The sequence below is a fragment of the Acidocella aminolytica 101 = DSM 11237 genome, from assembly GCF_900129125.1.
GTDB classification, from domain to species: Bacteria; Pseudomonadota; Alphaproteobacteria; order Acetobacterales; family Acetobacteraceae; genus Acidocella; species Acidocella aminolytica.
Genome location: NZ_FQVJ01000029.1, coordinates 1 through 47285, shown reverse-complemented (window position 1 = coordinate 47285; position 47285 = coordinate 1). Strand labels below are relative to the sequence as shown.

At 60.4% G+C, this 47285-nt stretch carries 49 protein-coding genes, 1 tRNA gene and 1 pseudogene; 28 read left to right on the top strand and 23 right to left on the bottom strand.

The genetic code is table 11. The annotated features are described in order from the left end of the window. On the bottom strand, positions 1–469 hold a 469-nt coding region (locus BUB54_RS14360), incomplete at its 3' end, for a hypothetical protein (RefSeq protein WP_175556520.1). Positions 470–544: 75 nt separating this feature from the next. Next, positions 545–739, bottom strand: a complete 195-nt coding sequence (locus BUB54_RS20875; protein ID WP_048879811.1) for a hypothetical protein — start codon at positions 737–739, stop codon at positions 545–547. 339 nt (positions 740–1078) lie between these two features. Here BUB54_RS20875 and BUB54_RS14350 point away from each other — a divergent pair, with 339 nt between their 5' ends. The 3 genes from BUB54_RS14350 to BUB54_RS14340 all read left to right on the top strand — a co-directional run bounded on the left by BUB54_RS14350 (position 1079) and on the right by BUB54_RS14340 (position 3455). Continuing rightward, a complete protein-coding gene (locus BUB54_RS14350; RefSeq protein WP_373318320.1) occupies positions 1079–1555 on the top strand; it encodes a UPF0262 family protein in 477 nt (158 codons plus the stop codon). 14 nt (positions 1556–1569) lie between these two features. After that, on the top strand, positions 1570–2658 hold the full coding sequence (gene mtnA, locus BUB54_RS14345; RefSeq protein WP_048879809.1) for an S-methyl-5-thioribose-1-phosphate isomerase: 1089 nt from the start codon (positions 1570–1572) through the stop codon (positions 2656–2658). 89 nt (positions 2659–2747) lie between these two features. Further along, positions 2748–3455 (top strand): DUF2272 domain-containing protein, encoded by a 708-nt coding sequence (locus BUB54_RS14340; RefSeq protein WP_241869434.1) that lies wholly within the window; start codon positions 2748–2750, stop codon positions 3453–3455. Positions 3456–3459: 4 nt separating this feature from the next. On the opposite strand, the gene BUB54_RS14335 is transcribed toward BUB54_RS14340, so the two are convergent. Genes BUB54_RS14335 through BUB54_RS14325 form a run of 3 tightly spaced genes read right to left on the bottom strand, consistent with a single transcriptional unit; the run spans position 3460 to position 6614 of the window. Further along, complete coding sequence (locus BUB54_RS14335) at positions 3460–4386, bottom strand: HlyD family secretion protein (protein WP_048879808.1); 927 nt, start codon at positions 4384–4386, stop codon at positions 3460–3462. A 12-nt stretch (positions 4387–4398) separates the two neighbouring features. Beyond that, complete coding sequence (locus tag BUB54_RS14330; protein ID WP_048879807.1) at positions 4399–4605, bottom strand: DUF1656 domain-containing protein; 207 nt, start codon at positions 4603–4605, stop codon at positions 4399–4401. Next, positions 4602–6614 carry an FUSC family protein gene (locus BUB54_RS14325; RefSeq protein ID WP_048879806.1) on the bottom strand — a complete coding sequence of 671 codons (2013 nt, stop codon included), beginning with the start codon at positions 6612–6614 and terminating at the stop codon, positions 4602–4604. The genes BUB54_RS14330 and BUB54_RS14325 overlap by 4 nt, the downstream gene beginning before the upstream one ends. 191 nt (positions 6615–6805) lie before the next feature. On the opposite strand from BUB54_RS14325, the gene BUB54_RS14320 reads away from it, so the two are divergent. Beyond that, positions 6806–7513, top strand: coding sequence for an NAD-dependent deacylase (locus BUB54_RS14320; protein WP_048879805.1), 708 nt, complete (start codon positions 6806–6808; stop codon positions 7511–7513). Here BUB54_RS14320 and BUB54_RS14315 read toward each other — a convergent pair. From BUB54_RS14315 to BUB54_RS14305, 3 genes are all read right to left on the bottom strand, one after another. Then, positions 7510–7890, bottom strand: a complete 381-nt coding sequence (locus BUB54_RS14315; RefSeq protein WP_048879804.1) for a hypothetical protein — start codon at positions 7888–7890, stop codon at positions 7510–7512. The two genes, BUB54_RS14320 and BUB54_RS14315, sit on opposite strands and share 4 nt — an antisense overlap. A 71-nt stretch (positions 7891–7961) precedes the next feature. Beyond that, entirely contained in the window at positions 7962–8699 is a 738-nt protein-coding gene (hutC, locus tag BUB54_RS14310) for a histidine utilization repressor (protein ID WP_048879803.1), read from the bottom strand. 2 nt (positions 8700–8701) lie between these two features. After that, positions 8702–9994 (bottom strand): formimidoylglutamate deiminase, encoded by a 1293-nt coding sequence (locus BUB54_RS14305; protein WP_048879802.1) that lies wholly within the window; start codon positions 9992–9994, stop codon positions 8702–8704. A 24-nt stretch (positions 9995–10018) separates the two neighbouring features. On the opposite strand from BUB54_RS14305, the gene hutI reads away from it, so the two are divergent. The 6 genes from hutI (at position 10019) to BUB54_RS14275 (ending at position 16453) form a co-directional block, all read left to right on the top strand. Beyond that, positions 10019–11242 (top strand): imidazolonepropionase, encoded by a 1224-nt coding sequence (gene hutI, locus BUB54_RS14300; RefSeq protein WP_241869433.1) that lies wholly within the window; start codon positions 10019–10021, stop codon positions 11240–11242. Beyond that, positions 11239–12747, top strand: coding sequence for a histidine ammonia-lyase (hutH, locus tag BUB54_RS14295; protein ID WP_048879801.1), 1509 nt, complete (start codon positions 11239–11241; stop codon positions 12745–12747). The genes hutI and hutH overlap by 4 nt, the downstream gene beginning before the upstream one ends. After that, positions 12744–13532, top strand: coding sequence for an N-formylglutamate deformylase (gene hutG / locus BUB54_RS14290; protein WP_048879800.1), 789 nt, complete (start codon positions 12744–12746; stop codon positions 13530–13532). The genes hutH and hutG overlap by 4 nt, the downstream gene beginning before the upstream one ends. After that, a complete protein-coding gene (gene hutU / locus BUB54_RS14285; protein WP_048879799.1) occupies positions 13529–15190 on the top strand; it encodes a urocanate hydratase in 1662 nt (553 codons plus the stop codon). The genes hutG and hutU overlap by 4 nt, the downstream gene beginning before the upstream one ends. A 151-nt stretch (positions 15191–15341) precedes the next feature. Continuing rightward, positions 15342–15749, top strand: a complete 408-nt coding sequence (locus BUB54_RS14280; protein WP_048879798.1) for a RidA family protein — start codon at positions 15342–15344, stop codon at positions 15747–15749. Next, complete coding sequence (locus tag BUB54_RS14275) at positions 15746–16453, top strand: class II aldolase/adducin family protein (protein ID WP_048879797.1); 708 nt, start codon at positions 15746–15748, stop codon at positions 16451–16453. The genes BUB54_RS14280 and BUB54_RS14275 overlap by 4 nt, the downstream gene beginning before the upstream one ends. 16 nt (positions 16454–16469) lie before the next feature. Here the strand turns inward: BUB54_RS14275 and BUB54_RS14270 are convergent, their stop codons facing one another. Then, positions 16470–17147 carry a DUF1028 domain-containing protein gene (locus BUB54_RS14270; protein ID WP_048879796.1) on the bottom strand — a complete coding sequence of 226 codons (678 nt, stop codon included), beginning with the start codon at positions 17145–17147 and terminating at the stop codon, positions 16470–16472. A gap of 102 nt (positions 17148–17249) precedes the next feature. Here BUB54_RS14270 and BUB54_RS14265 point away from each other — a divergent pair, with 102 nt between their 5' ends. Beyond that, positions 17250–18170 (top strand): LysR family transcriptional regulator, encoded by a 921-nt coding sequence (locus tag BUB54_RS14265; protein WP_241869432.1) that lies wholly within the window; start codon positions 17250–17252, stop codon positions 18168–18170. On the opposite strand, the gene argE is transcribed toward BUB54_RS14265, so the two are convergent. Beyond that, entirely contained in the window at positions 18167–19303 is a 1137-nt protein-coding gene (argE, locus tag BUB54_RS14260; RefSeq protein WP_048879795.1) for an acetylornithine deacetylase, read from the bottom strand. The genes BUB54_RS14265 and argE overlap by 4 nt on opposite strands. 203 nt (positions 19304–19506) lie before the next feature. Between argE and BUB54_RS14255 the strand changes: the two genes are divergently transcribed. From BUB54_RS14255 to BUB54_RS14240, 4 genes are read left to right on the top strand one after another with little or no spacing between them, the layout of a single operon-like run. Beyond that, the gene (locus BUB54_RS14255) at positions 19507–21615 is read left to right on the top strand and encodes an oxidoreductase (protein WP_048879794.1); all 2109 of its coding nucleotides are present in this window, start codon (positions 19507–19509) and stop codon (positions 21613–21615) included. A gap of 10 nt (positions 21616–21625) precedes the next feature. Further along, positions 21626–23008 carry a purine-cytosine permease family protein gene (locus tag BUB54_RS14250; protein ID WP_048879793.1) on the top strand — a complete coding sequence of 461 codons (1383 nt, stop codon included), beginning with the start codon at positions 21626–21628 and terminating at the stop codon, positions 23006–23008. 3 nt (positions 23009–23011) lie between these two features. Further along, positions 23012–23794, top strand: coding sequence for a carbon-nitrogen hydrolase family protein (locus BUB54_RS14245; RefSeq protein WP_048879792.1), 783 nt, complete (start codon positions 23012–23014; stop codon positions 23792–23794). A gap of 5 nt (positions 23795–23799) precedes the next feature. Continuing rightward, positions 23800–25278 carry an aldehyde dehydrogenase gene (locus BUB54_RS14240; protein ID WP_048879791.1) on the top strand — a complete coding sequence of 493 codons (1479 nt, stop codon included), beginning with the start codon at positions 23800–23802 and terminating at the stop codon, positions 25276–25278. Between the two features lie 19 nt (positions 25279–25297). Here the strand turns inward: BUB54_RS14240 and BUB54_RS14235 are convergent, their stop codons facing one another. From BUB54_RS14235 to hemC, 4 genes are read right to left on the bottom strand one after another with little or no spacing between them, the layout of a single operon-like run. After that, on the bottom strand, positions 25298–26518 hold the full coding sequence (locus tag BUB54_RS14235) for a heme biosynthesis HemY N-terminal domain-containing protein (protein WP_048879790.1): 1221 nt from the start codon (positions 26516–26518) through the stop codon (positions 25298–25300). A gap of 5 nt (positions 26519–26523) precedes the next feature. Continuing rightward, positions 26524–27477: a hypothetical protein gene (locus tag BUB54_RS14230; protein WP_048879789.1), complete on the bottom strand. Its 954-nt coding sequence runs from the start codon at positions 27475–27477 to the stop codon at positions 26524–26526. Further along, positions 27474–28142, bottom strand: coding sequence for a uroporphyrinogen-III synthase (locus BUB54_RS14225; protein WP_048879788.1), 669 nt, complete (start codon positions 28140–28142; stop codon positions 27474–27476). Before BUB54_RS14225 ends, BUB54_RS14230 begins: the two co-directional genes overlap by 4 nt. Beyond that, positions 28139–29074, bottom strand: a complete 936-nt coding sequence (gene hemC, locus BUB54_RS14220; protein WP_082075737.1) for a hydroxymethylbilane synthase — start codon at positions 29072–29074, stop codon at positions 28139–28141. Before hemC ends, BUB54_RS14225 begins: the two co-directional genes overlap by 4 nt. Positions 29075–29154: 80 nt before the next feature. Between hemC and tsaD the strand changes: the two genes are divergently transcribed. From tsaD to BUB54_RS20355, 6 genes are all read left to right on the top strand, one after another. Further along, positions 29155–30195: a tRNA (adenosine(37)-N6)-threonylcarbamoyltransferase complex transferase subunit TsaD gene (tsaD, locus tag BUB54_RS14215; RefSeq protein ID WP_048879786.1), complete on the top strand. Its 1041-nt coding sequence runs from the start codon at positions 29155–29157 to the stop codon at positions 30193–30195. Further along, positions 30192–31004: a 23S rRNA (adenine(2030)-N(6))-methyltransferase RlmJ gene (locus BUB54_RS14210; RefSeq protein WP_048879785.1), complete on the top strand. Its 813-nt coding sequence runs from the start codon at positions 30192–30194 to the stop codon at positions 31002–31004. Before tsaD ends, BUB54_RS14210 begins: the two co-directional genes overlap by 4 nt. Further along, on the top strand, positions 30997–31950 hold the full coding sequence (locus BUB54_RS14205) for an NAD(P)H-dependent glycerol-3-phosphate dehydrogenase (protein ID WP_048879784.1): 954 nt from the start codon (positions 30997–30999) through the stop codon (positions 31948–31950). Before BUB54_RS14210 ends, BUB54_RS14205 begins: the two co-directional genes overlap by 8 nt. Further along, the gene (locus BUB54_RS14200; protein WP_048879783.1) at positions 31950–33896 is read left to right on the top strand and encodes a tetratricopeptide repeat protein; all 1947 of its coding nucleotides are present in this window, start codon (positions 31950–31952) and stop codon (positions 33894–33896) included. The genes BUB54_RS14205 and BUB54_RS14200 overlap by 1 nt, the downstream gene beginning before the upstream one ends. A 1-nt stretch (position 33897) precedes the next feature. Beyond that, on the top strand, positions 33898–34311 hold the full coding sequence (locus BUB54_RS14195) for a GFA family protein (RefSeq protein ID WP_048879782.1): 414 nt from the start codon (positions 33898–33900) through the stop codon (positions 34309–34311). Between the two features lie 265 nt (positions 34312–34576). Next, on the top strand, positions 34577–34762 hold the full coding sequence (locus BUB54_RS20355; RefSeq protein ID WP_139284923.1) for a hypothetical protein: 186 nt from the start codon (positions 34577–34579) through the stop codon (positions 34760–34762). A gap of 164 nt (positions 34763–34926) precedes the next feature. Here the strand turns inward: BUB54_RS20355 and BUB54_RS14185 are convergent, their stop codons facing one another. The 6 genes from BUB54_RS14185 to BUB54_RS14160 form a co-directional block, all read right to left on the bottom strand. Continuing rightward, positions 34927–36216, bottom strand: a complete 1290-nt coding sequence (locus tag BUB54_RS14185) for a DUF2254 domain-containing protein (RefSeq protein WP_048879780.1) — start codon at positions 36214–36216, stop codon at positions 34927–34929. A gap of 29 nt (positions 36217–36245) precedes the next feature. Continuing rightward, positions 36246–37118, bottom strand: a complete 873-nt coding sequence (locus tag BUB54_RS14180; protein ID WP_048879779.1) for a c-type cytochrome — start codon at positions 37116–37118, stop codon at positions 36246–36248. A gap of 102 nt (positions 37119–37220) precedes the next feature. Continuing rightward, on the bottom strand, positions 37221–38357 hold the full coding sequence (lldD, locus tag BUB54_RS14175) for an FMN-dependent L-lactate dehydrogenase LldD (protein ID WP_048879778.1): 1137 nt from the start codon (positions 38355–38357) through the stop codon (positions 37221–37223). Next, a complete protein-coding gene (locus BUB54_RS14170; RefSeq protein ID WP_048879777.1) occupies positions 38354–39100 on the bottom strand; it encodes an FCD domain-containing protein in 747 nt (248 codons plus the stop codon). Before BUB54_RS14170 ends, lldD begins: the two co-directional genes overlap by 4 nt. Positions 39101–39187: 87 nt before the next feature. Next, positions 39188–39700: a chromate transporter gene (locus BUB54_RS14165; protein ID WP_048879776.1), complete on the bottom strand. Its 513-nt coding sequence runs from the start codon at positions 39698–39700 to the stop codon at positions 39188–39190. Between the two features lie 2 nt (positions 39701–39702). Then, on the bottom strand, positions 39703–40260 hold the full coding sequence (locus tag BUB54_RS14160; protein WP_048879775.1) for a chromate transporter: 558 nt from the start codon (positions 40258–40260) through the stop codon (positions 39703–39705). Positions 40261–40323: 63 nt separating this feature from the next. Here BUB54_RS14160 and BUB54_RS14155 point away from each other — a divergent pair, with 63 nt between their 5' ends. After that, positions 40324–40764 carry a cupin domain-containing protein gene (locus tag BUB54_RS14155; RefSeq protein WP_048879774.1) on the top strand — a complete coding sequence of 147 codons (441 nt, stop codon included), beginning with the start codon at positions 40324–40326 and terminating at the stop codon, positions 40762–40764. Between the two features lie 86 nt (positions 40765–40850). Continuing rightward, positions 40851–41183: a rhodanese-like domain-containing protein gene (locus BUB54_RS14150; RefSeq protein ID WP_048879773.1), complete on the top strand. Its 333-nt coding sequence runs from the start codon at positions 40851–40853 to the stop codon at positions 41181–41183. Here the strand turns inward: BUB54_RS14150 and BUB54_RS14145 are convergent. Next, positions 41173–42069, bottom strand: coding sequence for a LysR substrate-binding domain-containing protein (locus BUB54_RS14145; protein WP_048879815.1), 897 nt, complete (start codon positions 42067–42069; stop codon positions 41173–41175). The genes BUB54_RS14150 and BUB54_RS14145 overlap by 11 nt on opposite strands. A gap of 100 nt (positions 42070–42169) precedes the next feature. Here BUB54_RS14145 and BUB54_RS14140 point away from each other — a divergent pair, with 100 nt between their 5' ends. From BUB54_RS14140 to BUB54_RS14125, 4 genes are all read left to right on the top strand, one after another. Beyond that, on the top strand, positions 42170–43291 hold the full coding sequence (locus BUB54_RS14140; protein WP_048879772.1) for a TDT family transporter: 1122 nt from the start codon (positions 42170–42172) through the stop codon (positions 43289–43291). 137 nt (positions 43292–43428) lie between these two features. Beyond that, positions 43429–43505 (top strand) — tRNA-Arg (locus BUB54_RS14135). Between the two features lie 494 nt (positions 43506–43999). Then, entirely contained in the window at positions 44000–44440 is a 441-nt protein-coding gene (locus BUB54_RS14130) for a c-type cytochrome (RefSeq protein WP_241869431.1), read from the top strand. 27 nt (positions 44441–44467) lie between these two features. Then, positions 44468–46174: a pyrroloquinoline quinone-dependent dehydrogenase gene (locus BUB54_RS14125; protein ID WP_139284922.1), complete on the top strand. Its 1707-nt coding sequence runs from the start codon at positions 44468–44470 to the stop codon at positions 46172–46174. A 117-nt stretch (positions 46175–46291) separates the two neighbouring features. On the opposite strand, the gene BUB54_RS21190 is transcribed toward BUB54_RS14125, so the two are convergent. Both BUB54_RS21190 and BUB54_RS21840 read right to left on the bottom strand, forming a co-directional pair. Continuing rightward, positions 46292–46765, bottom strand: a complete 474-nt coding sequence (locus BUB54_RS21190; protein ID WP_373318319.1) for a flavodoxin domain-containing protein — start codon at positions 46763–46765, stop codon at positions 46292–46294. A 12-nt stretch (positions 46766–46777) separates the two neighbouring features. After that, positions 46778–46945, bottom strand: a pseudogene (locus BUB54_RS21840) (hypothetical protein); the annotation flags it as partial. Positions 46946–46995: 50 nt separating this feature from the next. On the opposite strand from BUB54_RS21840, the gene BUB54_RS14115 reads away from it, so the two are divergent. After that, positions 46996–47285, top strand: a 290-nt coding sequence (locus BUB54_RS14115) for an IS630 transposase-related protein (protein ID WP_073211841.1), incomplete at its 3' end; no start/stop codon positions are given.

Genomic DNA, 47285 nt, shown 5'->3' with positions numbered 1-47285 from the left:
CTGCGGCGGTCTTACGTGCGGTTGCCGGTTTCTTGGCAACTGCGGCGGTCTTACGCGCGGTTGCCGGTTTCTTGGCAGTTGCGGCGGTCTTGCGTGAGGTTACCGGTTTCTTGGCAGCTGCGGCGGTCTTGCGTGCGGTTGCCGGTTTCTTGGCAGCTGTGGCGGTCTTGCGTGAGGTTACCGGTTTCTTGGCAGCTGTGGCGGCCTTACGCGCGGTTGCCGGCTTTTTGGCAGCTGCGGTGGTTTTACGCGCGGTTGCCGGCTTTTTGGCAGTTGCGGTGGTCTTACGCGCGGTTGCCGGCTTTTTGGCAGCTGCGGCGGTCTTACGCGCGGTTGCCGGCTTCTTGGTGGCGCGTTTCTTCACGGCTGCTTTCTTGGTGGCCGGTTTTTTTGCCGCGGTTTTTGTTGCGGTGGCCCGCACGGCCAACGGCTGCGCCCGCTCGCTGTTGTTCTTGTCTTCAATAGTCACGAAACATGCTCCTTAGCGTTCATAGAGTTATCGTTGAATTCCCGTTGGCACGGACCTGGCACAGAAATCTCTTCCTTACGGCGGCAAGCCGTCCTTCTCAATTTCGCGTGCTGGCATTTTAACCAACAGAACTTCAAGCTTGGCCGCGATGCGAATCGCATACTGCACGCTAGACTCGCTATTCAGCTTCTCACACCGCGCTGTCAATAAAAAGCGTAAGCAAACAGCCGGATTTGCATCATTTTTTTCATAATATTGACGAATGGCCATGCGTAATGAAGACCGCCGCTGTCAAAGCGCCACCTGGAGGACACTTTTTTGCCTCTTTCAAACCATTTCGAGAAAGGATGAAAACAGCGTTGTGCCTTGCTCGTTAAACAGCTTTTTGCGGGTTGTAGTTTGGCACACATGCTGGCGTGAACGCTGTTCCGGCTGCGGAAACCAAAGCTGAAAATGGCCATTTGTCGGCGCTTTCCATAAAGGTTATGGTTACCATGAATGATTGGCGTGGCATTGGGCAGACGCGAAGAAGGCTAGTTTGCACGGCTGATAAGATGATCAGGATTTAAAAAGAGATGGCTGGTACTCTGAATGGCGCGGGAGGCTAACATGGCGGATGCAAAAGGCAGGCTGACGCAGGTGTTTTTGGAGGGAGAAGCGCTGCACCGCATCTCCGCCCTGCAACAGGCCGACCGTGAACAGGCTGTCCTTGATCTAGCGCAGGAAAACGAATTTTATTTGCCGGGCTATTCTGATCTGCAAAGCATCCTGCATCTTTCCATTCAGGAAGGACGGCTAGTGTTCGATGTCCGTGACGCTGAAGACAAGCCCGTGCAGGCCGTGCTGCTGGCGTTGGGGCCGTTTAAAACACTCATCCGTGATTACCGGATGCTGCTAGATTCTTATGCCAGCGCGGTTGCTGAAGGGCGGGAAGCACGGATCCAGGCTATCGATATGGGTCGGCGCGGCCTGCATAATGAAGGCGCTGAACTTATGCTCGAAAGGCTGGCGGGCAAGGTGGTAATTGATTTTCCCACCGCGCGGCGTTTATTCACCCTCGTCTGCGCCTTGCATCAAACACTTTAGGAAACCTTAACATCATGAAAATTGACGGCACCCCATACCGCTCGATCTGGGTGGACGAGACAGATGGCTGGTCTGTCCGCATTATCGACCAGACCAAGCTGCCTTGGAGTGTGGATCTTGTCCGCCTCACCACGCTTGAGGAAATGGCACACGCCATCAAGGCAATGCTAGTGCGCGGCGCACCGTTGATTGGCGCGTCCGCGGCCTATGGTGTGGCCCTGGCAATGCGTACCGATGCGTCAGACGCCGCTTTGGCGCAAGCGCTGGATGTTTTGGGTACCACCCGTCCCACCGCTATCAATCTGCGTTGGGCCTTACAGCGAATGGGTGAGCTGCTGCAGAAGCTCGAACCCTCCGCCCGCATTGGCGCCGCCTATGCCGAAGCCGCGAAAATCTGCGATGAAGATGTCGCGGTGAACGAGGCGATCGGCCGTAACGGTCTGGCGTTGATTCAAGAAAAAGCCAAGACCGGAAAACGGGTTAATGTACTGACCCATTGCAATGCGGGCTGGATTGCAACGGTTGATTGGGGCACCGCCTTGGCGCCGATTTATATGGCTCATGATTCCGGCGTCAATGTACATGTATGGGTGGAAGAAACCCGCCCGCGCAACCAGGGCGCTTCGCTTACTGCGTGGGAGTTGAGCAAGCATGGCGTGCCGCACACCGTCATCGCAGACAATGCAGGTGGTCATTACATGCAACATGGTGAAGTGGATCTGGTGATTGTCGGCACCGACCGCGTGACCCGTCAGGGCGATGTTTGCAATAAAATTGGCACATACTTAAAGGCGTTGGCGGCACGGGATAACGGTGTGCCATTCTGGGTGGCGCTCCCCTCCTCGACAGTCGACTGGACCATCCGCGACGGCGTTTCCGAAATCCCCATTGAGGAACGAGCGGCTTCGGAAGTCACCACCATGACCGGCCGAGCGATGGATGGGTCCATCGCCACCGTGCGCATTGTGCCGACCTCCAGCCCCGCCGCCAATCCGGCGTTCGATGTGACGCCCGCGCGTCTTGTCACTGGGCTGATCACTGAGCGCGGGCTGTGCGACGCAACAGAAGCTGCCCTGACAGAGATGTTTAGCGACCTAGCGTGAAACGTTTCGTTCCGCATAACAAAAAGCTTCCTGCGCCGCTTTTTTCCAAAAAAGCGGCCTTTCTTTTTGGGGGCTTTTTATCCGGCTGTGTGGCGCAAAATCATGCTCCGCCATTCGCCAATGGTCCTTACGAGCCGTTCTCCCGCAGCGCCGCCGTTGCGGTGGCTTTGCGGGAATGGCGGCTCTGGGGAGCTGAAACTTACACATATGGCCAGTCTTACACACAGCATGCAGCCACAATGGCGGAGCGTCAGCAAGGCTTGTGGCAGCGCGTTGGCGAATATTGGTGGGAGGGTATGAACACCAGTCAGCCGGATTCACGTTGGACCGGCAAACATAATGCGCGCGGTCAGATTTTCCCTGTCTCTCGCAACGGCCATTATGCCTGGTCCGCCGCTTTCATCTCTTATGTCATGCGGATCGCCGGTGCCGGGCCAAACTTCCCCTATGCACCCGATCACGCTTTTTATATCGATTATGCCGCGCGCCCTTATCGTCCAGGCAAATTGCTGATCGCTGAGAACCCAAAAGACTACGCCCCCCGCCAGGGCGATCTGGTCTGTTTCGCACGTGGCCGCGCGCGGAACATGGCCTTTAAAGACCTGCCCACAACCGGCTTCTTTCCATCTCACTGCGGTATCGTAACCGGTGGTGGGCCGGGGCGTGTTGATGTTGTCGGCGGGAATGTGGATGATTCGGTGATGATGCAGCCCCTGCACGCCACCGCGCAGGGGCTGCTGTCGGATAATCCTGAAAATTGGTTCGTGGTCGTTAAAGTTCTCTACGCGCGGAACTAAGTGCCTATTTCTGCTTATCCTTGTGGTTGGGTTCAATTTCAACTGTCGCGGTCATGCCTGCCACCAGATGCGTGCCCGTCGGCACATGGTCTATGGCAATCCGCACGGGAATCCGCGCGGCCAGCCGCACCCAGGTAAAGGTCGGATTAACGTCCGCCAGCAGGGTCGGTGCGGCGATGCGCTCATGGTCCGCAATGCCAGCCGCAAAGCCCTGCACATGTCCCAAAATCGGTTTGCCGCCCTGTAGCAGCTGTACCTTCGCCTTGTCTCCAACCTGTATGTGGCGCAGCTTGGTTTCCTCGAAATACCCATCCACATAAAGCGAGTCCGTATCGACAATCGCCATCACCGGCGTTCCCCGGCTCACATAATCACCCGGCTTCATGGAGAAGTTCGTCACCACCCCGTTCACCGTTGAGCGCACGGTGCTGCGTGTCAGGTTTAATTCCGCGACACCAAGATCCGCCTGCGCGGCTGCGGTCGCGGCCTGTGAGGCTTCATAAGCTGCCTTCGCTTCCAGCGATTGGGTCGAAGCATCATCGCGCGAGATCGCGGAGGTCGCACTGTTGGACAGCGCCGCATAGCGCGCTGCGTTCTGCTCGGCGTTCAGCATGGTGGCGTGCGCCTTACTCTCCGCCGCTTTGGCCTGTGCCAGCGCGGCTTTGGCCTGGGCCAGTGCCAAATTGAAGCGCGACGGATCAACTTGGAACAGTGGCTCACCCTCCTGCACGGACTGGTTATCCTGCACGAACACTTTGACCACCGGCCCGGTCACATCTGGTGCCAGAGACACCACATCCGCCCGCACGCGCCCGTCCCGCGTCCAGGGGCTGTCCATATAATAGACCCAGAGTTGCCAGCCGATGAAGCAAGCAATGGCCACGGCCACCAGCGTGACTAGAAAGCGGGGAATGAAGGAGACGGGCTTCATGGAACTCCAGGCTCAAAAAAAACGGTTGGCGGTGAGGCTGATGAGGCCTGTCAGCATAACGAGCAGGCATAGATCAAATAACGGCCGGTGCCAGATAAAACGGTACAGCCCCGCGGCTGCCACCCCACGCCGAATGAGCGTGGAGAGCAGCAGCGCAAGGCCCACCCAGATAAGTAAGGGCGGAAACAGCACGCCATAGATGTTGATTTCACCGATCATGAGGCAACCAGGGCAGGGGTGGGAGAGGCGAATACCGGCGGCGGTGCATCCGGGAACAGCACTGAGCGCAGGCCGGAAATAATCATGAGTGCCGAGCGGTATGCCAACGCATCCTGCATCAGCGGCTGCATGGCCTCATCCAGAGACTGCAACAGCTTGTTGGGCGGCGGCTTGCGCGGGTTGGCGCGGTAATAAGCGGCGATGCACCGGAAGATCGACTGGCTTGCTGTGCACGCTTCAGGCGGCAGGCGCCATTGTTCACGGTGCAGCCCGATGATGTTGAGGCCCACCCGCAAATCCAGAAGCGTCCCGGCCGCCGCGCTATCCGCGCCGGAGGCCACCGCGGCCAGACGTGGCATCATCAGCCCCAGCCGATCCATCATAATGCCGATTAGTGCGGCCCGGTCAGGAGCTGCTCCGGCTTCGGCGGCTGCGGCTACATCCTGCCAGTTAGCGCGCATCAAACGGCCAGCACTCCACGCCGCGCCAACAGATCGGATAAGTTGCGTGATAATCAACGCACTGCCCAACCCGATCAACAGGCTGAAAGACGTGCCGGCGAATTTGAGAAAGTTGATCTGATACCCGTTGCTCATGGCAAGCTGCGTGGCGCCCACCGCGCCTAGCACCATGCCCGTGCCAAATGTCGCGGGACGGGAGACCAACACGCCAATAATCAGCCCGACGGGCAGCAGCACCAGATATAATTCTTCAAACCCAACCACTTTCGGCAGAATGGCGAAGTCATAAACAAAGATGCCAATAATCACGATCGCCGAATTGCGCAGCATCTGCGCGATAGCCGGGGCCGGATCATCCTGCGCAGCAAAAAACGACGTCGCCACCGCCACCATAATCGCCGCCCCCGCACCATAAGCCCAGGCGGTTTCAATCCAGATCGCGCATACCAGCAAAATCGAGAGCGCAGCTGAAAAAGCCGAGAGAAACGCCAGCTTATGGTCACGGTTCTGGCGTATGATGGCGATATATTCCGCTTCCAGCGCCGGGCTGTCCGGGGCGGGCGTGCCGTCCATCACATGGCGGCGCAGCTGGCGGGAGTGCAGTACAATCCGCACCAACTCCTCCAACCGCAAGGCCAGGCTGGTGCGCAGCAGCCCGTTCCAGTTGAGTGGTTCATGCTCCAGCGTCTTAATTTCACGCAGAAGCTCATTCGCGCCTTCGGTCTTTCCGGCCTTCACCCATTCATCGGTATGGGTCAGCACGGTTTGCAAGCCAGGTGTCAGGCCATCAAGCCGCCGCAACTCCGCTACACGCTGGCCGATGGAGCTTAAAATCGGCATCAGGCTGATCACATACATGCGCAGCCTAGTAACTTGCCGCACAGCGGCCTGCATGTAGGAAATGTCATAGCCCAGCTGTGAGACCATCATCGCCGCATCCGTGGCCTCAAACGCCAGCCTCCGTCTTGCTTCCCGCGCGGGCTGGGACTCACCCTCCCCGGCCAGGGCAGCACTTGTCCAATCAACCCCCGGCTTCACCCAGGATGTAATACGCCGCGCTAGCACCGGTCCCATGGCGCGCGGTAAGATCAGTGTTCCAACCAACGTGGTGCAGACAATGCCGAGCGTGATCTCCTCGCACCGCGTTAGCGCGGTTTCAAACACAAAGCTTGGGTTGGTGACGGAGGGAAACCCAATAATCCCCGCTGTATAGCCTGAGAGCATAAAGGTATAGGCCCGCGCTGAACGGTCCATCAATGCGATATAAAGGCAAAGCCCCACCCAAAGCGCCATGCCAATGCACAGCAAGACCGGCGCGTTGACCAGTGTTGTCACCAAAACCACCGCCGCTGTGCCGCCAATCAGCGTACCGAAGAAACGGTAAACAGCCTTTGAGCGCATGGCGCCCGCATAAGGGTGTGAGACAATGAAGGCCGTTGCCATGGACCAATAAGGGTTATCCAGCCCCAGCCAGCAAGAGATATAGAAGGCCAGCATGGCGCCGGTGAAAGTCTTCAGGGCAAAGATGAGTTCTTCCGGCTTCGGCATTGTTCCCTGGAAACATGAAAACGTAGCAGCAAGGTAGACTTAGTTTGCAAGGCCGCCCTGCGAGTCCACGGCCTGGAATTTTATTTGTTTCTCCCATGCCTTCTTAACTTCCCTCTCCATCTCAGGGAAGCGGTTTCAATTCTGACCATGGCTTGTTAGCCTGCCAACTGCTGAAACCAGGAGGGTATAGCTTGAATATCGTGGTGCTGACCGGGGCGGGAATTTCCGCGGAATCCGGTATTTCTACCTTCCGCGCTGCGGACGGGCTGTGGGAAAAGCACCGGATCGAGGATGTCGCCTCGCCAGAGGGGTTTCTCCGCGATCCCTCCTTGGTGCATGACTTTTACAACCGCCGTCGCGCCCAACTGCACCTAGTTGCCCCAAACCCTGCGCATCTGGCCTTGGCGGCGCTGGAACGTGCCTGGCAGGGGCGCGGCAATTTTTTGCTGTTGACGCAGAACGTGGACGACCTGCACGAGCGCGCGGGCAGCCGCGTCCTGCTGCATATGCATGGCGAGCTGCGAAAGCTCGTCTGCGCCTCCTGCGGTGAAACCTGCCACTGGCTGGACGATGCCGGGGTTGAAACGCTTTGCCCGGCTTGCGGCGCCGCCGCTATGCGGCCGGATATCGTCTGGTTCGGCGAAATTCCTTATTATATGGACGAAATCGTAGCTGCTTTGGATGAGGCGGATGTATTCTGCGCCATTGGCACGTCTGGCGTGGTATATCCGGCGGCGGGGTTCGCGGCGGAGGCACGGCGGAACGGGCGCAACTGCTTGCTGTATGAAATCAATCCCACCCCCACCGGCGGGCACGTGTTCGACCATGTGATCGCAGCCCCGGCCAGCCAGGGTGTGCCCGAATTTCTGCGCCGCCTGGGAGTGGAGGAAGCAGCTTAACCCGCTCCATCCCCCAACGCGGCGCGGACCTCCTTGCGGATAACCGCGAAATCAACCGGCGTTGGCCCATCTCCCAGCGCCTCCTTTGCCGGGCGGAAGCGCTTCGGGTTTGGCTGCATGGCGGCAAACCCCCGGCTGGTTTGACGGCGGAAAGTGAATAATTCCGCGTTCCTGAGTTTGTCATCCAGCTTTGCCGCGTCCTGTTCTGCGTCTGGCATCGGCGGCGCGGCGCGCAGAAAATGCCGCAAAGCATCATCAGCGAGGGCTGGCTGGCTTTTACCGCGCAGCACGCTGGCCAGCAAATCCATCCCAATCCCAAGAATACCCAGGCATAGCACTCCCAGCACCACCGCAAGAACAAGACTATCGCGATCCACCTTATCTAGCCTTTCAACGCAGACTGGACGAAGTTTAACTGTATAGAAATTATTTAGAAAGTGTTTTGATTTCACCCCGGCCGGGCGTGAAAATCCGCCAGCTTATAGCGGCTGCCCAGACTATACCGGCTGCCGGGGTGGGTCAGTAAAGATCGCGTGGCGGTTCCTGTCTCGGTCCAGGTACGCCGCAACAAGCACAAACAGGCCTCATGCGGCCCCATCCGCAGCAGGCCCCGCAACCGTTCATCCGCGGTCGTGGCGTGAAGAATATGTTCCACCTCATGCGGTGGCGCGATGGATTGCAGATAGCGGTTGGGCGTGATGGAGCGAAAATCCTGCGCCAGATAGTCCGGCGCAAAAGCGGGCGAAACATAACGCTCTTCCAGCTGTACCGGAATGTCATTCTCAAAATGCAAAATCTCAGAATAAAACAGCCGCGCGCGGGGCCGCAACCCAAACTCCGCCGCGATATCAACTTTGGCGTCCCGTGCCTCGAGCACCAGCACCTCGGCCCGGTGAGTATGGCCGCGCCGGGCAATATCCTCAGCGATGTCATGAATTTCCAGCAACGGAGAGCGCGGGGGAGGGGACTGCACAAAACTTCCCGCCCCTTGCACGCGCATCAGCACCCCCTCGGTGGAAAGCTCTCGCAACGCGCGGTGCACAGTCATGCGCGAGGCCCCCAGCATGTCCATCAGTTCAAACTCTGATGGAATTTTCTCCCCCGCCTTCCAGATTCCCGCCGCAATCCCGTCGCGCAGATAGGTTTTTATCTGCTCATAAAGCCTTTGGGGGCGCATCTCGCTCATGGTCACAGCCGTTTGCGCAGCACGGCATCAAAACCCGCGCAGGCGGCGGTGGCATTTTCATGCCGCCCATTCCACACTCTTTGCCTACCGCGCACCCATACATCGTGTATCCTGGTTTGGCGTGAGGTAAACACGGCCTCTGCCAAGGCTTGCTCCGGGTTGTCGCCCGCAATGGTCACAAAACTGGCGGGGGCACCCACGCTTAGGCCCTGGCGCATCCTCAAAGCCCGCGCGCCCCCATCAAGGGTGCGTTGATAAAGCGCTGTCGCGGTCGGGCGGATCGCCTCAGTGGCCATGACATTACGCTGACGCTGGCCAAGACGCTGCGAATATTCAAGCATCTGTAATTCCCGCCCCACATCGATCAGCACATTCGAATCTGAACCAATGCCATAAGCGCCGCTATAATGCTGTGCAGGAAAAATCCCATCCCCCAGATTTGCCTCTGTGATCGGGCAAAGCCCGGCTACTACCTGGGCTTTTTCCATGCCCAGCGCCTCGGCCCGGGTAATATGGGTGGCATGAACCAAGCACCAGCCCGGCGAAACCGGCGCATTCGCCAGCAAATATTCTACCGGTCGCGCTCCGGAATACGCAATGCACGCCTCCACTTCGGCGGCTTGTTCAGCGATATGAATATGAAACGGCGCGTCGCCATTCAACGCCGCCAAGGCGTCAATTTCCTCCAGCGTGGCTGCACGCAATGAGTGCGGGGCACAACCGGTGGTCGTTAAAGCCCGGCATCGCGCATGAAGTTTCGCGTAGCTGTCGAGTGAATTGATAAACCGCCGCTGCCCTTCGGCGGGCTTTTGCTCACCAAAGCCTGAATGTGCGTAAAATGCAGGCAAAAGCACCAGCTCAATCCCAACCTCATTCGCCGCCTCGGTCAGGCGTGAAGCCATTTCACCAATATCCGCATAAGGCGATCCATCCGGCGCATGATGGAGGTAATGAAACTCTGCTACGGCGGTAAATCCACCCTCCAGCATTTCGGTAAATGCCAATCTGGCTATGGCCTGCACATCATCCGGATCCAGAGACAAGGCCAGCCGATACATCAGTTCCCGCCATGTCCAGAAACTATCCGCAGTCGGCCCACGCAATTCCGCCCGCCCGGCCATGGCGCGTTGAAAGCTATGACTGTGCAGGTTCGGCATGCCGGGTAGGGCAATCGCCGTGCCGCCCGCGACACCGGTCTCAATCTTACTGATCACGCCATTACTCATCGTAAGGGCGACATTCTCTTCCCAGCCACCGGGCAGAAGGGCGTGGCGAAAAATGATGCGTTCGGACACTGGACAGGCCTCCTGAGGATGGATATGTATATACAACTTATCCCACTCAACGCCAAGGTACAGAACATGCGGGCAGAGCGGATTTTTTCCAATGCGAGGCTGGCAACCATGGACCCGGCGCTGCCAGGACTGGGCGTGGTTGAAAATGGAATGGTGGCTGAAGCAGGCGGGCATATCCTCTACGCCGGACCGTCACGAACCATGGACACGGTCGAAATGATAGATTGTGAAGGCCGTTGGATCACCCCCGGCCTCATCGATTGCCACACTCATCTTATCTATGCCGGGGACCGGGCGGCGGAGTTTGAATCACGGCTGAACGGCGCCAGCTATGAGGAAATCGCCCGTGCGGGCGGCGGCATTCTCGGCACCATGAAGGCCACGCGCGAAGCCAGCGCGGCCACGCTGCGTACAGAAGCGCAAAAGCGCATGGCGGCCCTGATTGCCGAAGGTGTTACTACCATCGAAGTCAAATCAGGCTACGGCCTCTCGCCTGAATCGGAGTATAAATGCCTTGAAGTCGCCAAATCATTAAGTGGCGTCGCCGATATTTCCCCTACCTTCCTTGGCGCACACGGTTTCCCGCCAGAGCTTTCCCGTGCCGATTATCTGCGCCTACTCTGCACGGAGATGATCCCCCACGTCGCGGCACACAATCTGGCCGACGCCGTTGACGGGTTTTGCGAAGGCATCTCCTTCTCGCCTGAGGAAATGTCACAGGTTTTCGCCGCCGCCACGCGGCACGGGCTTAAAGTCAAGCTCCACGCAGACCAGCTTTCGAACCTGCACGGTGCAGAACTCGCCGCGCGCTTCGACGCGCTCTCGGCGGATCATCTTGAATATACCAGCGAAGATGCCGCTGCTGCAATGGCCAAATCCGGCACCGTCGCTGTGCTTCTGCCCGGCGCCTTCTTCACCCTGCGCGAAACCAAGCTGCCGCCAGTCGCGGCGTTCCGGAAATATAACGTGCCCATGGCGGTCTCCACGGATCTCAACCCCGGCACCTCGCCGCTTTTCTCCTTGCTGCTGGCAATGAACATGGCGGCCACGCAATTCCGCCTGACGGTCGAGGAATGTCTGCTCGGCGTCACCCGGCACGCCGCCGTCGCGCTGGGCCGCGAGAGGGTAGGCGTATTGAAGGCCGGTGCCAAATGCCATCTTGCCATCTGGAACATCGAACGCCCGGCGGAACTTGTCTATCGCATCGGGTTCAACCCGTTACATCAACGCATCTGGAGTGCCGTATGAAACTCACCCCTGGGGCCATGAGCCTCACCCAATGGCGCGCGATCTATCAAGGCGAATCCATTGAACTTGATGAGCAGGCCCTTCCTTCCATCCAGGACGGGGCCAACGCCGTGGCCGAAATTCTCAGTCGTGGCGAACCGATTTACGGAATCAACACCGGCTTCGGCAAGCTGGCCTCCGTCCGCATTGCGGATGATGATCTTGCCACCTTGCAACGCAATCTCGTCCTCTCCCACGCCGCCGGTGTTGGCGAGCCTATGCCCATCCCTGTCGCGCGGCTGATGCTGGCGCTGAAAATGGGATCGCTCGGCCAGGGCGCATCAGGGGTGCGTGTGGAAACGGTTCGCATGCTGGAAGCCATGCTGGCGAAAAACCTCATTCCCGTGGTGCCCGCGCAAGGTTCTGTTGGCGCCTCAGGTGATCTCGCACCTCTCGCGCACATGACCGCCGCGATGATGGGCGTTGGTGAAATCTACATCAACGGCACTCGCAAAGAGGCTGCCCAAGCCTTGCAAGAGGCCAGTCTCACCGCCCTCGCGCTGGGCCCGAAGGAGGGTTTGGCGCTGCTCAACGGCACTCAATTTTCCACCGCCAACGCCCTCGCGGGGTTGTTCGAGGCCGAGCGTAATTTCCGCGCCGCCCTCGTCACTGGCGCACTCTCCACGGATGCAGCCAAGGGTTCCGACGCACCGTTCGATCCGCGGATCCACGCCGTGCGCAAACATAAAGGCCAGAAGCAGGTTGCGGATGCGCTGCGCAACCTCATGGCCGGGTCTGCTATCCGCGCCTCGCATTTAAAGGGCGATGAACGCGTGCAAGACCCTTATTGCCTGCGTTGTCAGCCGCAGGTCATGGGCGCGGTTTTGGATGTACTGCGCCAAGCCGCCGCCACGCTGGAAACCGAGGCCAACGGCGTAACGGACAATCCCCTGATCTTCACCAACCCCACCGAGGCTCTGTCCGGCGGCAATTTCCATGCCGAGCCCGTGGCCTTCGCGGCGGATATGATCGCCATGGCCATTTGTGAGATCGGCTCATTGACTGAACGTCGCATCTCACTTCTGGTTGATCCTGTTCTTTCCGGCCTTCCCGCGTTCCTGACCCCCAAACCCGGCCTGAATTCCGGCTTCATGATCCCGCAAGTTACGGCCGCTGCCTTGGTTTCCGAGAATAAAGGGCGCGCTTTTCCCGCTTCGGTTGATTCCATCCCCACCTCAGCCAATCAGGAGGATCATGTCTCCATGGCTGCCCATGGCGCGCGCCGTCTGCTGGTCATGAATGAAAATCTCCGTGCCATCATCGCCATTGAATGGCTGGCAGCCTCTCAAGGTTGTGACTTCCACACGCTGAACTCCTCAGCCGTCCTGGAAGATGCCCGCGCCACCCTGCGCCGGGCCGTGCCAAAGCTGGAGGAAGACCGGCATTTCGCGCCTGATATGCAAAAAGCCATCATCCTGCTGCAAGCGGGCGCCCTGGCCTTTGAAACCTTGCCGGGGGTGGCATGAGCTTTTTCACACTGCGCCGGGGCAACGCCCCTGTAATTCTGTCCATCCCTCATGCGGGAACGGAAATCCCAGATGAATTTTCAGGGCTGTTCGTCTCAGACTGGCTCGCTCGCAAGGATGCGGATTGGCATCTGCCCGCCCTCTACAGCTTTGCCGCAACAATGGACGCCACCATTATCGCCGCGCATATCTCCCGTTCGGTGATCGACCTTAACCGCGACCCGTCCGGCGTCTCGCTCTATCCGGGCCAAGCGACCACGGGGCTTTGCCCCACGGAAACCTTTGACGGCGAGCCGCTTTATAAAAGCACTCCACCGGATGAAGCTGAAATCGCCCGCCGTCGCGAAACTTATTTCGTCCCCTACCACGCCGCCTTGCGCGCTGAAATTGAGCGTATCCATGTTTTGCATGGCCGCGCGGTGCTATATGACTGCCACTCCATCCGCAGCCGCATTCGGCGCCTGTTTGATGGCGAGCTGCCGCAGTTCAATATCGGCACCAATAGCGGCCAAAGCTGCGCGCCTACCTTGCAGGCGCAAGTTGAACGCGCCTGCGCCGCCAGCGGTTTTTCCTATACTGTCAATGGCCGTTTCAAAGGCGGCTGGATCACCCGCCATTACGGCGATCCCGCGCGCAACATCCATGCCATCCAAATGGAGCTGGGCTGCCGTGGCTATATGCAGGAGCCGGATCCCGTCACGCCCGAAACGTGGCCAGCCCCTTTGCAAACCCCCGCACCCATCCTCTCCACTCTCGAAACCATCCTGAAAGGCCTCTGCGCATGACCCGTCTCGACAATGCGCGCGTGATCCGCGCGGACCATGGTTCGAAACTTTCCGCGAAAAGCTGGCTCACCGAAGCGCCCTTGCGGATGTTGATGAATAATCTTGACCCGATGGTGGCCGAGCGTCCGGAGGAACTGGTGGTCTATGGCGGCATCGGCCGCGCCGCGCGGGACTGGAACGCGTTTGACCGCATCGTCTCCGCCCTCAAGCGCCTTGAAGACGATCAAAGCCTGCTCATCCAATCTGGCAAACCCGTCGGCATTTTCCGCACCCACCCGGATGCCCCTCGCGTCCTTATTGCCAATTCTAATCTGGTGCCCAACTGGGCTAATTGGTCTCATTTCAACGAGCTCGACCGCAAGGGGCTGATGATGTATGGCCAGATGACGGCCGGCTCCTGGATTTATATTGGCAGCCAGGGAATTGTTCAGGGTACTTACGAAACCTTCGTTGAAGCTGGCCGGCGTCATTATAATGGAGACCTTGCTGGTCGCTGGGTGCTCACCGCCGGTCTGGGCGGCATGGGCGGCGCCCAGCCGCTCGCCGCTACCATGGCAGGAGCCTCCTGCCTTGCCATTGAATGCCAGCAGAGCCGCATCGAAATGCGCCTGAAAACCCGCTATGTTGATGTGCAGGCCAAAGACCTCGACGAAGCGCTGGAAATCATCGACCGTGCCCGTACTGAGAAAAAAGCCGTCTCCGTGGCGCTGCTCGGTAATGCCGCGGAAATTCTGCCGGATCTTCTCAAGCGTGGCGTGAAACCGGACATGGTGACAGACCAAACCTCCGCCCACGACCCGGTCAATGGTTATCTCCCCATCGGATGGAGCGTTGCGGAATGGGAAGCCAAACGCGAAACCGATCCAAAAGCGGTAGAAGATGCCGCTCGCGCCTCCATGGCCCAGCATGTCTGCGCCATGCTTGAGTTTGTGAAGATGGGCGTGCCCACGTTCGATTACGGCAACAACATCCGCCAGCGCGCGAAAGAGCAGGGCGTTTCTCACGCTTTTGAATTCCCTGGCTTTGTGCCCGCTTATATCCGCCCGCTATTCTGCCGTGGCATCGGTCCGTTCCGCTGGGCCGCTCTCTCTGGCGACCCGGAGGATATTTACAAGACCGATCAAAAGGTGAAAGAGCTTCTGCCGCACGACAAACACCTCCATAACTGGCTGGACATGGCGCGGGAGCGTATCTCCTTTCAGGGCCTGCCCGCGCGCATCTGCTGGGTAGGGTTGGGAGACAGGCACCGTCTCGGCCTTGCGTTTAACGAGATGGTCGCGCGCGGCGAGCTTTCCGCCCCGGTTGTAATCGGCCGAGACCATCTTGATTCCGGCTCCGTCGCGTCCCCCAACCGTGAGACGGAATCCATGCTGGACGGCTCGGACGCTGTTTCAGACTGGCCTTTGCTCAACGCTTTGCTCAATTGCGCGTCGGGCGCCACCTGGGTCTCGCTGCATCATGGCGGCGGTGTGGGAATGGGCTTCTCTCAGCATTCCGGCATGGTCATCTGCGCTGACGGCACGCCCGAAGCCGCGAAGCGTCTTGAACGCGTGCTCTGGAACGACCCCGCCACCGGTGTGATGCGTCATGCCGATGCCGGTTATGAAATCGCCCAGGACTGCGCACGGGAATTCAAGCTCGACCTGCCGTCCCTCTGAACGTTTCCGCGGCCGTTGCGCGGTTTTAGCCGTGAAACCGTGCAACTGCTTCGGGCGATCTTATCCAGAAGCTCCGCACTATCGACTTTAAAAAACCAACACCCCTGGCTTAAGGTTACTCTGGCCGTTCCGGCCTGCAGCGGAGCAAGGTATGATTCACAAACGTATTCGCCCCTTCAACACCAAAGACACTTATCCTGAGCAGAATCTCGATAACGATCTCTGCCAGGCAGTTGTCACCGGTAAGACGATCTATCTGCGCGGCCAAGTCCCGCAGGATCTCGACACACGCGAAAACGTCGCGGTAGGGGACCCCGCCGGCCAAGCCGAGAAGGTGATGCAGAATATCGACATGCTGCTGCGTGAATGCGGCGCCACGCTCGAACATATTTGCAAAGTCACTGTCTATCTTACGGACATCCGCCACCGTGAGGCTGTGTACCGCAGCGCCGGGCGCTGGCTGAAAGGCGTTTATCCGGTCTTTACCGGCCTTGTCGTGGTCGCACTCGCCCGCCCGGAATGGCTGGTTGAGATCGACGTCATCGCGGAGCTTCCATGAGCGAGGCACGGCTACGCGGGGAGCTCGCTGCTCTCTGCCGTCTCGCCGCCCGGTTCGACTGGCAGGAAGCCACCGCAAACCACATCTCCCTGGCGGCGTCCGATGACGGCGCGCAATTCCTCATCAATCGCCGCTGGAGGGACTTCGCCACGCTGAAAGCATCCGAGTTGGCACTTCTGGACAGCACGTCCCAGGACTTGCCGGACGATATAGACAGCACCGCCTGGGCTATTCACGGCGCCATTCACCGTCTGCTGCCCCAGGCGCGCTGCGTGGTGCATTTGCACCCTATATACGCCACCGCGCTGTCCTGCCTGAAAGACCCCACCCTCTACCCGGTGGACCAGACCAGCGCACGCTTCTTCAACCGCGTAGCCATCGACGACGCCTATGCTGGCGTCGCCGACCATGTTGCCGAGGGTGAAAGGCTAGCCAAAATTCTGGGTGAAAAGAAAATCCTGATGATGGGCAATCACGGTCTGCTCACAATCGGCGCAAACGCGGCCGACGCTTTCGATGCCTTTTACCATTTCGAGCGCGCGGCCCGCACCTTGCTGCTGGCCTACGGTTCAGGCCAGCCCTTGAACATTCTCAACGACGAGGTCGCGGAAAAAACCGCCCGCGCCTGGGAGAATGAGCCCGAATTCGGCGACGCGCATTTCGCGCATATGCGTAGGCATCTTCCCCCGGACTATCTTTCATAAGCAGAGAGCCGGGGGATTACTCATCCCCCGGTACACCGTAAGAAGGCGCGGCCGTTGGGTTCAGCGCGCGCGTCACATAATCATACATTTGCGGCTGCCAAATTTTCCAAAGCCGGGCAAGTTCATCCAGCGGCGTGTCATGCCAGTCTACCCGCAAATCCGCGACTGGCCAAGCCTCCTTATCCACCACCAAAATCCCGGCGGACTGCAGCGGCCCAGCCTCGCCTCCGGCCGCCAGCCCGGCCCGCATCGCCGCCATCACCCGCGTGCCTAATTCCAAGGCGGGGTCAGAAGCCGCAAACGTCCCCACCACCGCCTGCGGCACATTCTGGTTCGCCAGTAAATTACCAGCGGAAACCGCGTCATGCCCCTGCGCGGCGCCATACACGCCCAGCGTCTTGGCGCCGGAATAAAATGCCGTGCCCCCTTGTGCATCAATCACCGTAAGCTGCCGGTATTCAGAAAAATGCGCCCCGCTAACCGCCTCCTGCAGGGCGGTCTCAGCATTTCGCCCCGTCGTCAGCGCTGCCAGCATCTTCGGCCCCAACCGTGGGTCAGTCACATTCTGCGTGGTCACAGCGCCAATCCCCGCTCGCGCAAAGGCACAGCGCGCCGCCACGGCGGGGGAGGATGACGTGACCGCCACGGCAAATTGCCCTGTGCGCGAGCACCGAGCCACGAGTGAAAAAGTCATGCACTAGCTCCTATCCGGTCATGTCCGGTTTCATGGTTGGTTTTGCTTTTGTAAAATAAAATCTTCTGATAGCCTGATTCAAATTTTTTGAGTTCCTCGACCATGATGCGCTTTACCCTCAAACAAATCACTTATTTCGTCGCCACGGCGGAAACCGGCAGTATCACCTTGGCATCTGAGCGCGTGAATATTTCCCAGCCCTCAATCTCCTCCGCCATCACCGCGTTGGAGGAGGAATTCGGCATCCAGCTTTTCATCCGCCACCACGCCCAGGGCCTTTCCCTCACCGCGGAGGGCCAACGTTTTCTGCGGGAAGCTCGGGCGCTGCTAATGCAAGCCGAGGAAGTGCAGAACGCAGCCTCTCTGATCTCTGCCAAAGTCGCCGGTCCTATTGAAATCGGCTGTCTCTCCACCTTGTTCCCGCTGGCGGTACCTGAGCTGCTCTCGGAGTTCCGCAAGCTTTACCCGGAGGCCCGCGCCAACGCCGTGGCGGGCAATCAGTCGGAGTTGTTTGAAGCTTTGCGTAACGGCCGCATCGCACTGCTGCTGACCTACGACATGAACATCCCGCCGGACTTTGAATTCACGCCGATGGCCCCCCTGCCGCCTTACGCCTTTGTCGGCGCCTCGCACCGTTTCGCACGGCGGCGCTTCATCAGCCTTAAGGAACTGCACGACGAGGATTTTCTGCTGCTCGACCTGCCGATGAGCCGTGACTATTTCCTGTCTCTGTTCCGCGAGGCCGGACTCTCCCCCAACATTGTCGGACGCTACGCTTATATCGATATCATCCGCAGCTTAGTCGCCCGTGGCGAGGGGTACGGCTTGGCCAATGCTCAACCCAAAAACGTCATTACGCTGGACGGCCATAAGCTGTCCTATCTGGCGCTGGAGGACAAGCTCCGCCCCCTCATTTACGGCATCGCCACTTTGAAAGGCCTGCGCCGCACTCCCACGGCGGAAGCCTTCATGGAGCTATGCCGCGATTTGCTGCTGGACAAACCCTTGCCGGGAACCGGCTAACAGTACAGTCCGGCAATCACCCGGTCCAAAAAAGCATCGCAGGCATCAAGTTCGTCCTGCATCACATATTCATCCGGCTTGTGCGCCCGATCTATGCTGCCGGGGCCGCACACCACCACCGGCATTTGCAGCCGCTCCTTAAACAGCCCGCCTTCTGTGCCAAAACTGATCTTGCAGGCGTCGGTTCCCGCTGCCGTTAATATCTTTTGCGCGAAAGCATCGTCACGCGGCGTATCCAACCCCGGATATTCATTGTCCGTTTCGATTTCGATTTTTCCCTTGCTGTGGCGAGCTACAATTTTTTCCGCTCGCTTCCGTAATTTCTCAACCAGTGCGTGCAGATCGTCGCCCGCGACATTGCGGATCTCAAAGCGCATCTCGCAATGGTCGGGCACGATATTCAGCGCGGTGCCACCTTCAATGGTGCCAATATGAACACTCGTGATAGGGAAGGGATAGGCCTCATCATGCGTGCCGCTGGCCTGCAATTCCGTCTGCAACTCTTCGGCCTCGCAAATCATCTCTGCCGCCAATGAAATCGCGTTGCAGCCCAAAGCCGGATTGGCGGAATGCGCGGCCAGCCCCGTGCAGCAGATGCAGCCCGCCAGCTTACCTTTATGTCCCAGCGCCACTTTCAGCTCCGTTGGTTCTCCAATCACGCAGCCTTCGGCCTGAAACCCGTCTTGTACCAGTCGGTCCAGCATATCCCGCACGCCTACGCAGCCAATCTCCTCATCGTAGGAAAAAGCCAGATGCAGCGGGCGGATCAGCCGTTCTTTGTCTGCGCGCGCTGCGGCGGTCAGACAGGCGGCCAAAAAGCCTTTCATGTCGCTGGTGCCGCGGCCATACAGTCTGCCATCCTTGCAGGTCAGCCCAAACGGGTCCGTTGTCCAGGCTTGCCCGGCCACGGGTACCACATCGCTATGGCCGGAAAGCACAATCCCCGTTCCCGTATTGGGCCCAAAACTCGCCAACATATTGAGTTTTCCAGGCTTGGCGCCATCAAGAACTCGAATTCGTCCACCGGCTTCACTAATGCGCGCGGCGCTCCAATGCATCAGCGCCTCATTGCTGTCAGCACTGATGGTGGGAAACGCGATCAACGTGGCGAGGATATCTGCGGTTGTAAGCATGTCACCCTATGTCTAGCGCAGCCTCACCGTTCGGCAACCCCTTTTCCGTCATTGCCTTTGCTGCAGGCGCGAACGCCGGGCATTTGCTTAAATTTTATCCTTATGCACAGAGAAATGGTTATCCGTGCTTCAGTTAATTCGAATTCCGGCCAAGAAAAACTCATGTAAGCTGACAGTAACTTAATAGATGGAGTGTTATCGGTTTGGCGCGAGATCCCCGCTACGATATTTTGTTCGATCAGGTCCGCATAGGGCCAGTGGTGGCGAAAAACCGCTTTTTCCAGGTGCCGCATTGCAACGGCATGGGCTATCGTGACCCTTCGGCGCTGGCCACCATGCGCGCGGTCAAGGCGCAGGGCGGTTGGGGTGTTGTCTGTTCAGAGCAGGCGGAAATCCATCCCAGCGCTGAAATCTGTCCCTTTATAGAGCTGCGCGTCTGGAGTGAACAAGACGTGCCGATGCTCGCCCGCGTCGCGGACTCGATTCATCAATACGACTCTCTCGCGGGCCTGCAGCTTTGTCATAACGGCATGAACGCGCCCAACCTCTATTCGCGAGAAATTCCAATGGGGCCGGCGGATTTGCCGGTTTTCTCGGTTTTTAACGATCCCGTGCAAGCCCGCGCGATGGACAAGCAGGACATCCGTAATCTCCGCAGATGGCACCGCGACGCAGCTTTGCGGGCCAAACGCGCGGGTTATGACATCGTTTATGTCTATGCCGGGAAACTCTTTGGCGGGCCGATGTTCTTTCTCTCTCGCCGCTTTAATCAGCGCACGGATGAATATGGCGGCTGCCTGGAAAACCGCGCCCGCCTGCTGAAAGAGCTGATCGAAGAGGTTAAAGACGCGGTTGGCGATTCCCTAGGCGTAGCTTGCCGGATTTCGGTGGACGAGATGATCGGCGAGGAAGGTTTCCACGCCGCCGAGGCGCGGGATGTCATTTCCCATCTGGCCGAACTGCCAGACCTATGGGATCTCACGCTCTCCTCATGGGATAATGACAGCCAAACCTCCCGCTTCGTCGGGGAGGGGTATCAGGAGCCTTATGTGCGGGGCGTGAAACAACTCACCACCAAGCCGGTTGTTGGCGTCGGCCGTTTCACCTCGCCGGACCTCATGGTGCGCATGGTCAAGCAGGGCGTGCTAGACTGCATCGGCGCCGCACGCCCCTCAATCGCGGACCCGTTCATCCCCGAAAAAATCCGTGAAGGCCGTATCGAGGAGATTCGCGAATGTATCGGCTGCAATATCTGCGTCTCGGGAGATCACACTTCCTCCATCATCCGCTGCACCCAAAACCCGGCCATGGGCGAGGAATGGCGCCGCGGCTGGCACCCTGAATATATCCGCGCCAAAGAGAGCGATGCCCGAGTGCTGGTGGTCGGCGGCGGCCCCGCTGGGCTGGAAGCCGCGATGATGCTGGGCAGGCGCGGCTATGAGGTTGCCTTGGCCGAGCGCGGGCGCGAGCTGGGCGGCCGCCTCATTCACGAACGCCGCCTGCCAGGGCTCTCCGCCTGGGGCCGCGTCGCGGATTACCGCATCGGCCAGATCACGCCGATGACCAATCTCGAGACCTTCTTCGAAAGCGATCTCTCCGCTGAAGACCTGCTGAGTTTCGGCTTCGCGCATATCGTTCTCGCCACCGGCAGTTCCTGGCGGCGCGATACGGTGGCACGGAATATGCTTCATGCCGCTCCATTGGAAGGCGTGGAATGTTTCACGCCGGATGACCTGATGGCCGGTGCAAGGCCAAAGGCAAAGCAGGTGCTGCTTTATGATGACGATCATTACTATATGGGAGGCGTCCTGGCCGAGCTTCTGGCCCAGGAGGGGTACGAGGTTACGCTCGTCACCCCCGCTGCCGGTGCCTCCGCCTGGACCTTCAACACCATGGAACAGCACAAAATCCAGGCTCGTCTGCTGGAGCAAAACATTATCATCCGCGCCAACCGCACCCTGGCGCGGGCGCAAGCCGGGCACGCCACGCTGGCTTGTACCTTCACCGGGCGTGAGGAAACTATTGAGGCCGGTGCCGTGATCCTGGTCACTGCCCGTCTGCCCCTCCTTGGCCTCGCCAAAGCCCTGCGCACCCGAGAGGCCGACTGGGCGGACGCCGGTATTAAAAGCGTCACCGTTATTGGTGATGCGTTGGCCCCCGGCACCATTGCCGCCGCCGTCTGGAGCGGCCGCCGTTATGCCGAGGAATTCGACACCACCCCAGACCCAGACGCCTTGCCCTTCCGCCGGGAAGTAGCGGCGCTTTTGCCTTTTGATTTCAGCGCCGTCATGGCGCACAACCCCCAGCGTTAAGGATACAACCATGGCCACAGAAGCCCCAGCCAAAGTCGAGCAACATACCATATACCAAATACCGCTGGACCAGCGTCACGGCACTTGGCGTGACCTGTTCACCATTTGGTTCGGCTCGAACATCATGATGCTCACCATCATCACCGGCTCACTGGCCACCGCCGTGTTCAAGCTGGACTTCATCAGCGCGGTGCTTTCCATCGCCGTTGGCAATCTCGTCGGCGCCATCTTCATGGCGCTGCACTCCGCGCAGGGCCCGCAGCTAGGCGTGCCGCAAATGGTGCAGACGCGCGGCCAGTTCGGCACGGTAGGGGCGGTGCTAGTGGTGGCCATTGTCATCATCATGTATGTCGGCTTCCTGGCCTCCAATATCGTGCTGGGCGGGCAGTCGCTGCACACCATCGCCTTGGGCATTAACGAGCATGTGCTCATCGTCTTCATCGCCTGTGTCAGCGTCATCGCCACCATTTTCGGGCATGATCTCATTCACGCTTACACGCGTTTCCTCACCTGGGCGTCGGGTCTCGCCTTGCTGCTTACCTTCGCCTGGATTGTCCTGGTGCATGGCTTGCCCAACCAGTTCCTGGCGATGAACAGCTTCAACAGCGCGGGCTTTTTCAGCATGGTCTCGGTCGGCGCGCTCTGGCAGATCGCCTACGCGCCTTACGTCTCTGACTATAGTCGCTACATGCCGCACGACACTGGCGCCAAGCACGCCTTCTGGGCTTCTTACTGGGGCTGCTCGCTGGGCTCCATCCTTCCGATGATCCTGGGCGCCATGCTTGGCCTCGTCGCCGCCAATGGTGATCCGGTCGCCGGCCTCACCGCCTTCACCGGCGTAGCCGCCATCCCCATCGTGATCATTTTCTCCGTGGGCATCGCTGGCACCAACGCAATGAACCTGTATTGCGGCGTGCTCTCCACCATTACACTGATCCATACTTTCATTCCGTCCTGGAAGGCGGGGGCCACGGCGCGCGCAGTCACGGCCATCATTATCACCATTATCGGCCTGTCGATCGCTCTGTTTGCCGCAGGCAATTTCCTGGCTACCTATACCAACTTCATCCTGATGCTGCTCTACGTGCTGGTGCCCTGGACCGCTATCAACCTTGTCGATTTCTACCTCGTTCGCCATGGCGATTACGATGTGAACGCCTTTTTCACCCCTGAAGGCGGCGCCTATGGCCGTTTCAACAAAGCGGCGATCTTCTGCTACATTCTGGGCATCATCATTCAACTCCCCTTCGTCTCCACAGAGCTCTACACCGGCCCAATCGCCAAGGCTTTGGATGGTGTGGATCTGTCCTGGATCGTCGGTCTCTGCGTCATCAGCCCGATCTATTACGTCATCGCGAAGCGCCACTCCGCCAACAAGCTGGCGACGGTCTGATCCATGCGCATCGCCCTTTGGCAAACCACGGGGCGTCTTACGGACAAGGCGGCCAATCTCGCCGCCTTGTCGCGTACGGCCCGCGCCGCCGCCGCCGCCGGGGCGGAGCTTCTGCTCTGTCCAGAATGCTGGCTGGGCGGTTACAACGCAGTCCAGGCCACGCTGGCTGAACCATCAGACGGCCCCGCCGCCACCGCCATCGCCACACTCGCGCGGGAGACCGGCCTCGCCATCGTTTATGGCTTTGCCGAGCAGGATGGCGACGCCATCTATAACAGCGCCATCGCCATCGGGCCGGACGGGGCTCGTCTCGGCCTCTACCGTAAGCTGCATCTCTTCGGTGATTTCGAGCGCGGAGAATATAGCCCCGGCGCCGCCTTCATGTCGCCTTTCACCTATCGCGGCTGGAAAATTGGCCTGCTGATCTGCTACGACGTTGAATTCCCCGAGGCTGTCCGCCACGTTGCCCTCTCTGGCGCAGACCTGCTGCTCATCCCAACCGCTCTCACGCCCGAATATGGCTGTGTGCCTGGCGCGATCGTACCCGCCCGCGCGGTCGAGAACCAGATCTTCGTCGGCTATTGCAACCATGCCGGAGAAGAAGACGGCCTCATTTATCTCGGCGGGTCCTGCATCGCCGGGCCAGACGGCCGCCCACTCGCCGTCGCCGGGGCAGGGGAGGCGCTTTTGCTGGCGGATATTTCCCACGCCACGCTGCAAGCGGCAGCCACGCTCTTCCCCTACCGGCGCGACAGACGGCCGGACCTCTATAACAGCCAAGATTAGGACCCATGTCACGCAAGACTCACCAGGAATGGCAAAGCCTGGCCGCCCAGGCCAAGCTGCCGGTTGACCTGTTCATCAATGGCGCCCCCCGGGCTGCCGCCGCCCGTTTTTCCAAACTCAACCCTGCCACCGGCGCGCTGCTGGGCGAGGTCGCGCAGGGCAGCGCCGCGGATATCGACGCCGCCGTGCAAGCCGCCCGCCTTGCCTTTGAGGACAAACGTTGGCGCGGCAAAGACATGGTCGAACGGCGCGACATCCTGCTCCGCCTGGTCACGCTGATCGAAGCTAATACCGACCGTCTGGCTCTGGCTGAAAGCCTGGACATGGGCAAACCAGTTGAAGAAGCCACCGCCATCGATATTCCTGCCGCGGCCGCCGTCTGGCGTTTCTATGCCGAGGCCATCGACAAGCAATCCGGCGAGGTCGCGTCTACCAATGCGGGAAACCTCGCCTTGGTCACGCGCGAGCCGCTGGGTGTCGTCGGCGCCATCGTGCCCTGGAACTTCCCGTTTGACATGGCGGCATGGAAATGTGCTCCCGCCCTGACGGCGGGCAACAGCGTGGTGCTGAAGCCCTCTGAACGTTCACCCTTCTCGGCCCTCATCCTCGCGGAGCTGGCGCGCGAGGCCGGTCTGCCGGATGGTGTTCTGAATATTGTCACCGGTTTCGGGCACGAGGCCGGCAAAGCCCTGGCCCTGCATAACGATGTGGATTGCCTCGCCTTCACCGGCTCCACCCGCACAGGCCGTACCCTCATGGGCTATTCCGGTGAGAGTAACCTCAAACAGGTTTGGCTCGAACTCGGCGGCAAAAGCCCCAACCTCATCTTTGCGGATTCGGATCTCGACAAAGCTGCGGAAGCGGCGGCCATGGCCATCTTCTTCAATGCTGGTCAGGTCTGCTCCGCCAATTCCCGCCTGCTGGTGGAAAAATCCGTCGCGGAGGAGTTCACCGCCCGTCTGGTGAACCAAGCCGCTGCCTACCAGCCCGGCGACCCGCTGGACCCGCAAACTCGCATGGGCGCGCTGGTGGACGCGGCGCATCTCACCCAGGTGCTGGGCCATGTTGAAAAAGCCAAGGCCAGCGCAACCCTCGCCTGTGGCGGGCAGGCGGCGGCACGGCCGGGGGCGTTCATGCAGCCCACCATCTTCACCGGCCTACCCGCTGATGCCGCCCTGCTGCATGAGGAAGTGTTCGGCCCGGTTCTGGCCGTGGTGCCGTTCGAGACAGAGTTAGAGGCGCTCCACCTCGCCAATGACAGTCTTTACGGCCTTGCCGCCTCGGTCTGGACGCAGGATATCAGCCGCGCTTTGCGTGTTTCATCAGCACTTCGCGTCGGCACGGTCTCAGTCAACACGGTTGATGCGCTCAGCCCGCAAACGCCCTTTGGCGGGGTTCGTCAGTCCGGCTTCGGGCGAGATCTTTCCTTGCACGCGCTGGAGAAATTCTCCGCCCTGAAAACCACCTGGATCAAATATTCCTGATGCTGTCCCGATTGGCGGTTCAGCCGTTCGGCGTCGCTGCCAGCGCCTTGCCTGGATGGTTTGCCGTCAGTGTTCCAAGCTTGCCGCAAGTGGGGCAGGCCGGGCTCCAATCCTCATGCTGTGTCTTGCAAGCGGTGCAGCGCCAAGTGGGAGCCGGAGCCGGAGCAAGGGTATCATCAAGCTTCGCCAAAATCACGGCGGCGCGGCCATCCTCATTTCCCGCCGCCAGCGCGGCGCGGGCGTGGCGCCGCGCCTCACCGGGCAGCTTCGCCGCCAGAGAGGTTTCAGCCAGTAGCAATTCTGATTCCATATGCCCCGGCTGCTGCGCCGCAAGCTGCGCGGCGGCCTGGGCGCGTTCCAGAGCCGTTGCTTCCGGCGACAGCCAAGCCGCCGCCAACAGCTTGTGCGGTGCCACCGCCCAGCCTTTTGACAATATCTTGCGGGCCGCGCGCTCCTTGCCCACGCCGCGCAATGCCTTGGCCAATGCGGCCACCGCCACCGGAGAGGCCGGGTCTGCCTTCACCGCCTGCTTGGCAAATTCCAGCGCCAGCTTGGGTGTTTCCGCTTTTTCCGCCGCCGCCACGGCTAGGGCGGCGCGCTCGCGCGGCTCTTGAGTCAGCCGCAGGGCAGCGGCATAATTCTCTGCCGTCACGGCCAGATGCAGCCTTTGCTGCCGGGCCCACGCCCCTCCGGGATAAGCCTCCTCAGCCGCCGCCACCTGCCGCGCCGCATCATCCATTCGCCCGGCCTTCAGGCTGTCCTGCAACAGCCCTTGATAGCCCAGGAATCGCATCTCCTTGCTTTCGGTCAGCCGTTCAAATGCCTGCCGCGCTTCATCCTGCTGGCCGGAAAGCCGCGCCGCCTCGGCGCTTAGCCATTGCACAAAGGGTGTTTCACCTAGTTTAGCTCGCGCCTTGGCCGCGGCTGTTCTGGCGCCGTTGGCGTCGCCCGCCGCCACGGCCACCAGCCCTCGCTGCAAGGCGACCTCGCCTGCCACCACCCGGCGTTGCCCGCGCCACCCTGCAAATTGTCCCGGCGCGCGCCGCAGCCCGCCCAACACCCGGAAAAATATAATCAACAACCCCACCAGAATCACCAGCAGCAACAGTGCCATCGGCGTGGGGGCGCTTATCTGGTACGCCCCGGCATTGGCCGTCACCTCACCGGGCAGGCTGGCCACCCACCAGGCAACCGCCAGAACAAGGGCGGCGGTGATGCAGAATTTCAGCGCCTTCCACATTCCCTTTATTGCCCTTGCTGCTGGGCCATCTGCACCAGCGCCTTGCGCGCCGCCAGCAATTGCCGCGCGGGGGTCAGCCAGCTTGCCATGGCGGCTTGGGTGGGGGGGGACAACCTGTCCGCCGCTGCCACCGCCGTGGCCAGATCATTATTCGCTAGCGCTGCCTTCATACGCTTCAGTACCGCCGCGGCGGGTGGGCCAAAAATCACATGGTCGCCATCGGCAATGGTGAACAGCCCTTCCAGCCGCAGCTTCACCTTCTGCCAGAACCCGGCTTGCCCGCTATTGGAAAGGCTGGCTGCCTCGGCATTGCGCGCAGCAGAGGGAAAGCTCTCGCGCAGTTGCGCCATGGTGGGCGGCGCGGTATCGGCGAACACCGTCAGAGCGGGCGGCGCGTTTTGAATCACCCCCAGTGGCTGCCCTGCCGCCAGAGCCATGCGTGCCGAGGCTACGGCGTTCAACTGCGCCATTCGCGCGGTCAGCTTGCTGATATCCTGGCTGTTGGTCTGCAAAGCGGCCAGCGCTCCATGGTCAGAGGCCACTTGGCTCTGCATCGCATTCACCTGCGCCGCCAATGCAGCCTGCTTCTGCGCTAGATCCGCCTGGGTGGTGATAAGATTCGCCATCGGCGCGGTCTTTGCGGCTGCTGCGCGCATATCCGCCACCTGGCTTTTTAGTACGGCTAGATCAGCCTTGTCTGCCTGATGCGCCTGCAGTTGCACAAACAAATACCCTTCGCCGCCCGCCAGGACCACAAATCCTAGCCCAAACCAGATTGGCCAACTGCTCCGGCGCGGCTTTTCAGCCTTTGGCGCGGGGGAAGGCAACGGTTCGGCTTTCGGCTCTGGCGTTTCCGGCTTTGTGGCGGGCGCGGGGTCGGGCAAAGGCTGCGGCGCGGTGTCCTGCACCGTTTCGCTCACCGTTTCGTTGGTTTTGCCGTTCGGTTCCGATTCACTCATGCCAGCAATGCCATTAAATCCGCCTCCGTCGGAGCTTGTCCTACATGAATGGCGGCCCAAGGCAGTTCCTGCAACCCCTTAGCGACATTTTGGCTCAGCGCGTAAGCCTGCATCGCTCCGGTTCCGGGCGGGCGTAATTGTGAAAAAGCGCGCGCCGTCTCAGCCGAATAAAACAGCGCGCCGTCAAACTCCCCTGCCGCCAGCGCGGCCCGCACTGCATCAGGCATGTTTTTGAGCTTGGCCACTTTATAAACCCGCCGCCGCAGCACAGAGATCCCGGCCGCGCGCAAATCCGCCGCCAACTTCTGCCCATGCCGCTCCCCCACCGCGAGCACATGCAACCCCGGAACGTTCCTGGCGACAATCAGTTTCGTCAGCGCGACGGCATCGCCATGAGCACTTTCCACACGGGTGAATCCCGCAGCGCGCAGCTTTACCGCCGTTGCATCGCCCACGCAGAACACAGGCACGCCATGTAGCCGCGCCGGCAAGGCAGGCACGGCCTGCCCGCTGGTCACCACCAAGGCGGCTGGGTGTGGCGGAAGGCGCGGTGGCAGAGGGGTTACGGCAAGGCAGGGCAGTAGCACGGGGTCATGCCCCATGGCGGCCAGCCTCGAGGCGGTGGCGCTGGCCCCGGGCTCGGGCCGGGTGACCAGCAGCTTCACGGCTCGAAAATATCGTCGGGTGAATCGGCCTTCAAGGACTCACCCAGCTCGCGTCCCAGCCGCTCAGCATCCGCCACCGCGCCGGTCAGGCTGCGTTTGAGCAAAAAGGTCCCATCCGCCCGCGCCACCAGCCCGGTCAGATGCAGCGCACCATCTTCCAGCAGCCGCGCATAGCCGCCAATTGGCGTCCGACAGGAGCCATCCAGCGCCCCCAATAACGCGCGCTCCGCCCGGCTCACCGCACGGGCCTCCTGGTCCTCAATGCCTGAGAGCAGAGACAGCAGTTCCGTATCCTCAGCGCGCACGGTAATGCCCACAATCCCCTGGCAAGCGGCGGGCACCATCTGTTCCGGGCTCAGCACAAGACTGGCCTTTTCTGCCAGTCCCAGCCGCCGCAGCCCGGCATAGGCCAGCAGCGTCGCATCCAGCGCGCCATTTTCCACCTTGCCCAATCGCGTGCCGACATTGCCGCGTAGCAGCGTGAAGTTCAGGTCTGGCCGGGCATACTTCATTTGCGCCTGCCGCCGCACGCTGGCTGAGCCCACCACGGCCCCCTGCGTCAGCGCGCCGAACGGGTCCGCCGTGTCCACCACGGCGCCGGGGGGCAGAATCAGCGCATCCCGCGCATCCTCGCGTTTGAGCGTGCAGGCCAGGGCAATGCCATCCGGCAGCACGGTCTCTAGATCCTTCAGGCTATGCACCGCGAAATCGATGGTCCCGGCGAGCAATTGCTCGTGGATTTCCTTCGCGAACAGCCCCTTGCCGCCAATCTCGGCCAGAGGCCTGTGCTGCACGGCATCGCCGGTGGTGAGGATAATATGCTCCTCAAACACCTGCATCCCCCGCAGCACGGGGCAGAAGGTGGTGAGCAAATGCAGAAAGGTCTGCGTCTGCTGGCGGGCCAGCGGTGAGCCGCGCGTGCCCACTTGCATCGGCAGGTTGCGCTTATGGGGTTTCACGGATGGGGTGGGGGGCGTTTCGGTTTTCACGCGTGTGGTCTAGAGCGTGAGGCATGGAAAGAAAAGATGCGCCGATTTTGGGCATTGAGAGCTCCTGCGATGAAACAGCTGCCGCGATTCTGGCGCCTGACGGCCAGATTCTAGCGGAACTTGTTCTTAGCCAGATCGCAGACCACGCGGCGTTTGGCGGCGTGGTGCCGGAGATTGCCGCCCGCGCCCATCTCACAGCCCTGGATGCCATGGTCAAAGATGCATTACGCCAGGCGGGGGTAGGGTTCGCGGACTTGGCCGCCATCGCCGCCACGGCGGGGCCGGGGCTTATCGGCGGGCTGCTGGTTGGCACCGGCTATGCCAAGGGCGCGGCCCTGGCAGCTGGTGTGCCCTACCTCGCCATCAATCATCTGGAGGCCCACGCCCTCACCGCGCGCCTGCCCAGCCTTGCCGCGGGGCCGGTTGAATTCCCCTATCTGCTGCTGCTGCTCTCCGGCGGGCACAGCCAGTGCTTGGCGGTGGAAGGGGTGGGAAAATACCGCCTGCTCGGCGCCACGCTGGACGACGCGGTAGGCGAAGCCTTCGATAAAACCGCCAAACTTCTCGGCCTGCCTTATCCCGGAGGCCCGGCGCTGGAGGCCCTGGCCCGCGAGGGCAACGCAAAAGCCTTGCCGCTGCCCCGCCCGCTGCTACACCGGGAGGGGTGTGATTTCTCGTTCTCCGGTCTCAAAACCGCCATCGCCCAGTTGCTCGCGGCGGAGCCCTCCGGCGCGCTGCCCCGCGCCCGCGCGGCGGACATTGCCGCAAGCTTCCAGGCTTCCGTCACGGATATTCTGGGCGACCGACTCAATCATGCCCTGGCCATGCTGCCCGCCGCCAATGCGGTTATTGTCGCGGGCGGTGTGGCGGCCAACCAAGCCATCCGCGCGCGTTTGTCGGAGGTCGCGGGTGAGGCAGGCAAGCTATTGATCGCCCCGCCCTTGCGCCTTTGTACCGATAACGCGGTGATGGTCGCCTGGGCCGCTATCGAGCATCTGCGCCAAGGCGATCTTTCCGCCTTCAACGCCCCCTGTAAACCGCGCTGGCCTTTGGACTCGCTATGAACTACCGCCACATCTACCACGCCGGGAATTTTGCCGACGTGATGAAGCACGCCTTACTGCTGCGCCTGCTGGCCGCCATGCAGCGCAAGCCGAAACCCTTTCTGGTGCTGGACACCCATGCGGGCATCGGCCGTTACGATGTTTCCAGTGAACAGGCCGAGAAAACCGGCGAATGGCGGGAAGGCGTCGGCAAGCTGCTAGAAACTCCGCCCCCGGCTCTGGCTGACTATATAGAGACGGTCAAACGCCTTGGCCTGTATCCCGGCTCTCCGGTTTTTACCGCCGAAGCGCTGCGCCCTACAGACCGTCTGGTCGCCTGCGAACTCCACCCGGAAGACGCTGTCACTCTCCGCCGCACAATGCGCCCTTATGCCAACGCCGCTGTGCATGAGCGTGACGGTTACGGAGCCCTGGGTGCTTTTCTGCCGCCGCTGGAAAAACGCGCCCTTGTTCTCATCGACCCGCCTTTCGAACGCACGGACGAATTCCCAACCCTCGCTAAAAAGCTTGCCACCGCCTCCAAAAAATTCCCTTCGGCGGTGTATGTCATTTGGTATCCCATCAAGCACCGCGCCCCGGTGAGACAATTTTTCGAGGCGTTGAAGCTCGCCGGTCTCAAGGACGTCATCGCCGCCGAGTTGTTGCGCCGGCCGGATACGGACCCCACCAAACTCAACGGCACCGGGCTCGCCATCATCAACCCGCCTTACGGGTTTGAAGACGAGGCCGCCCCCATTCTGCAAGCCTGCTTGGACGCATTCGGTGAAGCCGGGGCCAGCGCCAGCGTAGAGCGGATCATCCATGAATAAATCCATCGCCGTTATCGGCGCCGGAGCCTGGGGCACGGCGCTAGCCATTCTGCTCACCAAAGCCGGGCGGCCTGTCACGCTGTGGGCGCGGGATGCGCAAAAAACCGCCGCCATGCGGCAATCGCGGGAAAATCCACGTCTCCCCGGCGTGGCCCTGCCGCCCGGCCTGCGCGTCACCGCCGAGATGCCGGTCGCGGATATCTTCCTCCTCGCGGTGCCGATGCAGAGCTTGCGCGCCATTTTACTCGCTCTGCCGCCGCAGGCGCCCCTGGTGCTTTGCTGCAAGGGGTTGGAAACCGGCACCAACCTCCTGCCGCCCGAGATCGTTACCACCCGTTCCTGCGCTATTCTTACCGGCCCCAATTTCGCGCATGAGATCGCCGTGGGCCTGCCCGCCGCCGCCGTGCTCGCCACGCCGGACGCCGCCTTGCGGACAAAACTCATCAAGGCCCTGCACACCCCCACCTTCCGCCTCTACGGCTCGCCGGACCATATTGGCGCGGCGCTGGGCGGAGCGGCCAAAAACGTCATTGCCATCGCCGCTGGGGTGGTGATGGGGGCTGGGCTGGGAGAAAATGCCCGCGCCGCGCTTATCACCCGTGGCCTCGCGGAAATCGCCCGTCTCGCCGCAGCGTTGGGCGGCAAGGCGGAAACCATGTCCGGCCTATCCGGCCTGGGGGATCTGCTGCTCACCTGCACTGGCACCAGCAGCCGCAATTATTCGCTGGGATTCGGGCTGGGGCAGGGCCAAGGTCTGCAGGAGATTCTGGGCAGCCGTTCCGCCGTGACCGAAGGGGTCATGACCGCGCCTGCCCTGCTTGCCCGCGCTGCCACGCTGAAAGTGGACATGCCCATTACCCAGGCCGTGACAAAGCTGCTGTCCGGTGAAATGAATGTACGGGAAACCATGGCGGCGCTGATGAGCCGCGCTTTAAAGGATGAATAATGCGGCGTCGTGCCCTCGGCTTTTCCTGCGTCCCCTGGCTTGCGGTCTTCATGGCCGCACCGGCTCTGGCGGAAACGCCGCCCCCCGCCATCGCGGCGTGTGAAAGCCACATCCCCGATATGGCGGTGAAAGGCTGCGACCAGATTCTCGCCGCCGGGCAGGAGATGGAGGCGCTGGATTTTGAAGCCTACAACAACCGCGCTTTGGCCGAGCTGCAACTGCACAAACCCGAAGCCGCGCTGATAGACGCTCAGGAGGGCATTGCCCTCAACCCCGAGAATGGCGGTATCCACGTCACCCTGGCCCGTGCTTACCTCGCTCTGCACCAGGCCCAACCGGCGCTGGAGGCAGTGAATCAGGCCATTGCCCTCATCCCCAACGACCCGCGCCCACTGGTTTTGAGGGGTGAGATCGCGCTTTCCCTTGGCAACTGGCAGGCGGACCTGGCCGACCAGAACGCTGCTTTAACCCATGACCCCAACAGCGCCCCGGCATATCTGGCCCGCGCGTTGGCCGAAATGGTGGGCAGCCAAGGCGCCGCAGCGTTGCAGGATGCCAACAAGGCCGCCAGTTTGGGCAGCCATGACCCGCGTTTGCATCTGGTGCGCGGCCTTGCCGCCGCCGCCGCGTGGGACTGGCAAAAAGCGCTGGCGGAGGAAACACTGCTGCTCAAGGCCGAACCCGACAACCCGCTGGGCCTGGCCGCCCGTGCCGAGGCTGAGGCACGGTTAGGCCATTATAAAGCTGCCATCGCGGACGCGAGCCAAGCTATCACCATCTCCCCGGACGCGCCGGGCGCTTATGTGGACCGGGCTTTCGCGGAAATGCAACTGGGCGAGTTCCCCGCCGCGCTAGCGGACGCCACCGCCGCTCTCAAACGCAACCCGCACGATGCCTCGGCCTATATCAACCGCTCCTTGGCCGAGCTGGCGCTGGAGCGCCCCAAGGCGGCCCTAGCGGATGCCAACCAGGCGATCGCCCTGGCGCCCAACAACCCATCCGGCTATGACGCGCGCGCCTCTGTCGAGGTTTTGCAGCACAACCTCGTCGCCGCACAGGCAGATGAAAGCCAGGCCATCAAACTGGCCCCCGGCAACCCGGCTTTTTACCAGAAACGCGCCCTGATCGAGCTGCGGCAGAACCAGCTTAAACCCGCTTTGGAAGATTTAAGCAGTGCCATCGCCATCGCGCCGGATGAGCCGCGCCTGCGGCTACAGCGCGCGGGGGTTGAGGATGCGCTTCACCAATACCCGGCCGAAATCGCGGACCTCACGGTGGCGATCGATCATGCGGACGATAACCACGAGATGGTTTATCAAGCTTTGCTGCTGCGCGCCGGGACTTATAAACTCAACAACCAGCCCAAGCAGGCTCTAGCGGATGTTAACAGCGCCATCGTCCTGAACCCGAAGGCCCCGCAAGGCTATTCCGCCAGGGCGGAGCTGGCGGAGGAGGATGGGCACATCCAGGAGGCCATCACGGAATCCAGCAAGGCGATCGCGCTCGACCCCAAATATGTTCCTGCTTATCAGGACCGCGCGGTGGCGTACGGCACGTTGCACCAGTATAGCAAAGCCTCGGCGGATGAGGCCAAGATTTTGCGGCTGCAGCCCAACTCCCCGCAGGATTTGAATAATCGCTGCTGGTTTCTGGCGCTGGATGGCAAGCTGAACCAGGCGCTGGGCTATTGCCAGCGGGCGCTTAAGCTCAACCCCGGCGATGCGGCGACGCTGGATTCCACCGGCTATGTTTATCTTATGATGAAAGATAATAAGCAGGCCATTAGTTATTACGATCAGGCGTTGAAGGCCGATCCCAAACTCGCCTCATCGCTTTATGGCCGCGCCTTGGCGGAACAGGCTACCGGCGATCGTAAGGCGGCTGATTCGGACTTTGCCCTGGCCCGGAAATATGATCCGCATATCAAGCAGGAGTTCGGGAGCTGAGATGAGTGGTTTGACCGGAGGCTGCCTGTGTGGCGCCGTGCGTTATGAGGTGAGCGGCGCGCCCGTGGCCGCGCGGCTTTGCTACTGCCGGGTTTGCCAATATCTGGCGTGCGGCGGCCCGGCGGCGAATATCCAGGTCCGCGCGGCGGATGTATCGCTGACCGGGGCGTTGAAGGATTATTGCTCCGTGGCCGATAGCGGCAATGCGATGCGCCGCCGGTTTTGCCCTGAATGTGGAACGCATGTAACCAGCGCGTCCTCCGCGCGGCCAGATTTTCTGGTGCTGCGGGTGGGTACACTGGATGACCCAGAGCAAGGCCGTCCGCAAATGGCCATCTGGACTTCACGCGCGCCACAATGGATGTGCATGGCCCCTGGATTACCGAAATTTGCCGAACAGCCGCCCACCCGCTGAGTTTTTCTTTTCGCCGCTGGCGGCGGCGCTGCTAGTGGTGGCGACCGCTTGGCTGCGCGGCCTGGAATATGAGGAGGGTATTCAATTTTTCTAACGGCGGTTCACACCCGGCCCGCCGGGCCGCAGGGCGTGTTCACCGCAGGGTCTGTCCGTTGGCTTTATGATGGCCATGCCCGGCTGTGGCGGATTGCACTGGTTTTGCGCCGGGGGATGTTTATCCACGGCTTTATTTCTGGATTTCTGGGCGCTGGACGCATGTCGTGTTGTGGCAAGATCGGACTGGTTCACGGCGCGGTTGCTCTCCGTGATGTTCACGCTGGCGGGGCTGTTCGGGCTGTCGCGCATTGCCCGTAGCTCCCGCCTGAAAGTCTGGCCGGTTCTGGTTTTTGCGCTGCTTTCTTACGGGTTTTGCTATACTGGCATTGTGGCGCGGCTATATGCGCTGGTGTAGGGGTAGAATATCGCGGGTGTGGGATCGGCCTTGGTGGCGCTGACGCGTAATGGCGGGGCGGCGTTATTTGGCGGATTATCGGCTTATGCAGGCCGGGCAGCTGGCGTGGTGGCGGAAATCATGAACTGCCTGGTCTGATTTGCGGACCTTAAAAAGCTGCTGCTTTATTCGGGGTTATATTCCGACAAATATAGGTCCCGACCCTCAAACGCGTCGCGGACGCGCAGCAGATCCGCCTCCTGAGACAAGGCGGCCTCGGCGTGGCTTAGGCAGAGCCGGGCATAGCGGCGCACCGCCGGGCGGAATTCAGCGTCGCCAAGTTGGCTGAGGGCGTAAAGACCTTTTTGCAATTTTACCTGCACCTCCACCATTGAGGCGCCATACCGGGCGATGGGCATGAAACCGTCTTCCAGCATGTCCAGGCTTTTTAGCGCGGGCACATGGAGGCGGGGGTGTTTGATGTCCTCTTCTTTGCGGGTCTCGCTGCCTTGGGCCCAGAGTGCCATGAGCCGCGTGATCCGACTGACAACGTCGATGGCGGTGCCGGGGTCGTTCACCGCCGGGGAGAGAGCGCGCGAGGCGATTTCACTCAGCACCACCACGCCAAAGCGCGGGTCTTGGTCGAAGGTGCGGACGCTGTCCAGAGAAAACGCCTTGCGCAGTGCTTCCGTGGGAATGTCCGTGCCTGGTGTTTCAGGTTTGATCCAGGCCAGAACGGTGTAAGGGTAGGCAAAGGCACCGGGATTCACGGTGAGGTAGATTTCCGCCTTGATCTCTTCCGCCAGGGCGGAGAGCGCGCCCATATCGATGTGCTGCACATAGCCGATAATGTCTGAACTCAGCTTGACCGCGCCCGCAGGGATGTCCGCCTCCGGGTCGTGCAGCTTGCGCCCACCCAGATAAGGGTCTTTCAGCCGGGCCGTCAGGGCTTGGCGAGCAGCGTCTTCCACAGCCATCGTGGTTTCCCCCACGCGGCCGAGGCGGGTGAGATGGTCGATCCAGTGCAGGAGGGAGACCACGATCAGCCCGATCACCCCGATGGTGACGATAAACAGCACCACTCTGCCTTGCTCGCCATAAGCCCCGGTTTGCAGCATCACCAGCCCGACAATGCTGAACAGGAATGAGCCGATGAAGGTGGACAGCACGTTTTGCGTGGTGCTGTCTTCCATCAGTAATTTGGTGGCGCGCGGGGTGACCCCGCTGCTGGCCGCGCCATAGGCGGAGGTCATGACGTTGAGTGAGAAAGTGGTCACCGCCAGCATTGAGGAGGCGATGATGTCCAGAATATTCCCAACGGAATTTGCCCCGATCCGCGATGGAAGATAGGCCGGAATGATCGGCCTGATGACCGCCGCCAGCAAGGCGGCAACCACGCTTAGAATCGCGATGAGTGTGGCCCGCACCCAGAGCTTGCGTGAGAGCTGCCGTAAGACCCAAAGCCAGCGCGCCACGGCTTAGCACGCTTCCGCCTGGGGGCGCCTCAGTTAGCCGCTCCGGTCAGACTTTGTAGGGAGAGGCCCGCTTTTTTGAAATTGCTGGCCACGCTGTCTGTCTCGGCGCGGACGCTGGCGTTATATTCATCAGCCGGGGCGTTGGCGGGGAGGTGCTTGCTCAGCACGAAATCCGGGCGGGGGTGGGTGTCGATATACATGGCGACCTGGAAAGCCTCCTGCTCCGTGAGGTGCGGGTTGCCGAGCGGCATGTTGCCCTTCACCCAGGTTGCGAGCTTGACCGGGTTGGCCAGACCAGCCCCGGCATTATAGCTCTTATCGCCCCAGACGGGCGGAAACGTGCCGGGTGTGCCGGCACCCGTGGCGCCATGGCAGGCAGCGCAATTGGTTTTGTAAACCGCCGCACCGGCCACGACATCAGCATGCGTGGCGGTTCTGAGCATGGCGGGGTAGGGGCTGGGTTTGCTGGGCGGCGCGGGCGGGGTTTCAATCGGTTTGCCGCGGTCCAGCCAGTCGATATAGGCGGTCATGTCTACGATCACCTTGCTGTCCGTGCTGGGGCGGATGCCATTCATGCTGCGCATGAAACAGTTTGCGATCCGGTCTTCCAACGTGATCACAGTGTTTTCGCGCTTGGAATAATTCGGAAGTTCTGTGGCAGTTTCGCGGAAATTTCCAGGCGCGGCGGTGTTGCCGCCATTGATGTGGCAGTTGCTGCAGGTGAGGTCGTTGCCGACATAGCGCTTCACCTCCGGGTTGGTGGTGGTGTGCATCATCATGTCATAACCGCTTTGGATGGATTGCCCTAGCGGCCCGGCGGGTAGGCCTTGTAGGCTTTGCGCATGGGCCATGCCTGCCCCGACCAACCCGATAAGCACCGCCGCCGCGAGGTTTCGTTTCATGTGAGTGCTCCTGTCGTTGTTGGCAGTTTTCTATCACGGCGGCGGAAGAAAATGAACGGTTTTCCTGTCGCGGTTGTGTTTGTTAGAAGATTTTTGTCTGGATTAGCCGCGCTCTAGGGTTTCGGCGGTGATTTGGGAGATTTTCGTGACCCCGGTCAGCGCCATGGCGACGCGCATCTCCTTGGCGATGAGGTCCAGCAGCTTAGTGACCCCGGCTTCGCCCGCCGTGGCCAGGGCATACACATAAGCGCGGCCGAGCAGCACTGAATCCGCCCCCAAAGCGAGCATCCGCACCACGTCCAGCCCGGAGCGCACGCCGCCATCGGCAAAGATGGTTAATTCGTCCTTCACGGCGTCCACAATGCGGGGCAGGGCGTGGGCGGAGGAGAGTACGCCGTCCAACTGCCGCCCACCATGGTTGGAGACGATGAGCCCGTCGGCGCCGAATTTCACGGCTTCGCGTGCGTCCTCCGGGTCCAGAATGCCTTTGATGACGATTTTGCCTTTCCAGAATTCGCGCAGCCATTGCAGGTCGTTCCAGGCGATGGCGGGATCGAAATTCGCTCCCAGCCAGGCGATGTAATCCTCCAGCTTGGTGGGCTTGCCGCGATAGGCGGAGATGTTGCCAAGGTCGTGCGGTTTGCCGAACAGCCCGACATCGAAGGCCCAGCCTGGATGCGTCATGGCTTGCAGCACCCGCCGCATGGGGCCGGTGGGGCCGGACATGCCAGAATGAAGGTCACGGTAGCGCGCGCCGGGCACGGGCATATCCACCGTGAAGATGAGCGTGGTGATGCCCGCCGCCCAGGCGCGCTCCAGCGCGTTTTTCATGAAGCCGCGATCTTTCAGTACATAAAGCTGGAACCAGATGGGCTTGCTCACCGCGTTCTGCACTTCCTCGATCGGGCAGACGGAGACGGTGGAGAGCGTGAAGGGAATCCCGGCTTTTTCAGCGGCGCGGGCGGCCTGCACCTCGCCGCGCCGCGCATACATGCCCGCCAAACCCACCGGCGCGATGGCTAACGGCATCGCCATCTCCTGCCCCAGCACGTTTGTGGAGAGAGAAATATCCGCAACGTTTTTCAGAACACGCTGGCGCAACGCGAGATCCGCGAGGTCTGAGACGTTCCGCCGCAGCGTTTGCTCTGCATAGGCGCCGCCATCGGCGTAGTGAAACAGGAATGGCGGCAGGCGGCGGCGGGCGCCTTCGCGGAAATCCGTGGTGGAGGAAATAATCATGGCGTGTCGCCCTCTGTTTGAAATTGCGGGGAGGAAATGCGCAGCAGCCTAGCCTCGTCATCCTCGACGCGTCGCAAGGTGGCGGCGACAAAGTCCAGATGCAGCAGGGCCGCCCTGCGCGCCTGATCCGGCTGGCCGGTGAGAATGGCCTCGATCAGCGCCTTGTGCTGGCGTGCCAGGGTGCGGAATGTTGGAGGGCGGGTGTAGAGTTTTTCAAGACTGTGGGAGATGCTGGCGGCCAGCAGGTCGAACAGGCCCCGCATCATGTGCAACAGCACGAGATTATGGGAGGCTTCCGCGATCAGCAGGTGCAGCGTTGCGTCTGCCCGTGCATCGGCCTGCGGGTCGCCCGCCTCATGTGCGCGGGTGATGGCCTCGCTCTGGGCCGCAAGCTTGGCTTTGTCTGCCTCTGTGGCGCGCATGGCTGCGTAGTAGGCGGCCTCGGCCTCCAGAACGCGGCGGATTTCCATGACATCCTGCCAGTATGACGGGTTCTGGCGCATCAGCCCGGCCAGGGGCGCGGGGGCAGTGTCCAACGTGGTGGCTTGCAGGAAATGTCCGCTGCCCCGTTTGCTGGCGATGCGTCCGGTCTGGGCTAGGCCGTGCAGCGCCTCACGCAGGCTGGCGCGGGAGACGCCGAGCCTCGCCGCCAGCACCCGTTCTGCGGGCAGGCGCTCGCCAGGGCGCAGACCTGTTTCGCGGATCAGCGCCTCCAGCCGTGCCGGAAGTTGTGCCTGTACCATTGGCCGGACCAGTTCCTGTTTTTGGTTCGTACTGCGGAGAATGGCCTGTCCGCTGAAGGGGACGCAAGCGAGATTGGCTGGACCAATTTAAAGAAACAGGAGTCCCGCCAGCGCCCCCGCGCCCAACAGCCAGAGCGGATGCAGCTTGGTCCGCCAAGTGAGCAGGGCGGCCGCCGCGGTGAGCCCCGCGGTGAGCCAGCCAGTGTCTGACTGGCGGGCGAGCAGGCTGGCGGCGGCCAGAACCAGCCCGGCGGTGACCGGCAGCAGCGCCGCTTGGGCCAGGCGCTTCCAGCGCGCATTTTGATGCTTGCTAAACAGCACCGCGACCAGCGCCGCCGTTACGCCCGCGGGCAGCACCATGGCGGCGCTGGCCACCAGCCCGCCTGCCACACCGGCCTGATGCGAGCCGATGAGCGTGACGATTAGCATATTTGGCCCGGGTGCGGTGTTGGCGATGGCGTAGAGCTGCGAAAATTGCGTGGCGCTGAGCCAGTGTTTCTCGGTCACGACAATGCGCGCGAGTTCCGGTAGGGTGCTGTTTACCCCGCCCACCGCCAGCAGGGAGAGTTTGCTGAAAAGCAGTGCAAGATCGGTCAGCATGGTTACGGCACCAGCCGCCAGGAGAGGGCAAGCGAGAGCGGCAACATACCCAGTACGATCAACGGCAGCGAGATATGCAGCCCGAAGGCCAGCCCATAAACTGCAGCAGCCAGCAGCATGTTGCGCGGGACGGTGAGAATGGGCGAGGCGATGCGCAGGGCTGAGCCCAAGGCCAGCCCCGCCGCTGTAGCCGCGAGCCCCAGCAGCGCGTGACGCACCGGCGCCAGCCCGCCAAAGCGCGCATAAAGCCCGGCCAGCACCAGAACGATACTCACCGGCGCGCTCAACAGCCCGGTGACCGCCGCCACGGCGCCGCTGGCCCCACCCTCCCGCGCACCGAAGGCAAAGCTGAGATTCACCACATTCGCGCCGGGCAGGGATTGGCAAAGAGAGAACAACTCGTTGAATTCCGTTTGGGTGAGCCAGCGCCTGTCATCTACCATGACCCGGCGGATGATGGGCAGCACGCCACCGAACCCCATGATTCCGGCCCTGAAAAATCCGCTGAAAAGCTGCTGGCGGGTGAGGTGCGGACGGGCAGGGGGTAGTGGCGCTGTCATGACGTTAGTTAGGCGCGGGGGAGGGGGCTGGCAACGTGCGGCGGCGCGCGCTAGGCAGGGTACATGAGCCTTGATCTGCGAGCCCCGAACTTGACCGCTGCGCAAGTACGCGCCGCCCTCAACCTCGCCCCGCATCCCGAAGGCGGGCATTACCGCGAACTTTGGCGTGATCTGCCGGAGACGGACGGAGCGCGTGGTGCCGCCACCAGTATTTTGTTTCTGCTGGCAGCGGGGGAGCGCTCGCACTGGCACCGTGTGGATGCGGCGGAACTGTGGCTTTGGCAGGGCGGCGCGGCGCTGGAGCTGGGGATCGGCACGCGGACAGTGCGGCTGGGGCCGGATCTGACTGCCGGGGATAGCTTGCAGGCCGTGGTGCCGGCAGGCATTTGGCAGGCCGCACGGCCCTTGGGCGGCTGGGTTTTGGTGGGCTGTGTGGTGGCCCCGGCCTTCCGGTTTGAGGGCTTTGAACTCGCCCCGCCCGGCTGGTCGCCGCATGGCGGTTAAGTCATTGTAATTAGTCTATGCTTGCCCATGGTGCGGGCTGGGCCTAAATGCGGCGTTATATCTGACGGATTACAGGAAACGCACCCATGAGCTACGCCGATCTTCAGGCCAAGCCTTTCACCTTGTTCCAGCCGGACGCGTTGAAGGATGCGCTCGCGGCCAACAGCGTGATTTTGGTGGATGTGCGAGAGCCGGGCGAGTTTGAAGCCGCGCGGATTGAAGGGGCGGTGAATTTGCCGCTTTCTTGCTTTGACGCGTCGGCCCTGCCCGCCGGGGAGGTGGTGCTGCTGTGCGGCGTTGGCAAACGCTCAATGATGGCGGCGAATTTGTGCGCCCAGGCGGGGCTGCCGGTTCTGGGCCATCTAGAGGGCGGGTTGAGCGCCTGGGTGCAGGCCGGACTGCCCGTTCTCAGGGGATAAAAGGCGGCATGGTGCGCGCCAGCTCCAGCAAGGAGGTCGCGGCCTTTGGTTCGTAACGCTCTTTATGCCGCACTGCCTGAAACGGGCGCGGCGAAAGCGAGATGTTGGCGCGCTTTAAAGCCCCAGCCTTAAGGGCGCGGGCGCAGACCAGCGTTGAGAGGCAGGCCGCCCCGGCGCCTTCAGTCACTGCTTCACGCACGGCCTCGTTAGAGGGGAGGGTAAGGGTGATGTTTAAATCTTCCGCCTCCATGCCGCGCGCCGCCAAGGCACCTAGAAATGCTTCGCGTGTGCCGGAGCCTTCTTCCCGGAATACCCACTCCGCTTGACGCAGATGCGTGTTGGTGAGCGCCCGGCCTTTGGCCCAGCCATGGCCAGGGGCGACCACCACCGCCATGCGCTCCTCCGCCACCGGCTCCACCAGCAGGTCCGGCGCGGTGAGGGGGCCTTCAACAAAGCCCAGCTCTGCCGTGCCCGCCATAACCGCCTGGGCCACCTGGGCGGTGTTGCCGATGGCAAGCTCAATGATAAAGCCGGGATGACGCCGCCGGAATTCCACCACAAGCCGGGGCAGGTAATAGCTAGCGATGGTTTGGCTGGCATGAACACGCAGCCGCCCGCGTTTCAGTCCGGCATAGTCGCGTAACGCCGTTTCCGCCGCCACGGCGCGGGCCAGCACGGCGCGTGCTTCCTCCAGAAACAGCCGCCCGGTTTCGGTGAGGGCGATATTCCGTCCCACACGATCAAACAGCTTGATGCCGTGCTGTGATTCCAGGGCGGCGATGGAGGCCGAGACTGCAGCCTGGGTGAGATTGAGCGCGGCGGCGGCGCGGGTCACGTGCTGGCGTTCTGCCACGGCGGCGAAAATGCGTAACTGTTCCAGTGTCATGGGATAATGATAATTCATTTTTGTTAATTTAAAAAGAATAATCAGTTTTTAAAATCAATAAAGACAGCCTAATTCAGGGTTGTCGAAAGGAAGCCCTGACATGTTGTCCAAACCATTTTCTCATCATGAGCATCCGGCCGAAATTGTACGGCAATTCACCCCCAACTGGTTCACCGTGACCATGGGTACAGGTGTGCTGGCGCTTTTGTTGAACCAGATGCCCGGCCCGGCCTGGCTGCCGGAGGTAGCGGCGTTTGTGTGGCGGCTGAATATTGTGCTGTTTTCGCTGTTCACGCTGCTTTATGTCGCACGTTGGCTGTTCTACCCGCGTCAGGCGATGAATATTTTCCGCCACCCGGTCGCACCGATGTTTCTGGGGGCGATTCCGATGGGGTTGGCCACCATTACCAATGGCACCATGCTGTTTGGCCATGATCCGCAACTGGCCTTGCGCTTGTGGGAGGTGGATGCGGTGCTGTCTGTTCTGACCGGGCTGGGCGTGCCCTTTGCCATGGTGGTCAGCCAGAAGCATGTGCTGGAATCCATGACCGGCGTTTGGCTGCTGCCGATTGTGGCCTGCGAGGTGGCGGCGGCCAGCGGAGCGCTGCTGGCGCCGCACATGGTGCCAGCAGTGGCGGCAAATCTGGTGCTGGCGGGGTACGGGCTGTGGGCGCTTTCTGTGCCGTTGGCGATGGGGGTTTTGACTATTCTGTTCCTGCGTCTGGTGCTACATTCCCTGCCGCCGGCGGAGATGGCGGTTTCGTCCTGGCTGGCGCTGGGGCCGCTTGGAACCGGCGCGCTGGGGCTGCTGCTGCTGGGCCATGTGGCGCCTTACGCCTTTACCGGGACAGAGTTGGCGTTTCTGGGGCCAGTGGCGCATGGCATTGGGGTGATTGGTGGTGTGGTGATCTGGGCCTATGGCGCTTGGTGGCTGACCCTGGCCGTGGCGATGACTCTGGCCCAACGCCCGCATAGGTTGCCCTTTAACATGGGTTGGTGGGGCTTCACCTTCCCTCTGGGGGTTTTCATCCTGGCGACCAACGCGCTGGGTGGGCAGACGAAGCTGCTGGCCTTTATCATCGCGGGGTATGTGTTGACGGGGATTTTTGTGGTGTTGTGGAGCATTGTCGCGGTGCGGACGGTTCGTGGGGCTTATCATGGTTCGCTATTTGCCGCGCCTTGCGCGCCCCCCCGGATACGCGCCACGCCGCAGAAAGTTTAAAGACGGCTCTGACGCCGGGCGCCTTGCCGGGGATGCCCCCTGGCAAGGCGCTTTGTTTGGGCAGTTGGGCGGCGCGGCAGGAAACAGAGAAAGCCCTGTTGCTCCGCCAGGCCGATGCGGCTAGAAGGGCCAGACACGGACCCGTAGCTCAGCTGGATAGAGCGTTGCCCTCCGAAGGCAAAGGTCGCGCGTTCGAATCGCGCCGGGTCCGCCAATTTTTTCATGCGGTGTATAAGACGCTGATAGCGAGGCTTCTGTCCGCGCTTGTTTATGAGGCGCTCCCCTTTAGCTGAAACACCAAAACCAAGATGATCCTCCGGGACGCACTTTACACGTTATTTATAGCTGTGAAGGCTCGGTGGAAGTGTGGGGCTGCTTGTTCGCAAACAGTACTCAGTCTTTCGGAGCGGTGTGTGGCATGACGCTAGTTTGTGCTGCAAAAAGCGCGCTGTTGATATGTGAAAATAGTATGCATTTGCAGTCGATCCAGAATTTTTTGGTACTCTTTAAAAGAAGCTATAGGAACAAGCTGTACCAGGATGAGTGACGCGGCCGAATTTCCTTGCCAACACTTATGCATAAGAATATTGTAATGATATAAAAAGTAATCTGCTTTTGCCTTAAAGTAGATTTGGTTTCACGCTTGTCGTGTAACGCAGGCCATAATTAGCCATAATGAATAACAGGTCTCCGCAGAGGGAGTGAATCATGAAATCAAGCGGTTGGTTTGATTTTTTTATGTATTTTGTTGTTGCGTTTTTAACTTTTCCTGTTGCCGCGCAAGCGGCGTCCTGCCCTTCCGGGAATGCCATTTATACAAGCGCTGATGCCACGCAGGGTAGAACAGATTACAATAATGAATGTGCTGCCTGCCATAATGGCGATTTGTCAGGAAATTCAGGGCCTGCTTTGGCTGGCTCAAAATTCGAGTCTTATCTGGAATTTACAAAAATCAGCGCACAGCAACTTTATGGTTTTATCGCCGAGCAGATGCCGGCCAATAATCCAGGCGGCCTGAGTAAGACGCAATATGATGATATTTTCGCTTATATCCTCTCATATAATCACTATCCTTCCGGAGATGTGGGAATCAAGTCACAGGATCTCTCTTGCCTGAGCATGCTTCCCTACCCAAAGGCACAAAACTAAAAACACCAAGAAAAATCGGAGCGAAACATGAAAGCTGTGTATAGATACGGCTGCAAATCAGTCAAAAAGTCATTGCTTGTTAGTTGTTTTTTTTGCTTGAGCATGGGCGTGGCGTATGCAGCCCAGCCTCCTGAGAATCCAGGTGCTGAAACGGGCGGCGGGCAGGGCGCCATGCAAGCGTCAGTGGTTACCGCGGACATGAATGTCACGGATAAAATGGTTGAAGCATCACCAGCCTCTGGCAAGAATTGGTTGGCCAGCGGGCAAGGTTACTCAAACCAGCGTTTTTCCGTGCTGAAGCAAATCAATACGAAGTCAATCAGCCAGCTGACACCCGTAGCCATTGCGCAAACAGGCTATACGGCGAGCTTTGAAACAACGCCGATTGTTGTGAACGGGGTGATGTTTATCACAACCCCGATGGTCAACAGCAAGCAGGCGCTTATTGCCATGAATGCAGTTACCGGGCAGACTTTATGGAAATATGTCTATACGGACGGTCTCACGCAAATCTGCTGCGGACCGGTAAACCGGGGAGCGACCGTTTCAAACGGCAATGTGTATTTCCTGACCGTTGATAACCATCTGGTCGATGTTGACGCCAAAAATGGTAAGGAAGTTTGGATCACCAAAGTTGCGGATGCGCAGGCGGGCTATTCTGAGACAATGGCGCCGCAGGTCTATGATAACCAGGTCATCATTGGCAGTGCGGGTGGGGAATGGCCCATTCGCGGCTTTATTGCAGCCTATGATGCAAATACTGGTAAGCAGAACTGGCGGTTTAACACCACCGACAGTAAAAAATCCTGGGAAGGTGATTCCTGGAAGACCGGCGGTGGCACTGTTTGGACAACGCCAAGCATAGACCCCAAGCTGGGGCTGGTGATTTTTTCAACAGGCAATCCTAATCCGGACCTTGATGGCTCCAAGCGGCTTGGCGACAATCTATATACAGACTCGATTGTTGCCCTGCATCTGAAAGATGGGTCGCTGGCCTGGTATTACCAGGAGGTCAAACATGATGTGTGGGACTATGATGCGGTCAGCAATGTTGTGCTATTCAACACTATGGATCATGGCAAGGTGGTTCCTGCGGCTGGTGAAGCAGGAAAGACGGCGTTTTTCTATATCGTGAATCGCGAAACTGGAAAGTTAATTCGCCGTTCAGAGCCATTTGATATGCAAAAAAACATGTTTACGCCGCCTAGTAAGGAAGGGGTACAAGTTCTTCCTGGGGCCAATGGTGGAACGGACTGGGCACCTCCAGCATACTCGCCGCTGACGCATTATATTTATATCATGGGTATGAACCAACTCATGACATTCAAGACTGACAATAATGCGGGTGACATTCCTGGCCAGATTAGGCTTGGCAGCACCTTCAAGAATGTCGATCATGGGATTCAGAATGGTACCTTCACGGCGATAGATGTAAATACGGGTAAGATTGCCTGGAACGATACGGTTCCACAGCCGACAATGGGCGGCGCCTTGGTGACCGCTGGTAATGTTGCCTTCATGGGGGAGGGGAATGGTTGGTTTGATGCCTTCAATGCCACGACGGGTAAAAAAATCTGGCACTTTTATCTTGGCGCGGGCGTCAATGCGCCGCCTGTTGCTTATGAGGTGGACGGACGCGAATATATTGCCGTTGCCTCGGGGGGTAATTTCCAGATGACATATCCGCTTGGCGATGTGGTCGCAATTTTCGCCTTACCGAAAAGCTCCACATAAAGCGTGGCAAGACGACATGATTTAACCTGAGCTAAACCCTGGCCATGGCGCCGGGGTTTTTCAGTTGCGGGCGTGTTTCAATAGATGTCTCGCAAATAGCGTTTTCGTGCGGTCATTTCATCCAAGAAGGCGGGCTTCGTCCCGCGTCATACCGCCGTGTTGGCTGATAATATTCGGCAATGTGTTATGTACATCTTTTGCAATGCGCGAGGCGTCACCGTAGATGTAAATATAAGCGCCGTCACACAGCCATGCCCATAGCCGCGCACCGTTCTCACGCAGCTTGTCCTGCACATAAATTTTCTGGGCCTGGTCGTGGAAAAAAGCAGTGGAGAGGTTGTAGAGATAGTTGTTGTCTAAAAAAGTCTTGATTTCGCCACGGTAATAGAAATCGCTTGCTTCCCGTTGCTCCCCGAAAATTAACCAGTTTTGGCCTTTGGCGCTGCGCGCTTGGCGTTCCTGCAAAAAGCCGCGGAAGGGTGCGATACCGGTGCCGGCACCTATCATGATGATAGGGACGTCATCTTCCGGCAGATGAAAATCTGCGGAAGGTTGAATGAAAAGTCCGGCTTCTGTTGCCCTGTCAGCCAGGAAGCGGGAACACAGGCCGCCGCTGGCTCGCCCGGCGAAGGGATAGCGCACGATACTCACCGTGAGATGCACATCCCCTGGATGCACGGCTAGGCTGGAGGAAATGGAATATAAGCGTGGCGTGAGCGGCTTTAGAACTTCCAGCCATTCTTCCTGCGTAGCGTTAATATAGTGATTCCCATTAACAACGTTACGCGCTAAACTCTGTCATCTTTAATGGGTTTCGGCGGATGAGCTACAGCGTTGATTTGCGTAAGCGTGTTGTTGATTACGTGCGCCAGGGTGGAGGGTGCACCGAGGCTGCGCGGATTTTTGACGTCAGCCGCATGACCATCCACCGCTGGCTTTGCAGAGAAGATTTGACGCCGAGACCTGCCAAGGAGCGCCGGCGTAAGCTCGATAAAGCGGCTCTGGCGGCGCATGTTCTCGAACATCCCGAGGCCCTTCTGAGGGAGCGGGCCGAGGCGTTTGGGGTGAGCATCAACGCGATCTGGGTGGCCCTGAAGAAATTGAAGATCAT

Bases quoted from the DNA above. Each gene is read 5' to 3' on its own strand.
- BUB54_RS14230 (WP_048879789.1), bottom strand. From the start codon at position 27,477: ATGAGTGAATCGGAACCGAACGGCAAAACCAACGAAACGGTGAGCGAA.
- BUB54_RS14275 (WP_048879797.1), top strand. From the start codon at position 15,746: ATGAGCGAGGCACGGCTACGCGGGGAGCTCGCTGCTCTCTGCCGTCTC.
- BUB54_RS14270 (WP_048879796.1), bottom strand. From the start codon at position 17,147: ATGACTTTTTCACTCGTGGCTCGGTGCTCGCGCACAGGGCAATTTGCC.
- BUB54_RS14245 (WP_048879792.1), top strand. From the start codon at position 23,012: ATGCGCATCGCCCTTTGGCAAACCACGGGGCGTCTTACGGACAAGGCG.
- BUB54_RS14325 (WP_048879806.1), bottom strand. From the start codon at position 6,614: ATGCCGAAGCCGGAAGAACTCATCTTTGCCCTGAAGACTTTCACCGGC.
- BUB54_RS14280 (WP_048879798.1), top strand. From the start codon at position 15,342: ATGATTCACAAACGTATTCGCCCCTTCAACACCAAAGACACTTATCCT.
- BUB54_RS14165 (WP_048879776.1), bottom strand. From the start codon at position 39,700: ATGCTGACCGATCTTGCACTGCTTTTCAGCAAACTCTCCCTGCTGGCG.
- mtnA (WP_048879809.1), top strand. From the start codon at position 1,570: ATGAAAATTGACGGCACCCCATACCGCTCGATCTGGGTGGACGAGACA.
- hutU (WP_048879799.1), top strand. From the start codon at position 13,529: ATGACCCGTCTCGACAATGCGCGCGTGATCCGCGCGGACCATGGTTCG.
- BUB54_RS14170 (WP_048879777.1), bottom strand. From the start codon at position 39,100: ATGGTACAGGCACAACTTCCGGCACGGCTGGAGGCGCTGATCCGCGAA.
- BUB54_RS14145 (WP_048879815.1), bottom strand. From the start codon at position 42,069: ATGACACTGGAACAGTTACGCATTTTCGCCGCCGTGGCAGAACGCCAG.
- hemC (WP_082075737.1), bottom strand. From the start codon at position 29,074: ATGCAAGTGGGCACGCGCGGCTCACCGCTGGCCCGCCAGCAGACGCAG.
- hutG (WP_048879800.1), top strand. From the start codon at position 12,744: ATGAGCTTTTTCACACTGCGCCGGGGCAACGCCCCTGTAATTCTGTCC.
- hutH (WP_048879801.1), top strand. From the start codon at position 11,239: ATGAAACTCACCCCTGGGGCCATGAGCCTCACCCAATGGCGCGCGATC.
- BUB54_RS14195 (WP_048879782.1), top strand. From the start codon at position 33,898: ATGAGTGGTTTGACCGGAGGCTGCCTGTGTGGCGCCGTGCGTTATGAG.
- argE (WP_048879795.1), bottom strand. From the start codon at position 19,303: ATGCTTACAACCGCAGATATCCTCGCCACGTTGATCGCGTTTCCCACC.
- BUB54_RS14330 (WP_048879807.1), bottom strand. From the start codon at position 4,605: ATGATCGGTGAAATCAACATCTATGGCGTGCTGTTTCCGCCCTTACTT.
- BUB54_RS14210 (WP_048879785.1), top strand. From the start codon at position 30,192: ATGAACTACCGCCACATCTACCACGCCGGGAATTTTGCCGACGTGATG.
- BUB54_RS14155 (WP_048879774.1), top strand. From the start codon at position 40,324: ATGAGCCTTGATCTGCGAGCCCCGAACTTGACCGCTGCGCAAGTACGC.
- tsaD (WP_048879786.1), top strand. From the start codon at position 29,155: ATGGAAAGAAAAGATGCGCCGATTTTGGGCATTGAGAGCTCCTGCGAT.
- BUB54_RS14350 (WP_373318320.1), top strand. From the start codon at position 1,079: ATGGCGGATGCAAAAGGCAGGCTGACGCAGGTGTTTTTGGAGGGAGAA.
- BUB54_RS14160 (WP_048879775.1), bottom strand. From the start codon at position 40,260: ATGACAGCGCCACTACCCCCTGCCCGTCCGCACCTCACCCGCCAGCAG.
- BUB54_RS14205 (WP_048879784.1), top strand. From the start codon at position 30,997: ATGAATAAATCCATCGCCGTTATCGGCGCCGGAGCCTGGGGCACGGCG.
- hutC (WP_048879803.1), bottom strand. From the start codon at position 8,699: ATGAGCGAGATGCGCCCCCAAAGGCTTTATGAGCAGATAAAAACCTAT.
- lldD (WP_048879778.1), bottom strand. From the start codon at position 38,357: ATGATTATTTCCTCCACCACGGATTTCCGCGAAGGCGCCCGCCGCCGC.
- BUB54_RS14150 (WP_048879773.1), top strand. From the start codon at position 40,851: ATGAGCTACGCCGATCTTCAGGCCAAGCCTTTCACCTTGTTCCAGCCG.
- BUB54_RS14140 (WP_048879772.1), top strand. From the start codon at position 42,170: ATGTTGTCCAAACCATTTTCTCATCATGAGCATCCGGCCGAAATTGTA.
- BUB54_RS14125 (WP_139284922.1), top strand. From the start codon at position 44,468: ATGAAAGCTGTGTATAGATACGGCTGCAAATCAGTCAAAAAGTCATTG.
- BUB54_RS14240 (WP_048879791.1), top strand. From the start codon at position 23,800: ATGTCACGCAAGACTCACCAGGAATGGCAAAGCCTGGCCGCCCAGGCC.
- BUB54_RS14335 (WP_048879808.1), bottom strand. From the start codon at position 4,386: ATGAAGCCCGTCTCCTTCATTCCCCGCTTTCTAGTCACGCTGGTGGCC.
- BUB54_RS14200 (WP_048879783.1), top strand. From the start codon at position 31,950: ATGCGGCGTCGTGCCCTCGGCTTTTCCTGCGTCCCCTGGCTTGCGGTC.
- BUB54_RS14250 (WP_048879793.1), top strand. From the start codon at position 21,626: ATGGCCACAGAAGCCCCAGCCAAAGTCGAGCAACATACCATATACCAA.
- BUB54_RS14265 (WP_241869432.1), top strand. From the start codon at position 17,250: ATGATGCGCTTTACCCTCAAACAAATCACTTATTTCGTCGCCACGGCG.
- BUB54_RS14180 (WP_048879779.1), bottom strand. From the start codon at position 37,118: ATGAAACGAAACCTCGCGGCGGCGGTGCTTATCGGGTTGGTCGGGGCA.
- BUB54_RS14235 (WP_048879790.1), bottom strand. From the start codon at position 26,518: ATGTGGAAGGCGCTGAAATTCTGCATCACCGCCGCCCTTGTTCTGGCG.
- BUB54_RS20875 (WP_048879811.1), bottom strand. From the start codon at position 739: ATGGCCATTCGTCAATATTATGAAAAAAATGATGCAAATCCGGCTGTT.
- BUB54_RS14130 (WP_241869431.1), top strand. From the start codon at position 44,000: ATGAAATCAAGCGGTTGGTTTGATTTTTTTATGTATTTTGTTGTTGCG.
- hutI (WP_241869433.1), top strand. From the start codon at position 10,019: ATGTATATACAACTTATCCCACTCAACGCCAAGGTACAGAACATGCGG.